The following is a 57,671-nucleotide window of genomic DNA, read 5'->3' as shown; positions in this document are numbered from 1 at the left end:
GTCCTCGCGTTGCTGGAAGGCGTGGACGCCGTGGTCCATTTGGGCGGCATTTCGGTCGAAGCGCCGTTCGACGACCTGCTCGAAAGCAACATCCGCGGCTTGTACAACCTGTATTCGGCGGCACAGAAACAGGGCGTGCGGCGCGTCGTCTACGCAAGTTCGAATCATGCGGTCGGTTTCCATCCGGTGACTTCGGTCCTCGATACCGATGCGCCACTTCGTCCAGACTGCCTGTACGGTGTGACCAAGTGCTTCGGCGAGGCGCTGTCCCGATACTATTTCGATCGCTTCGGTCTTGAGACCGTGTGCCTGCGGATCGGCTCCTCGTTCGAGCAGCCAAAGAATCCGCGCATGCTCGTCACGTATCTGAGTTATCGCGATCTCATCGAACTCGTGCGCTGTTCGCTGTTCACCAACCGGGTGGGTCACGCGATCGTCTACGGTGTGTCGGATAACCGGATCAAGTGGGTCGACAACACGAAGGCAGCATTCCTTGGCTTTCGTCCGCAGGATAGCTCGATGGAGTTCGAGCACCTCTTTGCGGTCAACGCGCCGACCAGCGATCTCAATGACCCGACGCAACGCTTTCAGGGTGGGCCGTTCGTGCTCGCGGGACCGATGGAGCCCAAGCGATGAATGTGGCCCGGCGCATGCGCACAGAGCAGGTTGAGGCGGATGGGGCGCTCAGGACGCCGTCAGCTCGCCGTCGACAACTGCTTGGCGGGGTAGCCATGATCCCGGCTATGTTGATGATGGCGGCGTTGCCTCGCGCAGTGCGCGCCCAGGGCGATGGCGTGAAGGGTAGGTTTGTGCTTTCGTCGGCGACGCGCGCGACACAAATACGGCAACGTGTTTCTTCGGACCTTGCACGCAAGCTACAGTCGGCGGCGGACGCAGGTTTGGCACGCGAGTTACATCCACGTGCAGTCGTCCACACACAGGGGTTGCTGCCGCACGAGCAGGACCGCGATGCGAGTGTGCTATCGCAGGAAGACTGGCGGCAGACGCTGATCCAGGCATTGGCCTGGTGTATCACAGGTAATCAGGCATACGAAGCAAAGGTCGCGGCGTATATCGATGTCTGGGTGGCAGGCTATTTGCCCTCGTTCAATCCGATCGACGAAGCCGATCTCGTCGATCTGCTCTTCGGCTTCGACTTCGTGCAGGAACGGTTATCCCCCTCGACCGTCGATAAGGCGAGGCAGCTTGGTCGCCAGATGGCGACTGGCTATCTGGGCACGAGACGCGTCGGCGATCCGAGCACCGGCCTCAACAACTGGCAAAGCCACCGCGTCAAACTGGCGACCGCCGGTGCTTATCTGTCGGGCGATCCCGCTCTGGTTGCCGCCGCACGCGAAGGCTTCCTGGCTCATGTGAGCGGCAACATTGGCACGGATGGTCGAACGTACGATTTCAACCAGCGCGACGCGATGCACTACGTCGTCTACGATCTCGAACCACTGATGATGGCTGCATCAATGGCGGCTGCACATGGGGACGACTGGTACGGCATGGCGTCGTCACAGGGCGGACTCGCCGCCGCGCTGCGTTGGCTCAAACCGTATGCTGCTGGCGACAACCCGCATGAGGAGTTCGTACATAGCACAGTGCGCTTCGATGCGCGGCGCGCAGCGGCACACGTCGAGGGCTACTCGGGCCTGTGGCAACGCAAGGAGGCGTCGAACCTGTACTGGATCGCCTCCCGCCTCGATCCTCAGTTCACACCCATGGCAAACGCGCTCAATGCGCAGCCGGTTGTCCGCGCGTTGTTTGCCTGAATGCGCTTTTGCATAACCTGGGCACATTCATTGTGATCGCCAACGCGAGCCGGCTGCTGCGAATGGACGAAGGTATCCATCTGCCCCAATCTATGCGGGAAGGCAACACATGAAGTTCACGCACCGAAACGAGCGGACCTTTCAACCGCGCTGAGTCCGACGTCTGTCTACTGGCGATCTGAGCGAGGGAGCAGTCGGCTAAAGTTCTTTGCGTAGGACGGCAGCCGGCCAAGAATCGTCATTCCGCCTGACTGCCAAAATCGGCGACAATCCTTCCCATGTTAACCGTACAAGGCGACGAGGATGCTGACGACCGTTGCTCTAACGCCTACCGACTTCAAGCGTTGGGCAGAACATTTAAACCGGCAGATCGCTGAATCGGGGCAAGGCGGACGGCCGTTTTTTTCGCCTATGGCAGCCGTTGACTTCGAATCGCCCGAGCGTCGTGCCCGCTTCGAAAATGGCCTATCAACTCCTTTACCTCAGCCAGCATGGATGAGGGCATGGGCGGTGGAAGGCCCCCATGCACGCTTCATCGCACATCTTGACCTGAACGGGTCCAGCATACCGTCAGAGAAACATCGCGCCACTCTCGGCATTGGCGTCGAGCAGGGTTTTTATCGCAGAGGCCTTGGGCGAAAGTTGATGCTAGAAGCCATAGAATTCGCTGTGCGTAATCACATCGAGTGGATCGACCTGTCTGTCTTTAGCGATAACCACGCTGCGATCGGACTTTATCGATCCCTGGGCTTTGACGAAGTTGGCCGACGTAATGACAGGTTTCGTATTTCCGGGCGCTCAGTTGACGACATCACCATGACCCTGCGGATCGAGGGCTAGGTAACGGACTGGCTTCGGCCATTTGCTGCCGCTCGCCCCTCTTACAAAGCCGTCATTCGAACTGACGGCAATGGCCGATGAAGGAGCGATTGTCTTTAATGATCGGATGGCCGGTTACGAGGCAGAATCCTGCCATCACGAGCGACGAAAGACGACGTCAACAGACCATGCTTGAATTGCTTGTCGACACAGCAGAGCAATATCAGCGAGAGCTCGAATGTGACCGTGAGCTATACCAGGTGATCGCGCTCGATGCGAAGGGCATCCCTCAAAGCCGCATCACCGCGAGCCGTGCAGCGCGGCTTCTCGCAGAGGCATCGCAAATAGCGACGACGTAAACACCGGCAGCCACGAAGCCCAGCCCGACCAAACAAACGTCAGCCAAATCCGCTACAAACGAAGAAGACGCGGACCCACAGCCAGCTCCCGTGCAACATTAACCACCGAGACGGCGGACGGCTTCAGTTCGCCGACTGCCGTCCAATGCTCAACCGCCCGAAAGCGGGCGGCTCTTCCATCAGCGGACAGTGCAAAGATACGGGTTAAGACCGAAGCAGGAATAGGCTTACTGTCCCACGATTGGCGCAACGTCGCCGGCATGCGCGGCGTCTGCGGTGCCGTGATGTGCCGTGTCCGCCGTCGAACCCGTTTGCCCCTGCTCACGCGAAAGGCTCAGTCGGAACTGCTTGCAGCCCAGCCACAACAGCCCGACAGCAAGCAGCGTGGCGACAAGATTGACGATCGACATCGAGTCGCCAACGGCTTTCGGCGAACCGAACACCTTGTCGGTCAGTAACGCGACCAGCGTCGTGCCGATTCCAAGTGCGATGAGATTGGAGACCAGCAGAAACACCGCTGAAATCTGCGCACGCATCTGGTTCGGCGCGAGCGTCTGCATCGCGGCGGTCGAAGTGGGCATCGGGAACGACGCGAAGAACATCGCAACGACCAGCAGCGCAAGCGACACGTTCAGACTATCGACCTGTGTGAAAGCAACGGCCGGCACCAGCATTCCAACCGCGCCGATGAAACCCGCGAGCATCGGGCCGTCCGTGCGGCCTTTCTTCATGAGCCAGTCGTTGAGCCACCCGCCGCAGAACACACCAATGGTGTTCGCGACCAGCAGGATCGTGCCGAGCGTGTAACCGGCTTCAGCCGGCGTGAGCCCGAAGTGGCGGATATAGAACGCGGGCGTCCAGCTCATCAGGCAGAACAGCGTCATCGCATAGAACGAGAAGCCGAGGTAGTGGCAAGTGAACGTCTTGCCATGCTTGCCGATGAAGCGCAGCGAGTCGCCCATCGATACGCGCTTTGCCTGGCCGGCGCCATCCCGCACGAGTCCTCGACGCGCCGGATCGCGCACGGTGAGGATAAACAGCAAAGCAACGAGAAAGCCCGGCAATCCGACGATAAAGAACGTGAGTTGCCACGAACGCACGTCGCCGAGAAGCGGCACGCTGACCGTCGTCATCTGTTTGAGCAGATGGATCACGTATCCTCCGATCAGGAATGCCATTCCACCTCCGATGAATGAGCCCAGCGAATACACGCCCACCGCGCGTCCCAGTTTTTCCTTCGGAAAATAATCGCTCAACATCGAATACGTTCCGGGCGACAGCGCGGCTTCGCCCACGCCGACACTCATGCGGGCGAAGAACATGTGGATGAAGTTCTGGCTGACGCCGCAGGCCGCGGTGGCCAAGCTCCATAACGCAATGCCTGTCGCGATGATGCGGGGGCGGGCGAAGCGGTCGGCGAGATAGGCGAGCGGCATGCCCATCACCGCATAGAAGAGTGAAAACGCGAAGCCTTGCAGCAGGCTGAACTGCGTGTCGCTCAGATGCAGATCCTTCTTGATCGGCTCGATCATCAGCGCGAGAACCTGCCGGTCGACAAAGGAAAACACATACGCAAGCATGCAGATCAGGACCACGTACCACTCGTACGTATAGCGCCTGCGCGCAGGGTTATTGCTTGTTGATACGGCCATGCCGATTCTCCTGTGCCTGATATTCGACGAAGTTGCGATGAGGTTGCAATGAGGTTGCGAAGCAGCGTATGTAAACAAATTTCCGAAACATATACGCAAGGCCTGCGCACACACGCAGAGATTCCCCTGGGGCGCTAAAGTTTTCCCCAGGAGGCGGCCGGAAAGGCTTGTCCTATAAGGCGCAAGAGGCCGTTGTACGGTGCGCGGCGCACCTCATTCGCGCTGTCTATAAGTGTTATATGTGTGCATTCATCGACGCTCGAAATTGGTGTTCCTAGACTCGCTTCGTTTTCCGCTCCATCAAACGAAAGCCTTTGGAGAAGGCGGAAAACACGAGCGTCGCGACGGCAAATCCGCGCGGCAGATAGAACCAGACTTTCGCCGGGACTAAGGGAATGACCAAACGGATGTGGTGCGTGTCGCTGCTGAGCCTCGCAGCGGCACCCGCGCTTGCGCAATCGAGCGTGACTTTGTACGGACGGGTCGACACGTCGATCGAATACGCGAATTTCGGCCCTAACCACGTGGTGCGGATGGGCAGCGGCGATATCTTCGCGACGCAATTCGGCTTGAAGGGCAGTGAAGATATCGGTGGCGGCTATCGCGCAATCTTCAAGCTCGAAAACGGCTTCAATTCGGCTAACGGCACGCTCGGCAACAACGGCGCGCTGTTCGGACGCGAAGCGTGGGTCGGACTGTCGGGTCCCTTTGGCGCGATGCAGGCCGGCGTCAATTACACGGTGCTGCATACGTCGTTCGTGACCTACAGCTTGCCGGGAGACGGCGCCGGCCTAGCATGGGGCAATGCGGCGAATAACTTCGTCGGGCCTGCTTTTTTGCGCGTGAACAACTCGATACGCTATTCCTCTCCCCGTATGGGTGGTTTGCTGGTGCGGGCTATCGCGGCGCGCGGAGCGAATGGTGCATCGAACGTGCCTTCGACGCTGGGCGATACATATGGCGCGTCGGTTAACTACGTGAACGGCAATCTGTCGATCGACGCCGACTACATGCAGCAGACCTTCAGTCCGGCGAGCGCGGCGGCACTGAACGCGAACAGTCCGACGGCCGCCGGCAATTACGCGCTTGGGGCAATCTCGTACGATTTCGGCTTCGTCAAACCGGCTTTCATCTATCTACGGCATCGCGGGGGGCCGGACGTCGCGACAAGCGTGAACGCCGCCAGTTCGAATCCGCACAACGATCTGTTCGAACTCGACGCGACCGTGCCGGTGGGCCGTTCGCTGGTGTTGCTGAGCTACGGCCATTACCGGAAAGTGGCCGACAGCGAAGGCTATGCAGATTCGTTCGGCGTGCGTTGCGACTATCCGCTTTCGAAGCGCACCGTGCTCTATACGGGCGCAGCGATGATCCGCAACGGCGCGCACGCGAACTTCACGGTCAACGGCGCGGCGGGTGGCGGGGTGTCGGTGGCGAAGGCTGGCGCGACCGCAAGCTCGGTCGTGGCCGGCATCATGACGGCCTTCTAGGCGGCCGGTCACCTGACCCGCCGCTGAACCGGCGGGTCCCTCCTGACGCGTTCAGGCGCTACGTACGCCTTCCGGATTGAGATCGAGCGGCGCGCTGAGCCAGCTGTCGAAAGGCTCGCGGGCGCCGATCCGGAACAGCTCCATGAGCACACCGCGCAGCCATCGGTGGCCGGGATCAGCATCGAAACGGCGATGCCAGTACGCGTTCACGGGCCACGTGAGCGCATCTTCGAGCTCGAACACGGCCGATTCACCGAGCGTGGAGAACGCGCGCGCAACGGTGCGCGGCAGAATCAGCGCGTAATCGCAGCGGCTCAGGATGGCCGGCACCACCATGAAGTTCGGCACGGCAATCCGCACGCGCGAGGTGATCGCATAGCGTTCGAGCAGTTCGATCGATTGCGGGTGCGAAGTGACCGCGATGAAATGCAGTCCCGCGGGCACGTTTGCATTCAGCGTATAACCTTCCCGCAGTTCGAGCTGCTCCGCCACGCGCCGCGCCATCAGCAGCACATAACGCTCCTGCAGCAGCTCGCTATGGTGAAAGTGGCTCGACGCATGCGGGAAATGCCCGAGCGCAAAGTCGATACGACCCGATTCGAGCGCGACGTTGAACTGGCTGTCGTCGATCCGATGGGTTTCGATCACCACACCGGGCGCTCGCGTATCGAGTTCGCGCATCAGCGTCGGCAGAAACGCGGCTTCGGCGAAGTCGCTCATATGCAGGCGGAACACGCGGCGCGACGTGGCGGCGCGGAACTGCGCCCCTTCATCGAGCATGTCCTGGAGTATGTCCAGCACGCGATCGATTGAAATCGCGAGGCGCTGCGCACGCGGCGTCGCTTCGACACCGCCGGGCGTACGCACGAACAGCGCGTCGCGAAACACGAGCCGCAGGCGGGCAAGCGCATGGCTCACGGAAGGCTGCGTGATCCCCAGCCGCAACGCCGCGCGGCCGACGTTTTTCTCGATGTACACCGCGTGAAACGCCTTCAGCAGGTTCAGATCGAGGTCTCGCACGCGCGGGGTATCGGCGGTCTCCGTGAAGGGCAACGGGTCATGTTCGTGCGGAACGGACTCGGCAGAATTGGCGGAATCGGTCTGCATGGGAGTCAGTTGCGCACCATGCGCTTCGCGGTGGCCGATGGCAGGCAGCCGAAGCGCCGCGCGTACGCCTTGGCGAAATGCCCAAAGCTGTGCACGCCGTGCTCGATGAAAATATCGGTCACCGACCGTTCAGACTGCGTCTGTAGAGCGCGGTGCACGGCCTCGAGCCGCCGTTCGCGGATATAGCCCCCGGGCGACGTGTTGAGGAACTGGCTGAAGCCGTTCTGTAGCGTGCGCGTCGAAACACCCGCGGCGCGCGCCAAGGCGTCCATCCGCAGCGGCTCGTCGAGGTGGGCGTCGATATAGTCGCGCGCGCGGCGCACGTGGACCGGCAGTGGCGACGAGGAGGCACGGGCCAGCGTCGCGCTGTACGAATGCGGCAACTGGCTGAGCAGAACGGTCATCAGCCACTGCGTGAGATCGCGGCCGAAGATCCGTTCCTGCGCGGGCTCGTCGAACTGGTCGCACAGATTGCACAGGTAGGGCAGGGTCGACAAAAAAACCGTGGTGCCCGTGTGTGCATTGTCGAAAGCGAGATCGAACATGAGCGGTTGTTTGACGCTGTCGTTCAACATCTCGGCAAGCTTGACCTCGAGCGCCTGGCGGTCGATGCGCAATAGCAGGTTGCGGCATTCGCGGTCCGTGACGATGCGGCTCATGCGTGCGGGCGATGACACGCTCAGGCTCCCGGCCCGCAGCGAAACGCGTTCGCCACCGGATTCCAGCGCGCATTGGCCGCTTAGTGTGGTGCGAAACAGGTAGTGATTGCCGATGTCGCCGGCATCGATGCGGGTTTCGCTGCCGTAGTGGAGTTCGAGGAGCATCGCCTGATGGAGCGCGACACCGTATAGCTCGGCGTTGAGCGGGCCGCGGTGTGCGACTTCCATCCGGTGCGGGCACAGCACCTGTGACACTTCCCGCTCGATATCCTCGCGGGCGTGCGATGCGATCAAACGGTTACGGTTTCTGCGTGAAATCGCGATTTCCATTCATGGGCCTCGAAGCGGGGAGCGGGCAGCGCGCTCATCATGCGATGGCCATTTTTTTCGCGCAAGAACGGATCGACCCGGATAGCGCGATTGTTCATCAGGCGCGCGACGGCGCTTTCATTGAGTTGCCGGATTTGAATGCGGCTTGCGCGCTGTGAAGCGTCTTTGTGCCTGCGACCCCGTAGTCTGACGATCATCGAACAAGGAGAAGTGTGATGAATGTCAGCGTACTGGGCGGGGGCCATGGCTGCTATGCGGCCGTGATCGACATGCTGGAAAAAGGCCATAACGTGACGTGGTGGCGCCGCGATACGGTCGCCGCGGCTCGGCTGCGCGAACTCGGCGCGCTCAAGATCAAGGACTTTCGCGGCGAGCGGCGGGTGCCGATCGGCACGCAGCCGGGCGCGATCCGTCTCGCCGACGACCTCGTAGAAGCAGTGGAGGGCGCACGGCTTATCGTGATCCCGCTGCCTTCAACGACGCACGAAGCGCTGGCGGCGCAACTGGCACCATTTCTCGCGGACCATCAGGTGGTGTTTCTGCCGCCCGGCACGTTCGGCAGCTATGTGTTCGCGAAGGCGATGCACGAGGTGGGCAACGCGCACGAGGTGGCTTTCGCGGAGACCGGCACGTTGCCGTACCTTGCACGAAAACATGGCGAAGACAATGTGGTGGTGAGCGCGTACGCCACGCGCCTGCCGAGCGGTGTCTTTCCCGCACGGTTTGCGACGTGGGCGGTTCCGGTGCTGCAGGCGGCTTATCCATCGGTCGAACCGATCGAGGATGCGTTGAGCGGCGCCCTGATGAACGCGGGACCGGTGATCCATCCGCCATTGATCATGATGAACGCCGGGCCGCTCGAGCACTTTGATGCCTGGGACATCCACAACGAAGGCACGCAACCGTCGATCCGCCGCGTGACGAGTGTGCTCGACGCCGAGCGTATGGCGGTACGCGAGGCCCTCGGCTACGGCGCGCCGCATTTTCCGCTCGCCGACCACTACGCGAGCGAAGGCGACGAGTGGATGTACGGCCGCGGCGCGCACGGCAAGCTGACCGATAGCGGCGACTGGCGCGAGGACATCGATCTGAAGACGCACCGCTATATGCTCGAAGATACGCGGCTCGGGTTGTCGTTTCTTGTTTCGGCGGGACGCTGGGCCGGGGTGCCGACGCCGGTCGCCGAAGGTCTGCTGAATCTGGCGAGCGCCGTATCGGAGCGCGACCTGTACGGCGAAGGCCGCACGTTCGAGCGACTGGGCCTCGCGTCGCTTTCGCGCGCGGCGATGACAGCCTTGCTCGAACGGGGTTTCGACCAATGAGCGCCGCTGTCGAGATCCAGCACGTTCATATCCTCGGTGCGGGGCGGATGGGGCAAGGCATCGCGCTTGCCTTCGCTTATGCGGGCTTGCGCGTGACGCTGATCGACTTCAAGGAGCGCGACCCGGCCGCCCGCAGCGCCTTTGCGGCTGCCGCGCGTGGCGAGATCGTGAGGCAGTTGCAGACGCGGGTGGTGTTCGGCCGCATCACCGAGGCGCAGGCAGCGGAGACGATGGCGCGCATCGTCATCGTGGATCGTGAGCGCGCGCGGGAAGGGCTTGCCGAAGGCGAGATCGTCTTCGAGGCCGTGCCCGAAGTGATGGAGGCCAAGCAGACCGCGTTCGCCTGGCTATGTGAGCACGCCGGGGCAAACGTGTTGTTTGCATCGACTACTTCGACGTTTCTGGTGACCGAGCTTCAGCAGGTGGTCGTGCATCCTGGGCGGCTTCTCAACGCGCACTGGCTCAACCCGGCTCACCTGATGCCGCTCGTCGAGGTCAGTCGTAGCGATGCCACGGCGAAAGAGACCGTTGAGCGCATTGTCGCCTTGCTGCGCCGGGTCGGCAAAGTGCCGGTGGTGTGCGCGCCGTCGGCGGGATACATCGTGCCACGCATCCAGGCGCTGGCGATGAACGAGGCCGCGCGCATGGTCGAGGAGGGCGTTGCCAGCGCGGAAGACATCGATACGGCTATCCGTACCGGTTTCGGTTTGCGGTTTTCCGTGCTGGGTCTGCTCGAATTTATCGACTGGGGCGGCTGCGACATTCTCTACTATGCGTCGCACTATCTGGCGCGGGCGATCGATCCACGCTTCCTGCCCGCCGCGATCGTCATCGACAACATGCAAGAAGGCCGCGATGGCCTGCGCGATGCGCGTGGCTTTTACGATTACGCGGATGTCGATGTGCCGGCGTATCTGCACAAACGGCTCGGTGAATTCAGCCGGTTGCTCGACAGCACGGGACTCGCGCCAGTATTTAATGCCGCGTTGAAAAGCTGAACGGAGTCTGCGAACAACGCGGTTACGGTATTGGCCGGTACGATCACCACGCCAGCCAAGCGCTTCAGAACTTATGTTTTATCCCGACCCCGATCGCCCATGGGGAATAACCGGCCTGCACGTCGTCGTTAGCGAATACGCCGACACCAACGATGCCATTCTGATTGTTGTGATAGTAGATCGCGTCGGCAAATAACGTGGTTCGCAGCGACAAGTGATACGAGTAATTCAGCGAATAGCTTTGCGTCACGCGATCGCCCTGTTGACTGACGTGTGCAGTGCCGATGTTGACATCGGATTGGCCGAGTGGAATACCCACATTCACCTGCCACGACGACGCGAACCAATTGTCGTCGGTACGATGCGCGTAGATGTAATTTGCGCCGATCTCGATGTCGTGCCACGTCTTATACGACGCGCTGACCAGTTCAGTTTTCCAGCTCGACGAGTTCGAGGTCTTGCTATTTGCGTAATAGCCGTAGTTATTAAAAGCCACGTTGAATCTGAATGGCCCGACCGCGTATCGCACGCGCGTGCCGAACTCCTGCCCGGCGCGCGACTGGAATCCGGATACGTTGGAGAAACCATACGCGACGTCGGCGCTCAGGCCGTGGAAATGCGGCGTCGAATAATAGAGCGCATTTGAAAAATAATCGGTGTAGGTATCGTAACCGAGTACCGTATCGTATTGAAGCTTGATGGCCGCAAGACTGGAGTCGCTAAAGTCGAGGTTGCGGTCGGAGTCGACGTAGGCCCAATAGTCAGGCTTGTGCATGCGGCCCATTTCGATGCGGCCGAACTCCGGGTTGTACAAGCCGACGTAGGAACCCTTACTCCATTCCACGCCGTTCGAGGGACCTTTACCGCTCAGGAGCTTGAATCCGTTCTCGAGAAAGAAGAAGGCCGTCGTGCCGCCGCCCAGCGATTCGGTGCCGCGCAGACCCCAATACGAGGTGCCGTTCCACATTTCGCTGTTCTTGACACCGGCATCCGAATTCCCATACATGAAGCCCGTTTCCACCTTGCCGTAGAGCAGCAGAGACGATATGTCGGGCACCGCTTTGGAGGTATTGTTAAAGCTTCCCGTGTCGGCATCCTTCGCGGTGGTGGGCGCGTGCGGATCGAAATCGCTGGTTGAGTCTGCTGCGAGTGCGGCCTGCGTGAGCAGGCTGACGGCGCCTGCGACGAGCAGGCATCCGGCTGTCTTCTTCATTGTCGATGTCTCCAGTTATCGTTGTTGATTCTTGTGGTGATGCACCTGCTGAGACCTGCGAATTACTGCCTGGACTTACTGATGTGCTACGCAATCCGGTGCAAGGGATTGTTCGACGAGCCGCGAAAAATCCTGCAACCGGCAGGCGTTGCCATGGGCCGGATCCTCGCAACCGGGGAGCGAAAGAGACATGCGCCTGGGCGGGGCGGCAAGAGACAGCGCCGTCTGATCGCGCAACTGTTCCAGCGACTGATAGACGAGTTCGACGGTGACATAGTCGGTTGCGCTGACCGGATCGCGCCATCGTGAAAAGACGAGCGCACCACCGGGCGGGGTGTTGTCAGGCTGGTCGGGCAGTGTCCAGTCGAGCCGCAGCATGCCGGCAAGATTCGCCAGATTCGTGTCGTGCGCGCCGAGCACGTAAACCCGGTTGCCGGCCGGCGCATGCGTGCCGCTTGGCGCTTGCTCGAGTGCAGCCTTGACGTCAGCCAGCAGCGGTGTTCCCTTTCGCTGCGCTAAATAGGGCGTTTTCGCCATCAGATCGAACTGCGCGTTGTGCGCCTGAAGGAGCCGTTGCCAGTCCGCCGTGGTGGTTATGCGTCCCCATGCGACCTGATCAGCGGGGAGGCCCTGCGCATATTCGAGCAGGAACACTTCGGATACCGTGGAAGCGATGCCGAGCGGGCCATCGAGCCGCATGTGACGACCGCTGTCGTCGATGCGAACCTGGTTCGGCAGCGCCTCGAAGCGGCATTGGTCCGGCTGAGGCGCTTGCGAGCAGGACGGACTGGAGCGGAACTGGAGCACGTCGCTCGTCCGCGCGAGCGTCGCGGCATAGGTGCTGGTCAGGCTCGCGAGGCCGCCGGCGCCGAGCCGTGCGTCGATCGCGCGGCGCGCCTGTTGCGGGTCGAGCGGACACACACCGGATTCGGTCGAATGAAACACGGGGTCATCTTTGTCGAGCGCAGTCTGGTGGGCCGCTGCGAGGCCACACCCCGGCGCGATGCCGCGCAGCAGGGCGTCACCCGTCAGCCGGGTGCGCTGATCGACGTCCGCCCATGCATACGCCTGACCAGGTGTGGGGCAGGTACCTGCCGGCAGCACGTGCTGTTCGCGCAGCCAGTCACCGTAGTAGCGGCCCATCTGCTCGACCAGTGCCGCTCCGCGCTCCGTCAATTGGCCCGGTTGCACGGGCCATGTTGGCCATGCTTGCGGCGATAACTGCTGTAAAGGCGGCTTGGTTCGCGTTGGCGAGCGCACGCCATGACGGCTTACGATGACCACGGATTCCAATTGCCAATGCTGCGTGGTCGAAACGTTGGCAGGCAACGCGTGGCCGGCCAGCGAAGGCGCGGCACAACCCGCCACGCACAGGATGGCTGCGAGCGAGAGGGCCAGGGCGGAACGTGAAATGGATGCGGGCGCGGTTCGGTCGTTGCCGGGCCGCGGATTCGGATGGCGACGATGAGGGGGGCCCTCGCAGCGATTCGCCGGATCGACTCGATCGGCGATCGCTATCTGTTTAAGCATGGTTTCCTCGGAGCCCGCGATTGCACTCGTGTGCAATCGCGGGCAAAAGAAATCGGTTAGAAAGCGACGGTCATGCCGAGCATGAAGACCAACTGGTTGCCGGTGGACGAAGGTGTCGAGTTTTGCGAGTCGCCGACTAGCGCAGCGCTATTGATGATCTGTGCACTGCCTTTCGCGCCGAGTGTTTTGCCGCCTGCATGGGTGTAGGCTTCGAGCGCATACAAGGTGGTGCGTTTGGACAGGCTATACGCCTCTTTGAGCGACACCTCCGAATAGCGCGCGGCCGAGATAATGCCGTTGGCCTGCGAAGCGACCGTGTAGGAGTAACCGCCTGCCACCGAGAAAGCCGGCGTGAAACGATAGAACGCGAGGGCGCTGTAGGTGTTGAACATCGCCGTGTCGCGGAAGATGGACTGCTTGCCCGGCGCATAACGGACGTTCGCGTAATTCAGCCCGAACGTCAGGTTGCCGAACGAGTAATTGCCGGCGATCGCCACGTGCTGGATGCTGCGCGCCGACACGTAACCGGCGTTGACGGCTGAGGTGGCAATATTGGCACTCGACGCGCTGTCGAATCCGCTCGTGAGTTCGGTGTTGTACATCTTCAGGTAGCCTGCGGCGACGCCCAGTGGACCGTTCACGTAACGCAGCGCGGCGCTGACCGACTGGCCGCGTTCGAGGCTGCCCGCCACGCCACCCACGCCGTACAACGCGCTCGCGGTGAACCCGGCGATGGTCGGCGACACATAGGAAACGGAGTTGTTGATCCGGAAACTGCTGTCGAGGCCGTTGATATCGCCGGGCTGCGCGCCGGTTGCGCCGGTCAGCCAGTTGCTGCTCGCATAGGGGCCGAGGAACAGATAGTAGGGCGTGTACTGGCGGCCCAATGTCACGGTGCCGGCGCGGTCGCTTTGCAGTCCGACGAACGCCTGGCGGTTGAACAGCAAACCGGCCGACGAGTTCGCGCCGGTGTTCAGATCGAACCCGGCTTCAAGTTGGAAGATCGCCTTCAGTCCGCTGCCCAGATCCTCGACGCCGCGAAAGCCGAACTTCGAGGTGGACAGATTGCCGGCGCGCAGATAGGTGCGCGACGACCCCTGCGAGTTGTTGACATAGGCGAGGGCATCATCAGCGATGCCGTAGAGCGTGACGCTGCTTTGCGCGCACGCGAGTTGTGCCGCGAGCAGCGAGCAACCCGGAACCAGCCAGCGTAAAGCCGTAGTGAGGTTGCGGGATCGTTTCGTTGACATACATGTCTCCTGTTTTTTCTGGTGGTGGATCAGGGCGCTCGCCAGCCAGGCTTTGGCAAAGCAAGGCGAGCATGAAGCGCTCTCTGCGCACAGCATTTGCACACGAGTGCAATACTGCAGCAATTGTTGCGGGCTTTCAACCTGTCAGCCGATGAAATCGTGTGGGCATTTACCCGCATGTTGGGCACCGCATGAAGGTATGCGTGCCCTACGTGCCATGCAGGGCATGCTCGGGTGCGCCGCGTGTCATGCGGCGTCGGTGCTCGCCAGCAGGCCTCGCAGGCAAACTGCGCAGCAACCGGCAACGTCATCACCAAGGTCTGCTAATCGATCGCGAGCGTGGTCGTCAAATCGCCCAATGGGGCATGCCCGTTTCTCTCGAATGCCTTGTCACGCGCAGCGATCCCGTCTAGCGGCGCGAGGCCGTGGACCCGCGAAATGAAACGAAGGATCGAGTTCGTATCGCTGATCGTGTGGTCAACGTAACCCTTCTTTGCCAGCGGTGAAATGACCAGCGCGGGAATGCGTGACCCCGGTCCCCAGCGATCTCCCTCCGGCGGCGGCACATGATCCCACCAGCCGCCGTTCTCGTCGTGCGTCATGATGATGACGGTGTGCTCCCATTGCGGACCATTGCGAATGTGTTCGATCACGTTGGCAATGTGGCGATCGCCCGACTCGATATCGGCATACCCGGCATGCATGTTCAGATTGCCCTGCGGCTTGTAGAACGCGACGGCGGGGAGCCGGCCGGTGTCGATGTCGGCGATGAAGTGGTTGGTGGAGGCATCGTCGCCCAATCCGGCGTCGCGGATGTGGATTCGGCGCGCTTTGGTGCCGGGCGCGTAACGCGCGAAAAAGTTGAACGGCTGATGGTGATACTGAAAGTCCGGGATCGTGCCACTCTCGCGACGATCGAGCGCATACTGCCACGCGCCGCTGTACCACGCCCAATCGATGTGTTTGTCCGACAGACGATCGCCGATCGTCGGATAGTGCTGCGGCGGCAATACGCGCGGATTGGCGGGATCGGCGTGAGTCGGATCGCCGCCTTCCGCGGGACGCACGTTGCTCGGCTGATAGGGTGGGGCCATCGTGTTGACCGCATAGCCGTCGGCTGTGAACAGTCCGTCGCGTTCGAATCTGGGCGCCCCCGTCAGTGCGGACGATGGACAGTCCGCGGCAAGCTTCAGGCGCGTGCCGGTGGGATCGCTGCCTTCGACGACCGACACCAGATGTTTCGCCGGGCTGTTGTTTACGTCGGGATAGAAGGGCGCCTGCGCCGAAATCAGGAAGATGTGATTGAGCCATGAGCCGCCGAACGCGGACATGAAGAAGTTGTCACACAGCGTGTATTGCTGCGCCAGATTCCACAGACGCAGTGTTGCGGCCGAATTGCGGTAGTAGCCCATGACCAGACCGCCGGAATCAGCCCACGCGGCAAACTGATTGTTGCGGCCCGCGGCGATCTGCATCTGATTCTGATAGAAGCGGTGCCACAGATCGCGCGTGATTACGCTATTGGGAAGTGGCGCGCCGCTCGCATCGGGGATGCGGAAGGGCCGGTTCGGCAGGCCATCGATTGCGCTTTCGCCGATCATGTAGCGCGTGCCGTTGATGTCCTGCGCTTGCGGCACGAGGCCACCCCAAATCTTCGGCAACCGCGGCAACGGTGTCTTGCCGTCGCGGTCGAGTTGTTCGTAGCGAACCGTCGGCACGGCGTCGAGCGGAAACAGCACGCCCGGGAAGTTGCCATACAGATTCGAGAAGCTGCGGTTTTCCGCATAGATCACGACGATGTGCTTGACGTTCGCGCGCAACGCGGCATCGAGCCGGAGATCGGCGGCGCTGCGCGGCTTGCTGGCGGCATCGTTCGCCTGCTCCGGCGTATGGCAGCCTGCGAGGGCGAATCCTGCACTGATCGCCGCGAGGCCGGCGAGGATCCGGCGCCGTTCGGGATTGTCGAGGCCGTCCCGATTGTCGGAAGCATCGGGCTGTGCGGCCGGGGTGTTCTCATCCATTGAAATGTCTCCTGCCTGGTGAGATCGGGCGATATTGTTCGCCCTGAATCGCTCGTTGTGCTTCAGCCGCTGAGCCGGCCCCAACGGGCGGGTTCAGCAGAGGCGTCGCGTCTGCTTACGCTATACGTTTGCCATCAGTTCGCGACGGGCATCGTGAATTCGGCGCCCTTGGCGATGCTCGACGGCCAGCGCTGCATGACGCTCTTGTAGCGGGTGTAGAAACGCACACCTTCTTCACCGTACGCATGATGGTCGCCGAACAGCGAGCGCTTCCAGCCGCCGAACGAGTGCCATGCCATCGGCACCGGCAGCGGCACGTTGATGCCTACCATGCCGACCTTGACGCTGCGCGCGAAGGCGCGGGCAGTGCCGCCGTCCGATGTGTACAACGCCACGCCGTTGGCGAATTCGTGAGCGTTGACCAACTCGACCGCGCTGGCGAAATCCGGCACGCGCACGATCGCGAGAACCGGACCGAAGATTTCCTCGCGATAGATCGTCATATCCGGCGTGACGTGATCGAACAGCGTTGCGCCGACGAAGTAGCCTTGCCTGTCGCAGCTCGCATGCTGGCGGCCGTCCACCATGAGTTGTGCGCCCTCCTCGACGCCTCGTGCGATATAGCTGGTGACCTTGTCGCGATGCGCGGCAGTGACGAGCGGACCCATCTCGATGCCATCGTCAAGGCCGCTGCCGACTCGCAATGTCGCGATGCGTTTCTGCAGCTCTTCGACCAGCACATCGCCCATCGAGCCCACCGCGACAGCGACGGAGATCGCCATGCAGCGTTCACCCGCCGAACCGAAGGCGGCGCCCATCAGTGCGTCCGCGACCTGGGCGGGCGACGCGTCCGGCATCGCGATCAGATGATTTTTCGCGCCGCCGAGGGCCTGCACGCGTTTGCCGCAGCGTGTCCCTTCGCTGTAGATGTACTCCGCGATCGGCGTGGAGCCGACGAAGGAAAGCGCCTGCACGTCCGGATGCGCGAGCAGGGCGTCGACGGCGGTCTTGTCGCCGTGCACGACATTGAACACGCCAGCCGGCAGACCGGCTTCGGCGAACCAGTCGGCGAGCAGGACCGAGGCCGATGGATCGCGCTCGGAAGGCTTCAGTACGAACGTGTTGCCGCAGGCGAGCGCGACGGGGAACATCCACATCGGCACCATGGCCGGGAAGTTGAATGGCGTGATGCCGGCCACCACGCCGAGCGGCTGGCGCATCGACCAGTTGTCGATGCCGCCGCCGATCTGATCGGTGAACTGGCCTTTGAGCAGGTGGGGCGCACCGCAGGCGAATTCGATCACTTCTATACCGCGGGCAACTTCGCCCAGCGCGTCGTCGAAAGTCTTGCCGTGTTCCAGTGTGATGGCGCGTGCCAGTTCAGCGCGATTGGCTTCGACGAGCTGACGGAAGCGGTTGAGAACGCGCGCGCGCTTGAGCGGCGGCGTCTCCGACCATTCCGGGAAAGCCGCCTGGGCGGCCGCGACCGCGCGATCGACCATGGCTGCGTCGGCAAGCGGCACTGTGCCGCTTTGAAGGCCGGTGGCAGGGTTGAAGAGCGGCGCGCTGCGGGCACCGTCGCCGGCAACACGCTCGCCGCCGATGTGATGCGGAATCGGTTGCGCGGCGATACCGTTGCGGGAGGGGACTGACATGAAAATCCTTAGGTGACGTTCAATGGGCAAAAATGAAGACGTGGATATGGCGGAGCGATTGCCGTGGATCAGCGCGGCGGAGCGCTGATCATCCATTCATGGGCCGGGTCGTTGCGAAAGTGCCAGGCCCGGGTCGGGCCGGCCATCACGTTCAGGTAGTACGACTCGTAGCCGTACGGAACGATGACGGGGTGATAGCCGCGCGGAACCAGTACGACGTCGCGGTCTTCGACGGACATGGTTTCGTCGAGATCGCGTTCGTCGGTGTAGACGCGTTGCACGACGAACCCTTGCGGCGGGTCGACCCGGTGGTAGTAGGTTTCTTCGAGCGCGCTCTCGGCAGGAATCGTGTCGGCATCGTGTTTGTGCGGCGGGTAGCTCGACGAATGTCCGGAAGGCGTACGCACCTCGACGACGAGCAGACTCTCGGCGGGTTCGCCTTGCGGAAGAATGTCACGCACGTAGCGTGTGTTGGCGGCCACACCGCGCTGCGTCGACGGCAAGTGCGCGGGCTCGATCAGCCGCACGGGCAGGGTGCCTTGTGCGGGCGCCGTGCAGATTGCAAGTTCCACCGCGCCGTGGGCAGTCGCGCGCACGGATGTGCGCGGCGGCGCGTAAAGCGCATACGGGGCGACGTCGTCGAAAGGCGAATCGCGCGAGAACAGACTGTCCCATTGCTGCGCTTCGTCTGCTTGCTCGCCGGCTGTCTGAAGCGTGACGCAACCGCTCACTACGACCACGCACATTTCCTCGCCATCGAAGCGCCGTTCGATCGACTCACCTTCTGCCAGTCGCACGGCCTCGAAGCCGACATAACGCCAGCCGGCCGACGCGGGCGTTACGCTCGCGATCGTCGCGGTCTCTTGGGCTGCTTTGACGAGCAGGCTCATGCGGCCTCCCGTCCAATCTGGCGGCGCCCGGCGGCGTCGACGAGCGCGCGCAGCGTGCGGTAGCCGCGCTGTGCATACTCATACGAAGGGGCGATAGCCGGATCCTGCTCCGCCTCCACGACGAGCCAGCCGCGATAGCCGTGCGCGGCCAAGGTGCGGATGACGCCCGCAAAGTCGACCGCGCCGTCGCCAGGAACAGTGAATGCGCCGGCGAGCACCGCGTCGAGAAAACTCCAGCCGCGATTCTTCGCCATCTCGAGAATCGCGGGCCGCACGTCCTTGCAATGCACGTGACACACGCGCCCGATGTGGCGTTCGAGGACCATGAGCGGATCGCCGCCGGCAAAGGTAATATGGCCCGTATCGAACAGTAGCCCGACCGCCTCGCTGGTCGATGCCATCAGACGGTCGACGTCTTCCGGCGACTCCACATAAGCTCCCATGTGATGGTGATACGCGAGGCGCACGCCGTGCTGCAAGGTGAATTGCGCGAACGTGTCGAGGCGTTGCGCGTAATCATCCCATTGACGTGCGCTGCGAAAACGCGGACGGCGGCCGAGTGCCTGTGGGGCGCCCTGGATACTGTCGGCGACTTCGCCGTACACCATCACGGTGGCGCCATTCGATCGCAGCAATTCCAGATGCTCGCCGACCGCATCGATTTCCTCCTGTGTGGATCGTTGGGCAAGGCGCCCGGAATACCAGCCCGACACCAGCGCGAGATCGTGAGCGCCAAGCGTGTCGCGCAGTGCCTGCGGTTCACGCGGAAACTTGTTGCCGAGTTCGAAGCCTTCATAGCCGATTTCTCGGCCTTCCGTCAGTGCCGTTTCGAGCGAGGTCTCGCCGCCGAGTGAGGGCAAGTCGTCGTTCATCCATGACAGCGGGTTGACGCCGATGCGTACATCGAAGCGTGAGGTCTGTTCAGTCATAGGGGTTATCTCCGTTGATGTTGCTTGCCGGCGAGGTAAGCCTCGTGAGCGGCTTGCACCTGAGGGCGCGCGGACGTTTCCGGTACAGCCACTTCCCACCACCAGCCGCCTTCGGCGGTCGTGCGGGCGGCGTCGGTGTCGATCGAAATCACATAGGTTCGCGGCGCGGCGCGCGCGCGTTGCATGGCGGCATCGAATGCCGCGACGCTGTCGGCGTGTTCCGCGAGCGCCCCCAGCGCACGGGCGTGGCCGGCGAAGTCGGTGGCCGGCGCGCCGTCCGGCCCTTGCTGGCAATCGGCCAGCATGTTGTTGAAGGGCGCACCGCCGCACGCCTGTTGCAGGCGGTTGATGCAAGCGTAGCCGCGGTTATCCAGCACCACGACGATCAGTTTCGCGCCGAGCATCACGGAGGTCGCGATTTCACTGTTCATCATCAGGTAGCTGCCGTCGCCGACCATCACGATCACTTCGCGCTCCGGCCGTGCGAGCTTCACGCCGAGGCCGCCGGCGATCTCGTAGCCCATGCACGAGAAGCCATACTCGACGTGATAGCCGCCGCGCGCGCCGGTGCGCCAGAGCTTATGCAGTTCCGCGGGCAACGTGCCTGCCGCGCACACCACGATGTCGTGTGTCGGCGAGTCCGCATGTGAGCGCTGCACCGCGCCGATCAGGTCGGCGTCGTAAGGCAAGCGGGTGGTATCCGCGCTGCTGTTCGCATGCTTCGCGGTGAGGTTCAGTACGGTTTCGCGCCAGCGGTCTGCTGCCTGAATTGCGTCGCGTTGCCAGGTTGGTTCGCTTTGCCAGTCGCGCAGTTGTGTCGACAACGCATCGAGCGCGGGCGCGGCATCGCTGCACAAGGCAAGGGCGCCGCACTTGATGGTGTCGAGCGCGCTTGCGTTGATGGCGAGCACACTCGCATGAGGAAATAGCGAATGCGAGCCGGTCGTGAAGTCCTGCAGACGCGAGCCGACTGCGATCACCACGTCCGCCTGCGCGGCCAACTGATTGGCGGCAGGCGAACCTGTTACACCAATCGCGCCGCAATTGAGCGGTTCATCCCAGTTCAATGCGCCTTTGCCGGCCTGGGTCTCGGCAACGGGAATGCGATGGCGGCGAACGAACGCCGCTAGCGCGTCCGACGCGTGTCCATACAGCACACCACCGCCCACTATCAACAACGGTCGACGCGCACCGCGCAGCAGCTCGGCGGCGCGTTGCAGTTCGGCCGCTGTGGGGGCTGGCGCATGGAAGGTCACATTGCGTCGCGCGAAAAAGCTTTCGGGGTAATCGAACGCACTGGTCTGTACGTCTTGTGGCAGCGCCAGCGTGACGGGACCGCACAGCGCGGCGTCGGTCAGCACCCGCAGCGCGCGAGGCAATGCACTCAACAACTGGGCCGGATGAACGATGCGATCGAAGTAGCGCGAGACGGGCCGTAAGGCGTCGTTGGCCGAGACGGTTGCGTCGTGCGGATCTTCGATCTGTTGCAGAACCGGGTCTGGCGCCCGCGAGACGAAGGTGTCGCCCGGCAGCAAAAGCACCGGCAGCCGATTGACGTGGGCCAGCGCGGCGGCGGTCACGAGATTGGTCGCGCCCGGCCCGATCGAGGTCGTGACGGCCATCATGCGGCGCCGGAAGTGCGCTTTCGCATAAGCGATCGCCGAGTGCGCCATCGCCTGTTCGTTGTGCGCGCGCAAGGTGGGCAGCGGCAAATGCGCTTCGTCGCGCTGTGCGTAAAGTGCCTCGCCGATGCCGGCGACATTGCCATGCCCGAAGATGGCGAACACGCCGCCGAACAGGGGGGCTTCACTGCCGTCCGGCAACGTAACGAATTGCGCGGCCATCCAGCGCACGAGCGCCTGGGCCATGGTCAACCGGACGGTCGGCTGGATGGCGGGCGGTTGCAAGTTCGGTGTCGGCGCGTTCATGCTGCACGCTCCGTGACGGCGGCGCGGTCCCATGCGTCGATCAGCATTTCGAAGCTGGCTCTGACCTCGCGAATCAGACCGGCGTCATCGATCTGATCAGCGAGCCAACGCTGCGCCGGCGCCTGGAAGATCGTGCGGCCCACCATGAAGCCGACGCAGCGGCGCGCCTGGCGTGCCTGCGCGAAGCCCTGCACCAACTGATCGAGTGGCGCATTCAGGCCGAGCATGACGGTGCCGCGGCACCACGGATCGCGTTCATCGATCAGCGTGTCGATCGCTTGCCATTGCGCTGCGCTCATTTGCTCCAGCTTCCACCATTCGGGCTTGATGCCGAGGTTGTACAGCCGCTTGACGGCGCGATAGACCGTGTCGGGGCCGCAGGGCAGACGCTTCGACGGAATCACTTCGAGCAGCAGTTCGTGGCCGCTAGCCTTGGCTGCCTCATAGAGCGCGAGGACCTGGGACTCCTGTTCGATCCGCTCTTCGGCGTCCGCGTCGGGATGGTATTGCACGAGGCATTTGATCGCATGTTCAGCGGGCCAACTGACGAGCGCCGAACCGACCGAGCGGCCGGGCTCGAACACGAGCGGCGACGAACCCGGCAATTCGACCGGGCGGCCGATCCACCAGCCGCGTCCGGTTGCCGCATTCAATGCGTCCACACCATAACGGCCGTCGATCAGCACGCCGATCTTGCCCGTGAGCCCTCGCGCCGACTCCGTTTGCGCAACGGCGTCGACGAACAACTGCTTGAGTCTGGGAATCCGTTCTTCCGCCGTGCCCGCTTCGCGCGCGAGTTCAAGAAACTGTGGGCGATGATCGAAGGCAAACACATACAGCGCGTCGCGCCTGGTACGCGGGACGCTGACGCGGTGCAGATGCGCAAGCTCCGCGTCGAGATCGGGCCGGAGCTGCGCGCCGCCGTGCTGCTCGGTGATAGTGAGGAAGTGCTGCAGTTCGGCTTCCGTCGGCATGGCGGGCGCGCAGCCGTGCCGGGACACAACCAGCGCACCGCATGCATTGGCGGCGCGCGCACACTCCGCCCAGCTCGCACCGCGCAACCAGCGCGACAGGAAGCCGGAGGCGAAGGCATCGCCGGCGCCGAGCACGTTCAATACGTCGACGCGTGGCCCGCTGAAGGTGCGGGCGTCATCGAGACTGGCGGGTATGGCGCCGTCGATCACCGTACAACCGAGCGGGCCACGCTTCACTACGAGGGTCGCCTGGCTTACCGCACGAACCGCATGCAGTGCCGCGAGCAGATTGTCTCCGCCGCCGGCGATGCGGAATTCCTCCTCCGTGCCGATCACCAGATCGAACTGCGGCAGGATCCGTTGCAGGTGAATCGTGACTTTGTCGCTCGTGACGTAACGGATTTCGCCGTCGGCGCGCGAGGTGAGCCCCCACAGTACCGGACGGTAGTCGATATCGAGCACGGTTCGCACGCCATGGCGGCGTGCATGATTCAACGCGAGATGGCTGGCTGCGGCGACGCGCGGCGTCGAGAAGTGCGTGCCGGTGATCAATACAGCGTTCGACGATGCGATGAACGATTCATCGACATCGTCCTCGCTGAACATCATGTCCGCACAGTTCTCACGATAGAACAGTAGCGGAAAGGTGTCCCGATCCTTGACCCCCAGAATCACGAGGCCGGTCAGATGACCCGCGTCACGTTTGACGTGGCGCGTGTCACAGCCTTCACGCTCGAGCGCTTCGGTCAGAAAGCGCCCCATGTGGTCGTCGCCCACCCGTGTGAGCATCGCTGAGCGCAAGCCGAGCCGCGCGCTGCCGAACGCGATGTTGCCGGACGAGCCACCTAGATAGCGGGCGAAACTGGTGGCGTCCTCGAGACGCGAGCCGATCTGCTGTGCGTAGAGATCGACGGCGAGCCGGCCAATGCAGATCACGTCCAGCGGACGCTCGTGCAAGGGGCTCGCAGTGAAGGGTGTGGTTGTCATGTCGGGATCAATAAAAAACGCAACAGGGAAGTGCGGGCGCGGCACGCGACGTCTACGAGGAGCGCACGGTCGCGTCCCGCCGCGAGTGGCTCGCGGGGGCGGTCTTCGCTGGCTGAGGCCGCGTTGCATGGGCCTTCAGACGACGATGTGTCTCCTGAGAAGGTGCCGCCGCGGTGTGCCGCACCCGTCGCATGCCGACCGGTTCATGGACCGCGGTCTTGCCAGCGAAGAATATTGCACTCGTGTGCAAAGTGCAATAGGATTTCACCAGTTTCGTTTCGGCGGCAGTGCGGCAGCGTGGTTCGGCCGCGTGATTCGCCACACTTCCGTCTGTGTTTTTCAGGCTGGATTCCTATTCGACGGTGAGGGGATGATGATTGAAGCAGCAGTGATCGGGGCAGGGCGGATCGGCAGGATTCATGCGGCCAACGTGGCGGCGCAGAGCGGCATCCGCTTGAAGTACGTGGCCGACGTGCACGAGGCGAGCGCGCAAGAACTGGCGCAGCGTCATGGTGCGCAGGTGGCGGACGTGGACGGCATATTTGGCGACCCGGCGGTGCAGGCGGTCGTAATCGCGTCCAGTACGGACACCCATGCGCCGCTGATCGAACTGGCCGCGCGCGCTGGCAAACACATCTTCTGCGAAAAGCCGGTGGACCTCGATCTGGCGCGGGCGCGGGCCTGTGCGGACGCGGTGGTACAGGCCGGCGTCACGTGCATGATCGGCTTTCAGCGGCGCTTCGATCCGACCTTTGCCGGGCTGCAGGCACGCCTCGCGGGCGGCGAGATCGGCGACCCTGAAATGCTGGTGGTGACGAGCCGCGACCCCGGCGCGCCGCCGGCGGACTACATCAAACGATCCGGCGGGATTTTCCGCGACATGCTGATTCACGACTTCGACATCTGCCGCTGGATTCTCGGCGACGAAGCCCGCAGCGTGCATGCAACGGGCAGTTGCCTGTCCGATCCGGCGATTGCAGCCGCTGGGGACATCGACAGCACGGCCGTCACGATTCGTACGCGCCGCGGCTTGCTGTGTGTGATCAATACCGCAAGGCGCGCCGCCTATGGCTATGACCAGCGCTTCGAAGTGCTCGGCTCGCGCGGCATGCTGCAAGCTGGCAACGTCCGGCCAACCGAAGTCACGGCGTTCTCCGGGCGCAACGTGTCGACGGATTTGCCCGAGGCGTTCTTTCTCGAACGTTATCGGGCGGCGTATGCCGCGGAAATCGCGCATTTCGTCGCGGCGCTCGTGAATGGCGGTCCGGTGCGCACGACAATCGACGACGGCCTGAAAGCGCTTGAACTCGCCGACGCAGCGGCCCGTTCCTTCGCCAGCGGAGCGCCAGTCATGCTCGACTGATGAACACGTGTGCGATTCGCGCGCCTTTGATAAGCTACTGAGTTGACAAAAGTAGTTGATCCGAAGGGCGCGGGACGCACATGAACGACAAAGAGAAAGACAAGGATAAAAGCTGGGCGACCGCGGAAGACGTGGCGAAGCTCGCGGGCGTGTCGCGTTCGGCGGTTTCGCGCGCGTTTACGCCGGGGGCCAGCATCTCCGGTAAGACCAAAACGCTGGTGATGCAGGCTGCGGAAAGACTCGGCTATCAGGTCGACATCAACGCCCGCAACATGATCCAGGGGCGCAGCAGTTTTGTCGGCGTGGTGACGTCCGGCCTCGCCAATCCTTTCCGGGTCAAGTTGCTGGCGCCGCTCGCCCATTACCTCGGCGAACATGGCTTCCTGCCGATTCTGATGAATGCGGACGACGCCGACCAGATCGCTCATTCATTGCAGATCCTGCTGAGCTACCGCATCGCTGGCGTGATCATGACCTCTGGCGCACCGCCGCTCGCGTTGGCGAGCGAATACGTGAACCGTCGGATTCCGGTCGCAATGGTCAACCGGGCCGCCGAACTCGACGGTGCGGACGTGGTCAACAGCGACAACGACGCGGGCGGCCGCATGGCGGCGCAGCGCCTGATCCAGTCGGGCGCCACGCGGTTTGCGTTTGTCGGACCGCACATCTCCAACTTCAGCGGCAAGGCCCGCTGCGACGCATTTGTCGACGCCCTCAAGGGGCTGCCGCGGCGCAAAGGCGACGTCGAACTGTGCAACACCTCCACGGATAGCTACGAAAGCGGCCAGCAGGCCGCCAATACGCTCCTGAACCGCTCGCGCGGCATTCCGGATGGCGTGTTCTGCGCCACCGACATGATCGCACTGGGCTTCATTGACGCGGTGCGGCATCGCTTCCAGAAGCGCGTGCCCGAGGACATCCGGGTGGTTGGCTTCGACGATATCCAGCATGCCGGCCTCGACAGCTACCGGCTCTCCACGGTCGCGCAGAATGTGCAGGAACTCGCCCGTCACACCGTACAGGTGCTGGTCGAGCGCATGAACGATTTCGACACGCCGGCGCAAGTCCGGGTCGTGCCGGTTTCGTTCGTTGAACGTGATACCGCGGGCCCAATATCCGGGTAAATCCCTGGCACGGTTTCAAGCTCTTTTGAGCGGCTTCTGTTGAATACGCCGCTACTTGATGCTAAATTGCACTCGTGTGCAAAAAAGATTGATTGAGATTCCGAGGCTTCGGCCGGATCATCGTTTGAACCGCTCATGAGATTCCGCGAGAGAAGCCATGAATGCGGCGCACCACGTCATATAAATAACTGGAGACAAACGCATGAAAAGCTTTTTGCGCTGCTCGGTCGCCATCGTTCTCGGCTTGGGCGTGATGTCCGCCGGGCACGCCGCAGGCAAGCTGAACGTGTTGTGTTCGGCGGACCTGGAGTGGTGTCAGTTGATGAAGACTCGCTTCGAGAAGGAGAGCGGGGTGCAGGTCTCGATGATTCGCAAGAGCGCGGGAGAAAGCTTTGCGCAGATTCAGGCCCAGGCGAAGAATCCGCAGGTCGACGTGTGGTGGGCCGGTTCGGGCGACGCACATCTGCAGGCCGCTTTCGAAAATCTGACCCAGCCCTATCAATCGCCGTTGCAGTCTCAATTGCAGCCTTGGGCCCAGACCTTCGCCAAGGTCGCGCAGAACCGCTCGGTCGGCATCTATCAAGGTGTGCTGGGGATCGGCTATAACGAGAACGAGTTGAAACAGCGCAACCTGCCTGCGCCGAAGTGCTGGAAAGATTTGCTGAATCCGGCTTATAAAGGCGAGATCCAGATCGCCAATCCGAATTCGTCGGGAACCTCGTATGTCGCGCTGGCCACGCTGGTCCAGCTATTCGGCGAAGATAATGCGTTCGCTTACATGCGCTCGCTCAACGCGAACATCAGTCAATACACGGATACCGGTGTTGCACCGGGCGAAGCCGCCTCGCGCGGCGAGTCGACCGTGGCGATCGAATTCATGCATGACCTGATCAAACAGAAGGTGGCGGGCTTTCCGATTGCGGTCGTGCCGGCTTGCGAAGGCACCGGCTACGAGATCGGCGGGATGAGCATTATCGCCGGTGCAAAAGACCTCGACGAGGCGAAGCGCTTCTACGATTTTGCCCTGCGTGCGGATACGCAGACCGCGGCAGTCGACGCGAAGGCGTATCAGATCCCGTCGAACATGCAAGCGAAGGTTCCGCCGCAGGCGCCGAATGTGGCCTCGATCAAGCTGGTCAACTACGACTTCGCGAAGTACGGCTCGCCGCAGACGCGCAAGCATCTGCTGCAGCGCTGGACGTCGGAAATCTACTCTCACGGTAACTGAAGCACGCAGATGAAAAAGACTCTGTCGATTTGGCTTGCTCTCGGCGCGTTCGCACTCGTCGCGTTGCCCTGGTATCAGCAGGACAGCGGCGTGTTCGCGCTGCACTGGGTCGCGCCCGCGGTATTCGGTTCGAAGCTGGGTGCGGCGGCGCTATTGCAAGCCGCGCGCTTCGGGCTGACTCCGCTGTGGGGTCTGTTCGGATTACTGATGGTTACTGCGCTTGGGGTCGGGACGATTGCCTCGCGGCGGCGGCTCGGCGTGCTCTGGTTGGCAGTCGGCGCGGCCGGGCTGGCTACGATGGCGTGGCTGGCGTGGGGCATGCCGGTTCAGGCCGGCTCGCCGACGGGCCTCGGAGCGGGCGCGCTGCTCGCCACCACCGTGTTCATCGTGATCCTGACGAGCGGGGCGGCGTTGCTAGGTGCATGCCGAGGCGATCTGTTCGTGACGGCTGCGATCGGCATCGTCGTGGCGTTGATCGGCATGTTCGTGTTCTGGCCGGTCGGCAGTATCCTGCTGGACGCGTTCGGCGATGCGGACGGCCACTTCGCCCTGACCGCCGTGCTGCCGCGCATTGCGTCGCGCAGCGTGTGGGGACTCGCATGCCTCTCGGGTGGCCGTACCTGCGGCGTCGCATGGAACACCTTGACGCTTGCCTTGGCGACCGCGGCCGGTTCGACGCTGCTCGGTATTGTGTTCGCGTTGCTGGTGGCCCGCACCTCGGCGCGCTGGGTCAAGATGTTGCGCAGCCTGAGCGTGCTGCCGATCATTACGCCGCCGTTCGTGCTGGGTCTCGCATTGATTCTGTTGTTGGGCCGCAATGGCGTGCTGACGATGCTGATTGCCAATGTGTTCGGTGTCATGCCGGGGCGCTGGCTCTATGGCCTGCCGGGCGTGTGGCTGTCGCAACTGCTCGCGTTCACGCCGATCGCGTTCATGACCTTGATCGGCGTGGTGGAAGGCGTCGGCCCGTCACTCGAGGAGGCCTCGCAAACGCTCGGTGCGTCGCGCTGGCAGACCTTTGCGACGGTGTCGCTGCCGCTCATGCGGCCGGGCCTCGCCAACGCGTTCCTGCTGTGTTTCATCGAGAGCATGGCCGACTTCGGCAACCCGATCGTGCTGGGCGGAAACTTCCATGTGCTGTCCACGGAGATCTATTTCTCCGTCGTCGGTGCCCAGAACGATCCGGGCCGCGCGGCGGGACTCGGGCTGGTACTGTTGGTGTTCGCGCTGGGCGCGTTCATGCTGCAAAACCTCTGGCTTGGCCGCAAGTCCTACGTCACGGTGTCGGGCAAGGCCGACAGCGGCGCACATGCGCCGCTCGATCGCCGGCTTCAGATCGGGCTGTGGTGTATGGCGGTGCCCTGGTATGTCTTCACGCTGGTCGTGTACGCAATGATGCTGCTCGGCGGCTTCGTGAAGATCTGGGGCGTGGATAACAGTTTGACCTTTGCGCATTACCTCGACGCATTCGGGGTCTCCGGCGACGCAGCCGGGCTGCACTGGCATGGTCAGGCCTGGCCGTCGTTCTTCACGACGCTCACGATCGCGGCGATCGCCACGCCGTTGACCTCGCTGGTCGGCATGCTCGCGGCGTGGCTGCTGATTCGCCAGCGTTTCGCCGGCAAGCGCCTGTTCGAGTTCGGCACGCTGCTCAGTTTCGCGATTCCGGGCACGGTGATCGGCATCGCCTACCTGCTGACCTTCAACTCGGGGCCGGTCGAGTTGACCGGCACCGCGGCGATCCTCGTGCTGTGCTTCGTGTTCCGCAATATGCCGATGGGGCTGCGTAGCGGTATCGCCGCGATGCGCCAACTCGATGCGAGCCTCGACGAGGCGTCCATCATGCTACGGGCCAGCAGCTTTACGACGATTCGCCGCGTGATCCTGCCGCTGCTGCGCCCGGCGCTCGCCTCCGCGCTGGTGTACAGCTTCGTGCGCTCGATTACGTCGGTGAGCGCGGTGATCTTTCTGGTCAGCGCCAATTACGACATGGCGACGTCCTACATCATCGGCCTCGTCTCGAACGGCAACTATGGCACGGCGATCGCCTATGCGAGCGTGCTGGTGGTCGTGATGCTCATGATGATTCTGTTGACGCAGCGATTTGTCGGCACACGCCGGTTGCGCGCTCACACTCGTGTTCAGACTGCCGGCAAGCGGCGCCCGGTATTGAAGGAGAAAGCAGCATGAAAGATGTGAAACGGCGTGGTTCGCTCGCCTTCGAGCGCGTGACCAAGCGATATGGCAAAAGCGTAGCGGTCGACGACATCAGCTTCAGCATCGAACCGAAGACCCTCGTGACGCTGCTGGGGCCGAGCGGCTGCGGCAAGACGACCACGCTGCGGATGATTGCCGGGCTGGAACGCGTGGATGAAGGCAGCATTCTGATCGGTGGCCGCGATGTGACCGAACTGTCCGCTGCGGAACGCGACGTCAGCATGGTGTTTCAGTCGTATGCATTGTTTCCGCATATGAACGTTGCGGAGAACGTCGCGTATGGATTGACGGTGGCTCGTCAACCGAAAAAGCAGGCACGCGAACGCGCGCTTGAGGCCTTGGCGCTCGTCGGACTCGCCGATCTGGCCGACCGCTCGCCGAGCGAGCTGTCCGGTGGTCAGCAGCAACGGGTTGCGGTGGCACGGGCTCTCGTACTCGAGCCGGAGATTCTGTTGCTCGACGAGCCGCTGTCGAATCTCGATGCCAAGATGCGCACCCGCGTGCGGGACGAGATTCGCGACCTGCAGTTGAAGCTGGGGCTGACCGCGGTCTACGTGACCCACGATCAGGAGGAGGCGTTGGCCATCTCCGATCAGATCGTCGTGATGAACCGCAAGAAGATTGCTCAACAAGGCTCGCCGCGCGAAATCTTCGAAGCGCCAGCCGACGAGTTCGTTGCGGACTTCATTGGTAACGCAAACCTGGTCGACGGGGAGATTCGCGTGGCGAACGGCAAAACGGCAAGTTGCCTCATCAGCGGCGCGGCCGTCGAACTGCCGTATAGCGGTACCCGAACCGGTGCAGTCAGAATCGCGTTGCGTCCCGAAGCGATTGCGCTGCAGGTGGCCAGCAGCGACACGGCATTGATCGGCGAAGTCAGCCGGGCGACTTATCTTGGCAGAGAAATGCAGTACACCATTCAATCAGAACTCGGGGAGCTTTTCGTCGTGTGTCATCGTCTGGACCAGATTTTCCTCCGTGGCGCGCAGGTCGGGCTGCAACTCAAGGCGCATGGCGCAGCGATTATCGGAGCACACGCATGACTGTCATTGGATCGCCGACGCCGGTTTCGATCGATCTCGATTCCCGCTATGCGCTGGCGCGCAAGATTGCCAAAGAGGCGGGCGAGCGGGCATTGCAGATGTTCCGCAATCGCGCCACGCTCGAAATCGAACATAAGGGCGTGCAGGACGTTGTGAGTATCGCCGATCGGGAAGTGGAGGGCATCGTACGGAAATATGTGAGCGAAGCTTTTCCCGATGACGCATTTCTCGGAGAAGAAAGCGCGGGTAGCGCGTCCGCCGCGCTTTCGAACGAACGTGTCATCTGGGTCGTCGATCCTATCGACGGGACGAGCTGCTTTCTGAACGGAATGTACGCATGGTGTGTGTCGATCGGCATTCTCGTCGACGGCGAGCCGGCCATTGGCGCCGTGTTCGACCCGAATAGCGGCGAGCTTTTTCACGCGGCGCGGGGCCAGGGGGCATTCGTCGACGACGTCAGGCTGAACGCGAGCTCCGCGCGTACCTTCCGTGAAGGTGTACTCGGCGTGGGTTTTTCCCATCGCGTGAAGCCAGCGGCGTTCATTCCGTTCCTCGATCGGCTGCTTGGCGAAGGCGGCATGTTTATCCGCAACGGATCGGGTGCGCTGATGATCGCGTATGTGGCGGCTGGACGGTTGATTGGCTACTACGAGCCGCACATCAATTCGTGGGATTGTCTTGCCGGAATCGTCCTGGTGCGCGAAGCCGGTGGCGTGACCAACGACTTCTTTGCCAACAACGGCGTGTTGCGGGGCAATCCAATCGTTGCCGCGGGCGCTTCGCTTTATCCGGAGTTGATCGCACTGATAGAAGGCGAAGCTGTGCCCGCGCGCGTTGGCTGACCCGTCACCCGTATGACACACCGAACGCTTACCGTCCGATTTCACTACCATGGGAAGAGGAGCAGCACATGTCGTCAACAAAACGCGTGAATCCGTTGCGCCGGCAATTTCTTCAGGTTAGCGCGAGCGCGGGCTTGTGCGGAACGCTCGGCCTGTCCGCCGCCGTGCGATCGGAGGCTGCGACCGTCGCACCCGGCAATGCGGCCCACGAGGCCAAACCGAAGGCGATCTCGCTTGCCGAGTGCATGAGCCTTTCGCCGTTGCAAGTGGCGCAGCGATCGCCGCTTGCGAAGCGATCGTTCGCCTACATCAACGAATGTGTCTCGCAAATCCAGGATGGCGCGCTGAGAAGCGTCACGCGCTCGATGATCGAGAATCCGGCGCCGACGATCATGTCCTACTATCTTGGGCAGCCCGAACGGCAAGAGGCATTGTTCAAGGAACTGAAAGACCGGAACCTGCTTGCCGCGGACGTCACCCGTGAGCAGTTGTTTCCGCCGTGCAAGTCGGCCGACACCCCTGCGCAGCCGATGCTGAGCGCGCCGGGAAGCGACTACAACAGCCACCACTCCTATCCGGGCGGCTTGTGCGCACACACGGCGACAAACCTGCGCCATGCGATCGACTATAAACACACCTATGAACAGATCTTTCGCTACTCGCTGTCGCTTGATGTGCTGTTCGCCTCGCAGACCTTGCACGACCTGCAGAAGACCTGGGTCTTTCAGTGGCGCGACGACAATTCGTGCCTGAAGGAACTCACCATCGGCGACACCGGGGCGCACCACATCTACAGCCTCGCGCAATGCATGACCCATGATCTCCCGGCCGACGTGATCCTCGCGCAGGCATGCGCGCACACGAACCCGGGCGTGCTCGACGGCGAAAAAAAGATCGTCGGATGGCTGACAGCGGCTGCGTTGATGGCGCGTGTCGATCCGGTGGCCAAGGGCTATGTGACCGACCAGCAGGCGCTGCCGAAGCCGCACAAGCAGGAGTGGTTCGTGTCGCATATCTGCGACTACGATTTTGTTTTCGCCAATCCCGCTGCGAAGGACGCGATCGCCGTGCTCAAGGGCATTGCAAAAGAGGACTACGGCATGACTGATGCGCAACTGGACGGACGCGAGTTCAACAGTTTTCGTAACTATCTCGGGTCGCAGATTTCGTGGCTTCGTACCAACTTCGAAAACTCGAACGACGTGCACGCGGTACGGCAGTTGATCCATGCAACGGTGACAACGACCTGACCGGCGACGGTTGCTCGATCGAGCTCTGGTGCAAATGGCTGGACTGACCGAGAAGACTTCGAGCGTCGCGGCCTACTCGTTCTCCGCCCACTGCTTCAGAACAACTGGCGCTGACCGCTGATCAACGTCGTAAAATCATCGCGCAGCAGCGGCAGGATCGCGTCGGCGACCGGTTGCAACTGCCGCGTCAGATAGTGTTCGTAGTCGATCGCCGAGCGCAAGGTTTCGAGCGGTTCCGGTCCCGCGGTCGTCATCACATAGCTGATCCAGCCGCCGTTCTGATATTGCAACGGGCGCCCCTGTTGCCGGTTGAAGTCGTCGGCCACACGTGCCGCGCGCACATGCGGCGGCACGTTGCGCTCGTAGTCGCCGAGCGACCGGCGCAGCCGCTTGCGGTACACGAGCTGATCATTGAGTTTTCCTGCCAGCGTATCGCGCACGTAGTCGCGCACATAGTCCTGATACGGCTGTTGCCTGAATATTCGCCCATAGAGTTCCTGCTGGAATTGCTGTGCGAGCGGCGTCCAATCGGTCCGCACCGTTTCGAGCCCTTTGTAGACGATGTCCTCGCTGCCGTCCGGCAAAACAGTCAGTCCGGCATAGCGTTTCTTGCTGCCTTCCTCGGCGCCACGAATCGTCGGCATGAAGAAGCGCTTGTAGTGCCGCTCGAATTGCAATTCGAGCGCGCTCTCGAGGCCGAAACGCGCCTGCAGATTCTGCCGCCACCACGCGTTGATATGCTCGACGAGCGCGCGGCCGATGCGGCTCGCTTCTTCTTCGCTATGCGCGTGCTTCAGCCACACGAAGGTCGAATCCGTGTCGCCGTAAATGACCTCGTAGCCTTGCGCCTCTATCAGCTCACGCGTGGTGTGCATGATTTCATGGCCGCGCATGGTGATCGACGATGCGAGACGCGGGTCGAAGAAGCGGCAGCCCGTGGACCCCAGCACGCCGTAAAAGGCGTTCATGATGATCTTCAACGCTTGCGAAAGCGGCTGGTTGTGCTCGCGCTTGGCCGTTTCACGTCCCTGCCAGACCTGGCCGACGATCGACGGCAAGCAATGGCGAGTGCGCGAGAAACGTGCACCGATAAAACCCGGCACCGACTGATCGTCGCCAGGATTCAGCATGCCTTCCACGAGACCCACCGGGTCGATCAGAAACGTACGGATGATCGACGGATACAGGCTCTTGTAGTCGAGCACCAGCACGGAATCGTAGAGGCCGGGCCGTGAATCCATCACGAAACCACCGGGGCTCGCGGCACCGGCTACGTCGCCGAGATTCGGCGCAACGTAGCCTTGCCGATGCATCCGCGGCATATACAGATGCGTGAACGCCGCGACCGATCCGCCGCTTCGATCCGCGGGCAGGCCGGTGACCGTCGCGCGCTCCAACAGAAACGGCAGCAACTCGGTCTTCGCGAAGATGCGCGTGACCAGCTCGCAATCCTTCAGGTTGTAACGCGCGAGCGCGGGCTTGTCTTCGTCGAATCGACGCTGGATTTCATCCATGCGCTGATAGGGATTGTCGATCGACTTGCCTTCGCCCAACACCGTACGCGCCACATATTCGAGGCTGAACGACGGGAAACTCCACGTTGCCGAGCGCAACGCTTCGATACCGTCGATGATCAATCTTCCTGCCGCCCCCGCGAAGAAATGGTTCTGTTTGTGGCCGTGTTCGCGCCATTCCATCACCGCGCCGCCGCGGCCGAGTCGCAGCGGTATGCGATAGTGTTCGGCGTGCTGTTGCAGCACCCGCAAATCGAACTGCACAAGGTTCCAGCCGATGATCGCGTCAGGGTCGTGCCGTTCCAGCCACGTGTTCAATTTTTCGAGCAACTGTGCGCGGGTTTCACAGTATTCGAGGTCGAAGTCGACACCGCTGGCGTCGCCGTTCTGCGGTCCCAGCATATAGACCTGACGCTGTCCGCAACCTTCGAGCGCGATGGAATAGAGTTCGGCGTGCGCGCTGGTTTCGATATCGAGCGACACCAGTTTCAAGGGCGGCCGATACCCGGTAGCGGGTTTCAATTCGCTGTTCAGAAGCGGGCCGCTATGCTGCGCTTCGCCACCGAACCACACTGGCGCGGTGATGAATCGCTCCATCATGTAGCGTTCGGGCGGGAAAATGTCGGCCTCATAGACATCGACGCCGCCTTGTTTCAGGCGCTTCTCGAAGCCCGTCAATTGCCGGTACTGCGGGCAGTAAAGCCCTATCACCGGCCGATGCTGGAAGTCGCACAGTTCGAGCGGGCGCAGATCGAGCGGCGCTTCGCGGCGCAGGATGGTTTCCGCGCGCTCGCGGTGCCCGGCCGGAATGAAGGCCACCGAAGGCTGTGGGCGCAGGCGGATGTGACGGGGCCCGCCGTCCGTTGCCAGCCAGAAATCCACTTCGGTGCCGGCGGGCGTATCCCGCCAATGTCGGGTCAGAATGAAACCCTGTTCAAGCTCAGTCAAACTTACACCTCTAAACGGGCGTCATCGCCTTGTGCGATTTTACCGTTATGCGGTTGTTATCGTGGCTGTATAGGTGCGATCGCAACCGAGTTGGCGCGCAGTTGATGCAACGATGCCGGCGCGGGACGGTAGGACTGCAGAGAGGCGGGGCCTCGCGCATGGCGGCGTGGATGCAGACGCGCCGCGTAGTCTGTATGATCGTTTTGCAGCGATTCCTTCGGCGCAGACCATGTGCCGATCAAGTCTACTAAGAACGGAGTGAACGATATGACTTTGAGCAAACTTGTTGTTGTGGTCGCGGTAGCTGCAACCAGCTTCGGTGCGCAGGCGCAGGTTGCCGGCACGCAGCCCCTGAGCGTCACGGTCGAGCAGTCGAATGCGCTGCTGAGCGGCTGGAGTGTGAAGAAGAGCATTCTCGGCAAGGCCGTGTACAACGACCAGAACGAGAAGATCGGTTCGATCCGCGATCTGGTGGTTGCTCCCGATGGCTCGCTGTCCGCAGCAATCGTCGCCGCCGGCGGATTTCTGGGCGTGGCGTCGCATGACGTAGCGGTGCCTGTCGCTGCGCTGGATATTCGTTCTGGGAATTTCTATCTGGCTGGCGCGACCAAGGACGCCTTGAAGGCGACGCCCGAGTTTCAGTACAACAAGGTTCAATCGCCGCCGAAGCCTAAAAAACTGACCGGCCAGTAATGCATGGAGCCAGCGGATTCGCGGGCCAGGCTGCAACAGGTGGCTCTTGAATCAAGCGGCAAAAGAAAACGGCGCACGCGGCGCGAATCGGTAGCTTGCTAAAACCGTTTCACGCTTGCGGCGCCGTTTTTGCCTTCAATGAGGCCCTGTCAGGCCACTGTTCACGCTTCCAGTGCGAGCGTGGCGAACGTCCCCAGCCAGTGTTCGCCCATGTAGTCGCCGGCCACGTGCGGCAGGGCGCTCTGAAGATGACGCTCGGCCGAATCGAACAATACGGTCCGGCGCACGTCGCCAGCGGGCAGCGCGCGCGCCAGCGATCGCTGGCACCATGCGCGGCTCAGATTCAGCCCATCCAGGTGGGCAATCTTGCCGTCGGTGCGGTCGGTCACGGTAACGGGTTCGAACAGCGTGGCGGGCTTCTTCGCGCCGAGATCCGGCAGAAAACGCCTGAACCATTCGACGAATTGCGCGGGCGGCAACACACGCCGCATCAATTCCGCTTCCATCAGCGAAGGCGACAGGAACTCGTCGCCTGCGGGCTCCCATGCCTGACATGCGACATCGTTCAGGAACCAGCGCTCCGCCGTATTCACCAGCAGCGCCTCGAGCGATTCACGCGAAGTCTGGCGCGCGAAATCGAGCGTGAGTGCAAGCGCGAACGCCATGTTGAAGTGCGTACCGACGCGCAACGGGTAGGTGGCTTTCGGCAGAAACTCCTCGAAGCGGTCGACAAACGCCTCGGTAAGCGGTGCAAAAGTTTTAGACCAGTGCGCGGCTTCCGATAGTTTCAGCGAATGGAGTTGCGCGCTCAGTGCGAGCAGCCACGCCCACCCATACGGGCGCTCGAAACCGCGGTTGTGCGGCAGGTCGAGATAGGCGAGTTCGCCGGCCACATTCGCTGCGGTGAAATGCTCGTCGACCACCGCGACGATGCGCGCGGCCTCAGGCAGATCGGGAAAGCGGTCGAGCAGATGCAGGATCAGCCAGTAGCCATGCACGCACGAATGCCAGTCGTAGCTGCCGTAAAAAATCGGATGCAATGCTCGCGGCCCCTGTACATCTTGCGGACCGGCGAGCGAGTGGGTCAGTTTGTTCGGATACTCGCGTGTGAGATGGGCGAGTGCGAGATTGGCGAATCTGGACGCGAATTCGGGCGTGAGTTGAACAGTCATCGGCGCCTCCTCAAAAGCGGAATACGAACAGGTACATCAGTATGGTATTGACGATCAGCAATAGTAAAGCAGTTGGCCATTGCGCCTTGATTACGCCATTCTGGTCTTTCAGTTCCAGCAGCGCAGCCGGCACGATATTGAAGTTGGCGGCCATTGGGGTCATCAAAGTGCCGCAGAAGCCGCACAGCATGCCGATCGCGCCGAGAATCGCGGGGTTGCCATGGAATTGATGCACGATCAATGGCAGGCCAATGCCGGCAGTCATGACCGGAAAAGCGGCGAACGCATTGCCCATGATCATCGTGAAGATCGCCATGCCGAATGTATAAGCCGCGACCACCGCGAAAGCAGAGTCGACGGGAATCCACGTTTTCACGAGATCCGACACCACGTGGCCCACGCCGGCAATCGCAAACAGCGCGCCGAGGGCGGCCAGCATCTGCGGCAGAATGGCGGCCCAACCCACGGTATCCATGGTGTGCCGGGCGTCTTTCAATGCGTGCACCGGTGAGTCGCGCAACATGAAAAGCGCCGTGCCGAAAGCGACTAGCGTGCCCAGCACCAGCGAAATCAGCGTGACGTTCTTCGGTTCGACGAACGGTACGTATTTCAGCGTCAAGGTGCCTAGCAAGGTAATGACCGGAATCAGCAGCGCCGGTATGAAAAGCGTGTTGCCGAAGCGCCGTGCGTTGGCTTCGCGGCGCGCGGCGGCCGCTTCGCTATTGCTGTCTGTCTTGCCCTTGCCGAGCTTGCCGGAACCGGCGATCAACGCGAGCGCGATGGCGAGGCAGCCGGTCACAAAATGCGGCAGTTCCCCGCCGAACATGAAGGTGATCGCGTAGATGCCCCAGAACAGAAAGTTGATGACGCGACGCGGATTCGAGCGGTCTTGCAGATTGAAGAGCGCGAACGCGGCAAACATCAAACCGGCCAGCACGTAGAGAGATTCGAGCTTGATCATCATCGTGCGATACCTCGTTCCTGTCCCCGTTCTATTGCCAGCGTATTCATCTTGTGCGAGAGATTGCGATCGAGCAGCATCAGGCGCACGACGTGAATCACGAGTGCCGCCACCGCCGTGGGAATCGCCCACACTGAAATGTGCAATGGCTCGACGATAATGCCGTTCTGTTCGAGAAAGCCTTTGATCAGCAGGATCGACTGGATCGCAATGAAAATGTCTTCGCCGAAGAACACGGCAATGTTGTCGACCGCCGACGCATTCGCGCGAATCTGCTGACGCACCGCGTCGGGCAATTCGCCGTAGCGGTTCGCGGCGGCGGCCTCGGCCATCGGTGCGATCAGCGGGCGCACCATCTGCGCATGACCGCCGAGCGAGGTGAGGCCCAGCGCGGCAGTGATCTGGCGAATCACGAAATAGAGCATCAGCACACGGCCCGTGGTGGCGGCGTGCAAACGCGAAATCAGGTGCTTGGCCTGTTCTTTCAGGCCGTTGCGTTCGAGCAGCGCGATCACGGGCAGCGTGAGCCAGATCAGGCCCATGTAGCGGTTATCGGCGAATGCCTTGCCGAATGCGCTAACGATCTCCACGGGTTGCAGGCCGCCGGCAATGCCCGTGGCGATCCCCGCGATCGTCACCACCAATAGCGCGTTGAAGCGCAATGCGAAGCCGAGTACGACGATCGGCACGCCAATTAAAACCCACATGCTGTTCTCCTATATCGCTGGTATGTCGTTGTTTTTGCCGCGGCACGCACTGCTTCGGATGCCAGGGGAGAGTCGGTTGCACTCGCGCGGTCGCAGGTTGCGCCGGGTTGCAACGGCTCGCAGGCGACGAAATCTAACACGATAATTTATCGATAAATAGTCAACAAAATGGGGTTCGCGGGTAAACGCCAGGAATGACGAGTGGTCACGCCGGGGTCGCGGGGCGCGCCGAAGTGGAAATGTCAGATTGCGCAGCGATTGTCGACTGGTGTTCGCGCCGATCTATCTAGAAAATGAATACAGGCCATTCCAACATTTAATTTGTGGATATCGTGGCTGTCCGATATGGTGCAACGACCATCCCACTTAGGACCATGCAGCGCGACGAACGCAACCCGATCAGGGCGCGTTGGGTGCGTCCTGACTCGCAGAGGCAGAACAATGTTCGACCGCGTATTCGTCAATGCCGTGGACGCCGACGGCAACCCGCTCAACCTCGCCATCCATGAGGGGCGCTTTGTTGGCATCGGTTCAGAACGACCCGAGATTGGCGGCGCGGAGGTCGTCGATCTGGAAGGGCACTTGGTGTTGCCCGGCTTCGTCGACGGGCATATTCACCTCGATAAAAGCTTCCTTGGCGATGGCTGGCGTCCTCATCGTCATGTCGCGAGCCTGCGTGAGCGTCTCGCTATCGAAAAGCAGGAACTGGCAAGCGCCGCGCCTATCGTCGAGCGCGCCGATGCGCTGATCCGCCAGGCTGCGTCGTTCGGCACCATTGCGATGCGCAGTCATGTCGACGTCGACGCGACGACGGGTCTGGCCAACCTCCATGCCGTCATGGAAGCGCGCGAAAAATGGCGCGGCGTCGTGGATATCGAACTTGTCGCGTTCCCGCAGGCAGGCGTCGTGTCGTGTCCGGGCACGGCGGAGATTCTCGATGCAGCGGCCTGTGAAGGTGCGCAGGTGGTGGGCGGTATCGATCCGACAACGCTGGATGGCGACGCTGAAGGCCAGCTCGATATTGTCTTTAGCATTGCTGAAAAGCGCGGCGTGAAAATCGACATTCACCTCCATGAGGCGGGGCAGCAAGGTATCGATCAACTGCACCGCATTGCCGCGCGCACCAGGGCGTCGGGATTGAACGGCCGGGTATCGGTAAGCCACGCCTACGGGCTCGGCGACGTCGCGCCCGAGGTGGTCGATCGTGTAGCCGCCGCGCTTGCGGAAGCCGGCGTATCGATCATGACGAATGCGCCGGGCGACCGCGCGTTCCCGCCGATCTTGCAACTGCGTGCAGCAGGCGTGCGCGTGTTCACCGGTAACGACAACATTCAGGACGCCTGGTGGCCGTATGGCAACGGCGACATGTTGCAACGAGCCATGCTGGTCGGTTACCGCTCAGGTTTCTATACCGATGAAGAACTACGCGTTGCGCTGCACATGGCGACGGAAGCGGGAGCCGCCGTGCTGGAGAAAAGAGGTTACGGGCTGAAGGTCGGTAATGAGGCGACGTTCGTCGTCGTGAAAGCGCCGAACGCCGCTGCTGCCGTCGCTGCAGTGCCGGCTGATCGGGCCATCGTCCGAAGCGGGCAGTTCTGGGGCGATTCGTCCCGCTTGCATTTCCAGGTCACGACGCCCGCACTCGGCCGGTGACTTCATGTGGTTCGTGCCTTTTGCCCCGCAAGCCCGCTACGCGGGCGGCGCGGACCGTTTCCGCCACCTCTTGTACAAGGACGTCAACCGGCATATGCAGTTGACGCTCAACGCACCACGATAAAGCCGCGCCGGCCTCAATAATGGCTACGTCGCCACAGCGTTGGCGGTGTTTCCAGCAGATGACGCAGGCCTGCGCGATCGAACGCGAGATCCGCGGCCGCCGACACGCGCTCGAGTATGTCCCCTTCGTCAACCGATAGCACCCTGTAGTTCTCCATGAGAATTTTTCCGCCGACCATCGTCACGCACACGTCGCCGGCATTCGCGAAGCAGGTGACGCGATGGACGGGCATATTCATCGGCATGAGGTGCGGCTTGTACAGGTCGATCAGAATGATGTCGGCCTGTTTGCCCACTTCGAGCGAACCGAGCTCGTCGTCGAGCGACAACGCTTTGGCGGCGTCGATTGTGACCATTTCGAGCACCTTGCCGTGCGGCAGGACATCAGGGTCACGAAAATGACGGCGGTGGTAGTGCATGCATTGCCACATGTGGCGGAACATGTCGTAACCGCGGTCGGGCGCCGCGCCATCCGAGCCAATCGCCACCGTCACGCCGGCATCGATGAGTTCCGGCACGGGGCAACGTCCGACGATCGACATGATCGCGCTTGGGTTGTGCACGATCGAGGCGCCTGTTTCGACGCACGCCGCGATGTCCGCGGCGGTGAGATCGATGGCATGCGACATGAACGATTTCGCGTTCAGCAGTCCCAGCTCGCGATGCGCGAAATCCAGCGTGCCGGCGCGATGGCCATCCTGCGTAAAGCTGAGACCGCGTTCGCGGGCCAACGCTGTGTATCGCTCGGCCTGACTGCGGAACAGGTGTTCGTGTGCTGCCTGCTCGGGGTAGTGCTGCGGTGCATAGACCGGTAGCGTCAACGCAATCTGGATGCGGCCGTTGGCGTCACCATGGCATGCGTCGATGATCCCTTTGCAAACGTCGAACATCTGCGCGAAATCGACGTCGCGCGTCACGCTGCCGTTCGTGCCGTGCTGGGTGTAGGCACGCGGTTCGGGTGGGCGCGACGGACCGACCGCGACGATCGAGCGGGTCCCCGTCTTGACCACCGCATCACAGTGACGCCGCGCATACACGGGGTCGTCGACGCGCATGATCGAATCGCCGCCGCCGAGTAGCGATACGCCTGTCGTCACACCCGCCTTGAGGCGCTCCAGTGCCGCAAGATGCGATTCCATTTCCCAGAACGTTTCGTCCGATGCGCGCGTATAGATCGCCTCGCACGCCGCCGACCACGCATCGCCGTTCGCGCCGCCAATCGTCCTGAGCATCGCATGCCCGGCGTGGGCGTGCGCGTCGATCAGGCCTGGCAGCACCGCCTTGCGGCGTGCGTCGATCACGCGGTCTGCCTGGTATTGCTGCGCGAGCGCACCTGTCTCGCCGACGGCGACGATGCGATCGCCCTTGATGGCCACCGCGCCATCGTCGATGACGCGGCGCGCGGGATCGAGCGTGATGACGCAGCCGTGTTCTATCAGTACATCAACCGGTTGCCTGTTGTTCATATGCGGACTTGTCTTGTGAGGTACTTGCGCGCCGTTACGCCGCGTCGATCAGTTCGCCGTCGCGCACGACGATGCGTCCGTTCGCTATGACCAGGCGACGCCTGGGCCGGGCGACCACGGCATGCGCGACGGATTGCGCATCGACCAGCACGAGGTCCGCGCGTGCGCCGACGCGCAGACCGTAGTCGGCGAAACCGCAACCTCGAGCAGCAGCGTTGCTCACGCAGTCGAAGGCCATCGCGAGGTCGTCGTCGCGTCGCAAGTCGTAGCGCATGCCGATCAGCATCGCGCGCTCGAGCATGTCCGGTATGCCATACGGCGACCACGTATCACGAATGCCATCGTTGCCGCCGAAGATCGTGATGCCTTTGTCCCTGCAAACCTTGAGCGGCGGCACGGGGCGAGACGGTGGCGCGCTGGTCAGAAGCGCCACGCGCAGATGCGCGATCCGCTCGAGCAGCGCGTCGCGTTCACGTTCCGGTAATGCGCCGAGGCAGAACGCGTGGCTGACGACAACCTGGCCCTGCATGCCCGTCGCCTCGACGCGATCGAGCAGTAGCTTCAGCGTGAATGCGCCGACTTCGCCCGGTTCGTGCAGATGAATATCGATTGGCTTGCGGTAGCGTTCCGCCAGCTCAAAGGTCGCGTTCAGCGACGCCACGGGATCGCCGTCGATCAAGGCAGGATCGAGCGCGCCGAGTACGTCGGCGCCTGCGGCGAGCGCGCTGCCGAGCAGTTCGACCGTGCCGGGACGGATCAACATCCCCGACTGGGGAAACGCGACGATCTGCATGTCCAGCACGTCACGCATCGTTTGCCGCGTACTGAGTACGCCGTCGACGTAACGCAATTGCGCGTCGGTATCGACGTCGACATGGGTGCGCAGCCGTGTTGTGCCTGCCTGCACGAATGCCCGCGCCAAGGCCAGCGACTGGATGGCCGCATCGTGTCCCGACGTCTTGCGCCATTCGCGCTCGTTGTTGATCCGGTCGGTTAGTGCGGGTCCGACCTCGTTGCGATACCACGACTGGCCCCAGTTGCTTTTGTCGATGTGCGTGTGCCCTTCGACGAAGCCGGGCAGCAGCAACGCGCCGCCGCCGTCTTCGGTCAGAGCGCCAGGTTGCGCCTCGACATGCGGCCCGAGCGCCGTGATACGACCGTCGGCGATGGATACGGACACCGGTTGGCCGTCAGCCAGCCGGACGTTGGCGAGAAGAAGAGAGTGAGTCATGTTGGTCATACCGATTCGACGGAAGTGGCGATACGGGCCCGCAGCGCACGTTGCGTGGCGCTGATCGCGATGAACACCACCGCATTGGCGAACAACGCGACAAGGCCCGTGTTGATGGAGGTGAAGGCGATGGGCGCGGCCGGGAACACAGAGGCCAGCGTCATGCCGCGCCAGTTCACCAGCGCCAGCACGACCGCGCCTGCGAAGATGCCGCCGAACGCCGCTTCCCGGGTGCCGAATGGGCGCTTCAGGAAACTCGAGGCGAGCATAGGTACGAGTTGCGTCAGCAGGCTCGACGAGAAGATCGCGAGAGCGACGAAGTTCGATCCGCCACGCAGCACGAAGTAGACGACGACCAGCGTAAACAGCGGCAGCGCGATTCGCGCGACGCGGCCGACTTGCCGGTCGCTCGCCTGCGGTGCGAAGCCTTCGCGGTAGATGTTGCGTGCAATCATCGTCGACGCATTGAGCATGATCAGCGAGCCTGGCACCAGTGCTGTGAGCAGGCCGGCGCCGCCGACAATCCCGACGAACCACGACGGGAAAGTCTGTTTGACGAGGCGCAGCAGCGCGAGATCCGTTTGCGAGCCTTCGAGCCCGTGCACGGTCAGTACCGCGGCGAAACCGACGAGGAACAGGAACGCGATCAACACCTGGTAGATCGGCATCAGCATGGTGTTCTTGCGCAGCGCCGACGCGTCGCGTGCCACGTAGACGGCGGTGAAACCGTGCGGGTACAGGTAGTAACCAAGCGATGTTAGCAGGAGTGTCGAGTTGTACCAGCTCAGATTGAAACCGTGCTCCGGCATGCGCAGCAGTTCCGGATGGACGGCGTCGATGCGCGCGAACATCTCACCAAAGCCGCCGAAGTAGTGCAGCGGCAAATAGGTGCCGAGAAAAATCGCGAGAGCGAGGATCAGTACATCCTTGAAGATCGCAATGCTCGCTGAGCCGTGGATACCCGACACGCTCATGTACAGGACCATCAGGGTCGCGCTGATCCAGATGGCCGTGTCTTGCGAGATCGAGCCGTATGACATCTCGGAGACGATAATGCCGAGACCGCGTAACTGGATGATCAGCAGCGACACCATGGCGAACACGGCCACCACCGACACCAGCACGCCGATGGCGCGGCTGTCGTACTTCGACGCGAAATAGTCGGCGAACGACACGAGGCCGTGTTCCTTCGCGTAGCGCCAGATGGCGGGCAGCATCCAGTAACCGAACACATACGCGAGGCAGCCATACGACAGGATGTAGAACGCCGGTACGCCCTTGCTGTAGGTCCAGCCACTCGCGCCAAGAAACGAGAAGGTCGAGAAGGCCTCACCTGCCATCAGCAGGAAGGTAAGCAGCGACCCGAAGCCGCGGCCGCCGACGGCCCATTGTTCCAGGCTGAACGTCTTGCCGCGACGCGCGTACAGGCCGACCGCCAGCGCGAAGAGGGCAAACAGAACGATGATGACGAGGGCCGGGTTCATTGTCCGTCTCCGGTGCGCTCGCTCGCGTGCGCCGCTTCGTCGCGGCTGTCGAGGTAATAGATGAAGGCGAGGATGGCGGCCGTTGCAGCCATCCAGAACAGATTCCACACAAGCAGAAACGGCAGGCCGAACAGGAGCGGCGTACTGGCGGCGAGTGTGCCGCCCGAATAGATGCCGATGAACGGTAGCGCGGCCAGCAGAAATCGAAGTTTCATAGGATCCTTCCCGAGAGTCTTGTGTGTCCCGTCAGAATTTCTGACGCAGGTCGGCGACGAACGCCAGTTGTGAGGTCGTTGACGATGGCGCTGCGATGCCGTCGATCCACGCATGACCGATGCGCGACGAGGCTTTCTGATAGAGGCCGTTCACATAGACGTCGGTGCGCTTCGACAACAGATACTGGAGACCGGCTGAGGCCTGGTGATAGTGTCCGCTCGCGTCGCCTTGCGACACCTGTGTGAACGTGTAACCGGCAGCCGCAATCAGCGCGGCCCGGACTCGTTGCCGGCCGTTGCCGGCCGTCGCCTGCCATGCCGAATGGCCTTGCTGGTTATTCGTGTAGGTCACGCCCGAATCGACGATTCGGTACAGCGTGACGCTGGACTGCGCGCCTGCCGTGCCCGCCAGCATCATGCCTGCGCCGATGCCCACCAGCGGCATTCTCCAGATGTTCTTCAACTGCGTTGCCTTCATGCCTGTCTCCGGGTATTTGTCTCGTCACGGGCTTTTCTTCTGCTCGCACGCCTGCGTCGCGCCGCGCTTTGCCCGCATTCGAGTTTTGTCTGATGTCGAGGCAGTGGAATTGGCCGCTGAACGCAGGCTGAGTGGTCACCGCATCGACAGCGCTTGATGTTATCCATCTCGCCTGGCATTCAAAAGTTAAATGTTCAAATGCATGCCAGTTGAAAATCGAATACCATCGGTTACGCGCATGCTGTGCCGTTCACGAGGCCTGTATGCGATTGCCAGCCTGTTTGATGCGTGATAGAAATCCGCGTCAGCATTCAAAGATCAAATAGTTCGATGAAATCCAACGCCAAGGCACGTACACCGCTATTCGATCTGGATCTGCTGAAGGCCATCGTCATGGTGGCCGATTGCGGCACCTTTACGGCGGCTTCCGCACGGCTGCATTCCACGCAATCCACCGTGAGCCAGAAGGTTCGGCGTCTGGAGGACATGGCAGGACACAAGCTTCTCGAGCGAGGCAGTCGTGACGTGACGCCGACCGATGCGGGAGAAACGCTGCTGGCCTACGCGCGCCGAATGCTTGCCCTCAACGATGAAATGATTGAGGCGCTGTCGGGCGCGACGGTGGGGCTGACTGTTCGGCTGGGCGTACCGGAAGATTTCGTCGGCGGGCCGACAACCCATATGCTCGCCGCGTTTAACCGCAAGCATCCGCAGGTGAAGCTGGAAGTGACCAGCGGATTGAGCCGCGACCTCGGCAACAGCTACGATCGTGGCGACCTCGATCTGATCCTCGTGAAGCAGCGGCGCAACAGCCGCGAGGCAGTCGCGTGCTGGCCGGAGCAATTGAGGTGGATCGACAGCGCGAAGAATCCTTCTTTCCAGCTCGATCCGATTCCCATCGTCGCGTTTCCGCCCCGCGGGCTTTACCGCGACGACATGACCAACGCGATCGAAGGGCTCGGACGCCGCTGGCGGATGAGCTTCATCAGTTCAAGTTTGAGCGGCATTCAGGCGGCCGTTGCCGATGGTCTCGGCATCAGTCTCCTTCCCGCGCGCGCGGTGACGGCGGATCACGCCGTGCTGACACCGAAAAGCGGGCTGCCTTCAATCGAAACCATGGATATCGCGCTACTTCATCGCCCGACGGCCGATGCCGTCGTCAAGGAACTCGCGCGCGCGTTGGCACGGATGTTCGGGCCAACGCGGCGATGACCTAAAACAACTCAAGAATCCGGTGATACATCATCCCGAGTTCTAGCGCGGGCCCGCGCAATGCCGGCCCACCTGGAAAGCGTGCATGCCGCAACTGCGCGAACAGATCGAAGGCCGCTGTCTCACCGGCCATGGCTTTTGCAATCACACGTCCGGCAATCCCGGTTAACGCCACGCCGTGCCCGGAAAAGCCCTGCACGTAGAAATAGTTCGGATCGATCGAGCCGAAATCCGGCGCACGATTACGCGTTACGTCGACAAAACCGCCCCACGCATAGTCGATTCGCACATCGCCGAGTTGCGGGAACACGCCGATCATGCGCTTGCGGATCTCCTCGCCGAGTTGCACGGGTGACGCGCCGGTCGAACTCGCGCGTCCGCCGAACAGCACGCGATGATCAGCCGACAAGCGGAAATAATCGAGGAAGAAGTTGTTGTCGCAAATCGCCTCGCGCCCTTTGATCAGGGCGTCCGCGCGCGCTTTACCGAGCGGCTCCGTGGCGACGATATACGACGCGATCGGCGCAATGCGTGCGGCGACCGGCGCGGGCAGCACGTCGCCGATCGTGGCATTGCCGCATGCCGCGACGAAGCGGCAGCGTACCTCGCCGCTAGCGGTCCGCACGACAGGCCGCGCGCCGCGCACGACTTCGATTACTGGCGAATGCGCGAACAGTTGGGCGCCTTCACGACGTGCCGCATCGGCGAGCCCAAGGCAGTATTTGAGCGGGTGCAGATGACCGGAAAACGGATCGTAGACGCCCGCTAGATAGCGTTGCGAAGCGACGCGTGAACGCACTTCATCGGTATCGAGCCACGAGAGCTTCGTATAGCCCCAGCGTTGTGAGGCCGACTCCATCCACGAACGCAAATCCGGCACGCGCTTCGGTTTTGTCGCTACCGTCAGATAGCCGGAGGTGAAATCGCAATCGATGCCGTAACGCTCGATGCGCTCGCGCACCAAGGCCACGCCTTCCACGGACATCGCCCACGCGGCACGCGCGCCGTCGAGTCCGAGTTGCCGTTCGATGATCTCGTCTTTCGCGAAGCCGACCAGTGTCTGCCCACCGTTGCGGCCCGACGCACCCCAACCCGGACGGTGCGCGTCGAGTACGACCACGGACAATCCGCGCGCCCGGCATTCCAACGCCACCGACAAACCGGAGAAGCCCGCGCCGATCACGCAGACGTCGGCCTCCAGTGTGCCTTCGAGGATCGGATCGTCGGCAAGCGGGCGCGCGGCGCTTGCCTCGTAATAAGAGTTGGCGATCAGCGTATCGGCGCGGCGGTCGAGTGTATTAAAGCCAGGAGTCGGAGCATTCATCAAAGCAGATCCTTCATTCGATACCAGGCCATCGCAAGCACGAGGGCAGGGGTGCGCAGTGTAGCGCCGCCGGGGAAGTCGCGGTGACGAATCTTGCCGAACAGATCGAAGCGCGACGCCTGGCCGTCGATCGCCTCGGCGATCAGCTTGCCCGCGAGCCCGGTAGTGTTCACGCCGTGGCCGGAGAAGCCCTGCGCAAAATATATCGTAGGCGACAGCCGGCCGAAATGCGGCGCGCGATTCATCGTAATGTCGACGAAACCGCCCCACGCATAGTCGATTTTGACATCGTCGAGTTGCGGGAAAGTCTTCAGCATATCGCGGCGCATCGCCTCGCCGAGGTTGCGCGGCGCGAACGTCGAATAGCTGACTTTACCGCCCCACAGCAGGCGGTTGTCGGGGGCAGGCCGGAAATAGTCCAGCACGAAGCGGCTGTCGCACACGGCCGCTTTCGCCGGCATCAGCGCTTCGGCGCGATCGGGGTCGAGCGGTTCGGTGGCGATCACGTAGGTGCCGACCGGCATGATCTTGCTGGCGAGATCCGGCGCAAGTTGGCCGAGATAGGTATTGCAGGCGAGCACGACGAATTGCGCATTCACCTTGCCGCGCGCGGTTTCGGCCACATGCCGGCCGTTTTCCTGGCGCAACGCGGTGACGCAGCTGTCTTCGAAAATCTGCACGCCGGCGGCGCGTGCCGCGCGCGCCAGGCCGAGCGTGTAATTCAGAGGGTGCAGATGGCCGCTATCCGCATCGAACAATCCGCCGAGGTAGCGTTGCGATTGAACATAGTCGCCGACGCCATCGGCGTCGACATAACTGAAGCCGTTATAGTTGAAGCGCCGTTGCGCTTCATCGCGCCATTTCTGGAGCGCATCCGTATCGCGTGGCTTGTTCGCCGCGGTCAGATAGCCGATGGTCAGATCGCAGTCGATCTGATGTTTCGCGACGCGCTCCTTGACGATATCCAGGGTTTCGAGCCCCATGTCCCAAACACGCTTTACGTCGTCCGCGGGCATGAACTTCGCGAATGTATCGATATCGCAGGCAAAGCCGCCGATCAACTGGCCACCATTGCGGCCGCTCGCGGCCCATCCGACCTTCGATGCTTCGAGCACCGCGACCGAATGACCGCGCTCGGCGAGATTCAACGCAGTCGAGATGCCGGTGAGGCCCGCGCCAATCACGCAGACGTCGACATTGAGCGTTTCTTCGAGCGGCGGATGGCGGGTCGTGTCGTTAGCGGTTGCTGCGTAATACGAGGCGACGTGAGGCTGGTTTGAGAATCGGAGCATAGGCAGGGCATGCAGAAGAGGCCTTGGCGCGTGGCCCGCGTTAAAGCCGGGCCACGCGATGAGGCGGGTCGTTTTAGAACGAATAGATGAGCTGCGTACCAAGCAGGTCGTTGGACTTGCCGTACGAACCGTCGTTCTTCAGGAACACCTGTTTGTTCGCCCAGTCGTGACGGTATTCCACCTTGACCGTGATCTGCTGGGTCGGGTAGAACAACAGATCGAGCGATACGTCCTGATGGGTTGCGCCCTTGCACTCGAAGCCAACGCCGCCGCCCGCCTTCGAATTGGCAAGGCAATCCGCGCCGATACCGAAGCCGTCCGCCGTGTCCATGCCGTTCGAGTTCAACGCCACGCCACCACCGCCGCCGCCATTCTTGCTGTCGACCAGCACGTCGTAGCGCGCCGTCGCGCCCATGCGGCCGACCACCGGCAGCGTGAACTTGCGGTGCGCGAGCAGCGACAGGCCGTACCACTGCGCCTGGCCGCCGTTGAACGCGGCGTTCTGCTGCTGGCCGTAGTCAAGTTCGGCGTTGTACTGAACGTCCGCCTGGGTGTAGGCCAGGTCCGCTTCGCCGAAGAAGAACGTGCCGAAGGCGCTCGATGCGCCACCGCCCACGCCATACACCGGGATCGTATTGCCGTTCACGTTCTGCGTGGCGGCCGAGAGCGTCTGACGACCGATATTGAACGAGCCGCCGATATCCAGCGCGCTCGACCAGGTGTAGTCGAGGCGGGCGGTGAAGGTCGGGATCTTGTTGCTGCTGGTGATCGGATCGCCCAGCGCGTTGGTGCCCGTCTGTACCACCGAGCCATACGTGCGGTACTGTTCGTTGCCGAGCATGAACTTCCATGCCCAGTTGCTGCCGTCGCCCGTGTAGTTCACGCCGACGCCGACATAGCTGCCCGGATCGGAGAAGTCATACAGCAGGTTGTGCGTGAGCGTCAGCATCTGGTTCGACTGCTGCACTTCATAGCCGCCGAAGCTCGGCATCAAACCGGCCACGAAGGTTGTCGTCGCCGTCACAGGGACGGTAATGACAGCCGTATTCAGAATGTTGTTGCCGATTTCGCCGTGCTCGTTCTGCAGCAACGTAATGCCGTTGCCGCGATTCGGCATCAACGTGATCTCCGCCGACGGCGCCATCGGGCCGACACCGAAGGTCTTCTTGATGTCGAGGTACAGATCGCCGAACGTACTGTTGAAGTAGTTGTAGCTACTTTCGTGGTTCGCGAACAGGAACGACGAGCTGCTTGCCGCGCGGTTATAGATGTAGGTCGGATCGATATAGCCCGTCACCGACAGACCGGCGATCGGACCGGTATTCTGCGCGTCGACCAGCGAATCGACCTTCAGCTGCTGGTTGGCGAGCTGCTGCTTCATCGAATCGACCTGATCGTTGGTCAGCGTCGCGCGTGCCTTGCCGTAGTCCGGCGAGGAGATGTCCACCGGCGCTTCCGCGACGGCCGGCGCCGGGGCTGGCGCGACGATAGCCGCGGCCGCCTTCGGCTTGGTCGCCACTTCGGAACGCAACTGCTTCACCTCCTTTTGCAGCGCATTGAGTTGGGCCTGGAGCGCCTTGATCTGGTCGCTGGTGGCGTCTGCCATGGCAAAGCCAGGCAAACTCCCCGCCACCAACAGACAGATGAGCTTCTTTCTCATGCAAATTCTCCTTATTGGTCGTATTGCAAAAAGACTTCTTATGCGCTTGCCGTATCGAGCGACTTTCGTACGGCGGCTTGTTGTGGTGCTAAGGGTAAAGGGTCGGCGGCTTCGGCGAGTGCGAAAGCCATCTGCATATCGCGGTTGCGCTTGCGTTCGCGCAGCTGCATCCAGCGGTTGACCGCAATCACGCCGATCGTCACCGTGACGATGAAGATCGTGGCGAGCGCGTTCATTTCCGGATTCAAGCCGAGGCGCACACGCGAGAACACGACGAGCGGCAGCGTGGTCGAACCAGGACCGGACAGGAACGCGGACAGCACGAGGTCGTCGAAAGACAGCGTGAACGACAGCAGCCAGCCGGACATGAGGGCCTGCGAGATCAGCGGCAGCGTGATCAGGAAGAACACCTTCAAGGGCGTGGCGCCGAGATCGAGTGCGGCTTCTTCGAGCGACTTGTTGAGCTCCTTGACCCGCGACTGCACGATGATCGCCACGTACGAAACGCACAGCATCACGTGGCCGATCCAGATCGTGAAGAGGCCACGGCCCTTCGGCCAGCCGAGCATCTGTTCGAGCGCGACGAACAGCAACAGCAGCGAGATACCCTGGATCACTTCAGGAATCACGAGCGGTGCGTTGATCATGCCGGCGAACAGCGTGAAGCCGCGAAAGCGTCCGAAGCGGGCCAGCACGAAGCCTGCCCATGTACCGATCACGACGGATGCGCACGCGGTCAGCAGACCGATCTTTAGCGACAGCCACGCTGCATTGAGCAGTTCGTCGTCTTGCAGCAGCGCGCCATACCACTTGAGCGAGAAGCCGGACCAGACCGTGACGAGCTTCGACTCGTTGAACGAATACACCACCAGGCTGATGATCGGGATATACAGAAACAGAAACCCGAACGTCAGCACGCTATTGGAAAGCGTTCTATTTGGCTTGATCATTTTGCGCCCTCCAGTTCCTTGACCTGGTAGTACTGGAACACGGCCATTGGCACGAGCAGCAGTAGAACCATCGCGACGGTGACAGCGGATGCCATCGGCCAGTCCATATCGTTGAAGAATTCATCCCACATCACGCGGCCGATCATCAGTGTGTCGGCGCCGCCCAGCAGTTCAGGAATCACGTACTCGCCGACCGCCGGAATGAACACCAGCAGACTGCCGGCGATGATGCCGTTCTTCGACAGCGGCAAGGTGATGCGCGTGAATGCGGTCCACGGTTTGCAACCGAGGTCGTAGGCCGCTTCGAGCAGCGTCAGATCCATCTTCACCAGGTGTGCGTACAGCGGCATCACCATGAACGGCAGGTACGAATAAACCATGCCGATATAGACGCCGATATCCGTGTGGTAGAGGCGCAACGGCGAATGAATCATGCCGATCGACATCAGCGTGTGATTGAGCAGGCCGTCGTCCTTCAGGATGCCGATCCATGCATAGACCCGGATCAGGAACGACGTCCAGAACGGCAGCATCACGCCCATCATCAGCAGGTTGCGCTTGGTCGGTTCCGAGCGTGCAATGTAGTACGCAATCGGATAGCCGATCAGCAGGCAGAAGAAGGTTGAGACCGCCGCCATCTTCAGCGAGCTGATGTACGTTGCGACGTACAGATCGTCTTGCAGCAGGAACGCGTAGTGGCCAAGCTGCATCGCGAAATGCACCATGCCGTCCTTGACCGTCACGAGGTCCGTGTACGGCGGGATGCCCAGGCGCAGATCGGCGAAGCTGATCTTCAGCACCAGCACGAACGGCAACGCGAAGAACAGCGTGAGCCACAGGAACGGCACGCCGATCACGGTCGTGCGGCCCGATGGCACCAGCATCGAGAGGCGCCTTTTTAACGAGCCGAGCAGACGGCTGCCGGACGGCGCGCCGAGTGCCGCAGGGGAGGAGGTAGTGGGATTGCTCATTGCGTCAGCACCACGCCGCTAGCCGGCGACCAGTAGACGAACACGTCGTCGTTATAGGAAGGGGCACCTTCGCTCATCAGGTGCGAGCTGGAGAGATTCGACACGACCGTCTTGCCGCTCGGCAGGCGCACGTGATACAGCGAATAGCTGCCCATGTACGCGACGTCCGAGACCACGCCACGCGCCCAGTTGTGCGGCGTCGAGGGCTTGTCGAGCGTGACCTTCACGCGTTCCGGACGCACCGAGATGCCCACCGGCATACCGAGCGGTCCGGTAATGCCGTGGCTCACATAGATGCGTGATTCGAGGTCTTCGCTTTCGACGAAGATGTGGTCCGGTTCATCCGCGACCACCGTGCCTTCGAACAGGTTGGTCGAGCCGATGAACTCGGCCGAGAAGCGGCTATTCGGAAACTCGTACACTTGGCTGGGCGAGCCGATCTGCACGATGCGGCCTTCGCTCATCACCGCGAGGCGGCCGGCCATCGTCATGGCTTCTTCCTGATCGTGCGTCACCATCACGCAGGTCACGTCGACCTTTTCGATGATGTTCACCAGTTCGAGCTGGGTTTTCTGGCGGATCTTCTTGTCGAGCGCCGACATCGGCTCGTCGAGCAGCAGCAGCTTGGGGCGTTTGACGAGCGACCGGGCCAGCGCCACACGCTGCTGCTGGCCGCCGGACAGCTGATGCGGCTTGCGTTGCGCGTACTTGCTCATCTGCACGAGATTGAGCGCGTCGGCAACACGTTCCTTGATTTCGTTCTTCGGCGTGCCTTCCTGCTTGAGGCCGAACGCGATATTCGCTTCGACGCTCATGTGCGGGAACAGCGCATACGACTGGAACATCATGTTGACCGGCCGCTTGTACGGCGGCATCGCGGCGAGATCTTCGCCGTCGACGAAAATGCGTCCGGACGTAACCGACTCGAGCCCTGCGAGCATGCGCAGGAGCGTGGACTTGCCGCAGCCGGAGCTGCCGAGCAGCGCGAACAGTTCGTTCTTCGCAATGCTCAGGTTGACATTATCGACAGCGGTGCTGTCGCCGAATTTTTTCACGACATTTTCGATGCGAACGAATTCGTCCGGTTTCGATTTAGTCGTCGGTGCGGGGCGGGCCATCTTGGCGGCGCCGGCTGCGCTATTTGAGGTCGTCGAGTTCATGATGTAACCATTCCTTGCGGATCGCGGGCGCAAGTGTCTCCATACGAGGCGCGGGATGCGGCTCGCAAATGCGTTGCGATCGGAAAACATGGGACTGCGCGCGGGTGGGACGCTAAAAGCGCGCAGGCTGACTACCGTTACTGCCATTCATGCGCTCAGGGTTCGAGCGATCCCTGAGCGCGGGATCGATTCTTTATATCGGGGGTTTAATCAATGACCGGTTTTAAGCTGTGCCCAAAGACGGTTTTCAAGGCGCAGAATATCGGTCGGCATTGGCTTCATCAGCGTCATCTTGCTCAACACTTCGTCGCCCGGATAAACGGTCGGATCCTGTGCGACACCCGGCGTGACGAACTGGCGCGCGGCCTTGTTCGCGGTCGGGTAGAACACTTCGTTGGTGATGGCAGCGTTGACCTTCGGATCTTCGATGTAGTTGATCCACTTCAGTGCGGCTTCAGGGTGCGGTGCGTCTTTCGGGATCACCATCACGTCGAACCACAACAGACCGCCTTCCTTGACGTTCGAGAACTTCACCTGATATGAACGCTTGGCTTCAGCGGTGCGGCGGCCGGCGATGCCGACGTCGCCCGACCATGCCACCGCGACGCAGACGTCGTTGTTGGCGAGGTCGTTGATGTAGCCGGACGAGTTGAACTGGGTGATATACGGGCGGACTTTCTTCAGCAGTTCGAACGCTGCCTGATAGTCAGACGGGTTGGTGCTGTTCGGGTCCTTGTGCATGTATTGCAGCGCGGCAGCGAAGACGTCGACGGGCTGATCGAGGAACGACACGCCGCAGCCCTTCAACTTCGACAGATTGGCCGGGTCGAACACCAGTGCCCAGCTATCCACCGGGGCATTGGCGCCGAGCGCCTTCTGCACGGCTTGCACGTTGTAGCCGATACCGTCAGTGCCGTAGGCCCAAGGCACACCGTACTGGTTGCCCGGATCGGCATCGGTAATCATCTTCATCAGCACGGGGTCGAGGTTCGCGAGGTTCGGCAGTTTCGACTTGTCGAGCTTCTGATACACGCCGGCCTGAATCTGCTTGGCCATGTAATTCGACGTCGGGACCACGATATCGTAACCGGAGCTGCCCGCGAGCAGTTTGGCCTGCAACGTATCATCGCTATCGTAGTTGTCGTATTTGACGTGAATGCCGTCCTGCTTCTCGAAGTTCGGAATCGTGTCCTTCGCGATGTAGTCCGACCAGTTGTAGACATTCAGTTCCGTGTCGGCCGCAAGGGCCGGCGTAACCGACAACGCCGCAAAACCTGCGAAGGCGAGAAGCGCGGCCCCCGCGACCGCATGACGAAGATGACAAACGCTCATGGTTTTTTCCCTTGATGTGAAGAACCGGCATGAGCGCGTATCGTGGGTGTGCTCATGCCGGAACGAACTGCCGTTACGAAATTCCGAGTTGTTGTGCGGTCGCGTCGATGGCGTATTTGGCCTTCGAAACGATCTCGTCGATTTCCAGCTTGTTGATCACGAGCGGCGGCGACAGCAGCATCCGGTCGCCGGTGGCGCGCATGATCAGGTTGCCGTTGAAGCAGAAGTCGCGGCAGATCGTGCCGACGTCACCGCCATTGGCGAAACGCTTGCGCGCTTTCGGGTCTTCTGCGAGTTGCAGACCGGCCACCAGACCCGCGCCGGAGATTTCGCCGACGATCGGGTGGTTGGCGAAGGTGTCGCGCAACTTCTTCTGGAAGTACGGACCCGTATCGGTCTTGACGCGCTCGACGATCTTCTCGTCGCGCAGCAGCTTCAGATTGGCGAGCGCCACAGCCGCGGCCACCGGGTGGCCGGAGTAGGTGAGGCCGTGATTGAAGTCGCCGTGCTCGATGATCGCCTTGGCCACGCGGTCATGCAGACCAACTGCGCCCATCGGTACATAGCCGCTCGTCAGGCCCTTGGCCAGCGTGATCAGATCCGGCTCGAAGCCGAAGTGCTGATGCGCGAACCATTCGCCGGTCCGGCCGAAGCCGCCGATCACTTCGTCGGCGACCAGCAGGATGTCGTACTTGCGGCAGATGCGCTGGATTTCCGGCCAGTACGTCGAGGCCGGGAAGATCACGCCGCCCGCGCCCTGGAAAGGCTCACCGATAAACGCAGCGACATTGTCCGCGCCGATTTCGAGGATCTTCGCTTCGAGTTGTTGCGCACGGGCCAGGGCGAATTCTTCCGGCGTCAGATTGCCTTCTGCTTCGCCGAAGAAATACGGCTGGTCGATATGCACGATGTTCTCGACCTTCGAGGGCATCTGTTCATGCATGTAGCCCATGCCGCCCAGCGTGCCGCCGGCGATCGTCGAGCCGTGATAGCCGTTCTTGCGCGAGATGACGAACTTCTTCGAGTGCTTGCCTTGCGTCGCCCAGTATTGATGGACGATGCGCAGCACGGTGTCGTTGCCTTCCGAACCGCTGTTGCAGTAGAAGAAGTGGTTGAACGGTTCCGGCGCCAGCTCTGCAAGCAAGGCCGACAGTTCGATTACCGGCGGATGCGTCGTCTTGAAGAAGGTGTTGTAGAAGGGCAGTTCCTGCATCTGCCGGTATGCTGCGTCGGCCAGTTCCTTGCGGCCATAACCGACGTTCACGCACCACAAACCGGCCATGCCGTCGATGATCTTATTGTCTTCCGAATCCCACAGGTACACGCCCTGTGCCTTGACGATCACGCGGCTGCCGCTGCGATTGAGCGAACCCATATCCGAAAACGGATGGATGTGATGGGCGGCGTCGAGTGCGCGGTATTCGGCGGTGCTGCGTTGTGTGGCTTGCACGTTCGCGGCGGGTTGTACCGCCGGTTGCACGTAAGCGACTTCTTCTGTTCTGTAGCTCATACTGCCTCCAGTTTTTATGCGTTTGCGGGCGACGTCTTTAGAAGGATGGTTTTAAACCCGGCCTTAGACGTGCAGCAGCAAATGCCGGCGTTCCCACGAACTAATCACGCGGAAAAACGCTTCATATTCAGTTTCTTTCAGAGCGAGGTAGGCTTTGACGAATTTCTCGCCGAGAATCTCGGCCATCGGTTCGCACGCGCCCATCAGCGTCAAACCCTCTTCCAGATTGCGCGGCAACTGGTAGGGCAGTTCGTAACCGTCGCTGAGCAGCGGCTCGGTCGGCTCCAGATTTTGCGTCATGCCAAGATAGCCGGCCGCCAGCGTCGCTGCGATGGCGAGATACGGGTTGCAGTCCACGCCCGGAATGCGGTTTTCGATGCGGCGCGCAGCCGGCCCCGAATGCGGAATCCGGAAACCCACCGTGCGGTTGTCGTAACCCCATGCCACGTTGATCGGTGCAGCCATGAAGCGCGACAGGCGGCGATACGAGTTGATGTACGGCGCGAAGATCGGCATCAGTGCAGGCGTGTATTTCTGCAGACCCGCGATATAGCCGGTGAACATCGATGTCGGTTTGCCGTCGGGACCCGTGAACAGGTTGTGCCCGGTTTCTTCGTCCACGAGGCTCTGGTGCATGTGCATTGCCGAGCCCGGTTC

General features: G+C 61.9%; 45 protein-coding genes and 4 pseudogenes (1 of these 49 running past the window's edge). 19 read left to right on the top strand and 30 right to left on the bottom strand.

Annotated features, from left to right (window positions below; translation table 11 throughout):
* The 4 genes and pseudogenes from HHL24_RS23060 to HHL24_RS23045 all read left to right on the top strand — a co-directional run.
* Positions 1-636 carry the 3' portion of an NAD-dependent epimerase/dehydratase family protein gene (locus tag HHL24_RS23060; RefSeq protein WP_169487683.1) on the top strand. It extends 213 nt beyond the left edge of the window, so only the last 636 of its 849 coding nucleotides appear in the window; its start codon lies beyond the left edge, outside the window; it ends in the stop codon at positions 634-636.
* Between the two features lie 263 nt (positions 637-899).
* Positions 900-1,778 carry an alginate lyase family protein gene (locus tag HHL24_RS23055; RefSeq protein ID WP_169487682.1) on the top strand — a complete coding sequence of 293 codons (879 nt, stop codon included), beginning with the start codon at positions 900-902 and terminating at the stop codon, positions 1,776-1,778.
* Between the two features lie 303 nt (positions 1,779-2,081).
* Entirely contained in the window at positions 2,082-2,618 is a 537-nt protein-coding gene (locus tag HHL24_RS23050; RefSeq protein ID WP_169487681.1) for a GNAT family N-acetyltransferase, read from the top strand.
* 125 nt (positions 2,619-2,743) lie between these two features.
* Positions 2,744-2,956: pseudogene (locus HHL24_RS23045) on the top strand (hypothetical protein); the annotation flags it as partial.
* A gap of 227 nt (positions 2,957-3,183) precedes the next feature.
* Here the strand turns inward: HHL24_RS23045 and HHL24_RS23040 are convergent.
* Positions 3,184-4,608, bottom strand: coding sequence for a spinster family MFS transporter (locus HHL24_RS23040; protein WP_169487680.1), 1,425 nt, complete (start codon positions 4,606-4,608; stop codon positions 3,184-3,186).
* 395 nt (positions 4,609-5,003) lie between these two features.
* Here HHL24_RS23040 and HHL24_RS23035 point away from each other — a divergent pair, with 395 nt between their 5' ends.
* The gene (locus HHL24_RS23035) at positions 5,004-6,098 is read left to right on the top strand and encodes a porin (RefSeq protein WP_169487679.1); all 1,095 of its coding nucleotides are present in this window, start codon (positions 5,004-5,006) and stop codon (positions 6,096-6,098) included.
* A gap of 51 nt (positions 6,099-6,149) precedes the next feature.
* On the opposite strand, the gene HHL24_RS23030 is transcribed toward HHL24_RS23035, so the two are convergent.
* Together HHL24_RS23030 and HHL24_RS23025 are read right to left on the bottom strand one after the other, a co-directional pair.
* Positions 6,150-7,205, bottom strand: coding sequence for a LysR family transcriptional regulator (locus tag HHL24_RS23030; protein ID WP_169487678.1), 1,056 nt, complete (start codon positions 7,203-7,205; stop codon positions 6,150-6,152).
* A gap of 5 nt (positions 7,206-7,210) precedes the next feature.
* Positions 7,211-8,194, bottom strand: coding sequence for an AraC family transcriptional regulator (locus tag HHL24_RS23025; RefSeq protein WP_169487677.1), 984 nt, complete (start codon positions 8,192-8,194; stop codon positions 7,211-7,213).
* A 2-nt stretch (positions 8,195-8,196) separates the two neighbouring features.
* On the opposite strand from HHL24_RS23025, the gene HHL24_RS23020 reads away from it, so the two are divergent.
* The 3 genes from HHL24_RS23020 to HHL24_RS23010 are packed head-to-tail and all read left to right on the top strand — an operon-like array spanning position 8,197 to position 10,514.
* Positions 8,197-8,352 (top strand): hypothetical protein, encoded by a 156-nt coding sequence (locus HHL24_RS23020; RefSeq protein WP_169487676.1) that lies wholly within the window; start codon positions 8,197-8,199, stop codon positions 8,350-8,352.
* 57 nt (positions 8,353-8,409) lie between these two features.
* Entirely contained in the window at positions 8,410-9,516 is a 1,107-nt protein-coding gene (locus tag HHL24_RS23015; protein ID WP_169487675.1) for an NAD/NADP-dependent octopine/nopaline dehydrogenase family protein, read from the top strand.
* On the top strand, positions 9,513-10,514 hold the full coding sequence (locus HHL24_RS23010) for a 3-hydroxybutyryl-CoA dehydrogenase (protein ID WP_169487674.1): 1,002 nt from the start codon (positions 9,513-9,515) through the stop codon (positions 10,512-10,514). Before HHL24_RS23015 ends, HHL24_RS23010 begins: the two co-directional genes overlap by 4 nt.
* Before the next feature lie 64 nt (positions 10,515-10,578).
* Here HHL24_RS23010 and HHL24_RS23005 read toward each other — a convergent pair whose 3' ends face one another.
* The 9 genes from HHL24_RS23005 to HHL24_RS22965 form a co-directional block, all read right to left on the bottom strand.
* Positions 10,579-11,727, bottom strand: a complete 1,149-nt coding sequence (locus HHL24_RS23005) for a porin (RefSeq protein ID WP_169487673.1) — start codon at positions 11,725-11,727, stop codon at positions 10,579-10,581.
* Between the two features lie 75 nt (positions 11,728-11,802).
* Complete coding sequence (locus tag HHL24_RS23000; protein WP_169487672.1) at positions 11,803-13,257, bottom strand: histidine-type phosphatase; 1,455 nt, start codon at positions 13,255-13,257, stop codon at positions 11,803-11,805.
* A gap of 56 nt (positions 13,258-13,313) precedes the next feature.
* The gene (locus tag HHL24_RS22995) at positions 13,314-14,507 is read right to left on the bottom strand and encodes a porin (protein ID WP_169487671.1); all 1,194 of its coding nucleotides are present in this window, start codon (positions 14,505-14,507) and stop codon (positions 13,314-13,316) included.
* 323 nt (positions 14,508-14,830) lie between these two features.
* A complete protein-coding gene (locus HHL24_RS22990) occupies positions 14,831-16,528 on the bottom strand; it encodes an acid phosphatase (protein WP_169487670.1) in 1,698 nt (565 codons plus the stop codon).
* A 134-nt stretch (positions 16,529-16,662) separates the two neighbouring features.
* Positions 16,663-18,183 carry a CoA-acylating methylmalonate-semialdehyde dehydrogenase gene (locus tag HHL24_RS22985; RefSeq protein ID WP_169487669.1) on the bottom strand — a complete coding sequence of 507 codons (1,521 nt, stop codon included), beginning with the start codon at positions 18,181-18,183 and terminating at the stop codon, positions 16,663-16,665.
* Between the two features lie 68 nt (positions 18,184-18,251).
* Positions 18,252-19,073 carry a 5-deoxy-glucuronate isomerase gene (iolB, locus tag HHL24_RS22980; protein WP_169487668.1) on the bottom strand — a complete coding sequence of 274 codons (822 nt, stop codon included), beginning with the start codon at positions 19,071-19,073 and terminating at the stop codon, positions 18,252-18,254.
* Complete coding sequence (gene iolE, locus HHL24_RS22975; protein ID WP_169487667.1) at positions 19,070-20,002, bottom strand: myo-inosose-2 dehydratase; 933 nt, start codon at positions 20,000-20,002, stop codon at positions 19,070-19,072. The genes iolB and iolE overlap by 4 nt, the downstream gene beginning before the upstream one ends.
* A 5-nt stretch (positions 20,003-20,007) precedes the next feature.
* The gene (gene iolD, locus HHL24_RS22970; protein WP_169487666.1) at positions 20,008-21,930 is read right to left on the bottom strand and encodes a 3D-(3,5/4)-trihydroxycyclohexane-1,2-dione acylhydrolase (decyclizing); all 1,923 of its coding nucleotides are present in this window, start codon (positions 21,928-21,930) and stop codon (positions 20,008-20,010) included.
* Positions 21,927-23,891 (bottom strand): bifunctional 5-dehydro-2-deoxygluconokinase/5-dehydro-2-deoxyphosphogluconate aldolase, encoded by a 1,965-nt coding sequence (locus HHL24_RS22965; RefSeq protein WP_169487665.1) that lies wholly within the window; start codon positions 23,889-23,891, stop codon positions 21,927-21,929. Before HHL24_RS22965 ends, iolD begins: the two co-directional genes overlap by 4 nt.
* 373 nt (positions 23,892-24,264) lie before the next feature.
* Here HHL24_RS22965 and iolG point away from each other — a divergent pair, with 373 nt between their 5' ends.
* The 7 genes from iolG to HHL24_RS22930 all read left to right on the top strand — a co-directional run bounded on the left by iolG (position 24,265) and on the right by HHL24_RS22930 (position 32,958).
* Positions 24,265-25,254 carry an inositol 2-dehydrogenase gene (gene iolG / locus HHL24_RS22960; RefSeq protein ID WP_169487752.1) on the top strand — a complete coding sequence of 330 codons (990 nt, stop codon included), beginning with the start codon at positions 24,265-24,267 and terminating at the stop codon, positions 25,252-25,254.
* Between the two features lie 80 nt (positions 25,255-25,334).
* Positions 25,335-26,378, top strand: coding sequence for a LacI family DNA-binding transcriptional regulator (locus tag HHL24_RS22955; RefSeq protein ID WP_169487664.1), 1,044 nt, complete (start codon positions 25,335-25,337; stop codon positions 26,376-26,378).
* 202 nt (positions 26,379-26,580) lie between these two features.
* Complete coding sequence (locus tag HHL24_RS22950) at positions 26,581-27,606, top strand: ABC transporter substrate-binding protein (protein WP_169487663.1); 1,026 nt, start codon at positions 26,581-26,583, stop codon at positions 27,604-27,606.
* A 9-nt stretch (positions 27,607-27,615) separates the two neighbouring features.
* A complete protein-coding gene (locus HHL24_RS22945) occupies positions 27,616-29,796 on the top strand; it encodes an ABC transporter permease (protein WP_169487662.1) in 2,181 nt (726 codons plus the stop codon).
* Entirely contained in the window at positions 29,793-30,866 is a 1,074-nt protein-coding gene (locus HHL24_RS22940) for an ABC transporter ATP-binding protein (RefSeq protein ID WP_169487661.1), read from the top strand. Before HHL24_RS22945 ends, HHL24_RS22940 begins: the two co-directional genes overlap by 4 nt.
* On the top strand, positions 30,863-31,708 hold the full coding sequence (locus HHL24_RS22935; protein ID WP_169487660.1) for an inositol monophosphatase family protein: 846 nt from the start codon (positions 30,863-30,865) through the stop codon (positions 31,706-31,708). Before HHL24_RS22940 ends, HHL24_RS22935 begins: the two co-directional genes overlap by 4 nt.
* 68 nt (positions 31,709-31,776) lie before the next feature.
* Entirely contained in the window at positions 31,777-32,958 is a 1,182-nt protein-coding gene (locus HHL24_RS22930) for a TAT (twin-arginine translocation) pathway signal sequence (protein WP_169487659.1), read from the top strand.
* Positions 32,959-33,053: 95 nt separating this feature from the next.
* Here the strand turns inward: HHL24_RS22930 and HHL24_RS22925 are convergent, their stop codons facing one another.
* Positions 33,054-35,420: a DNA polymerase II gene (locus HHL24_RS22925; protein ID WP_169487658.1), complete on the bottom strand. Its 2,367-nt coding sequence runs from the start codon at positions 35,418-35,420 to the stop codon at positions 33,054-33,056.
* A gap of 267 nt (positions 35,421-35,687) precedes the next feature.
* On the opposite strand from HHL24_RS22925, the gene HHL24_RS22920 reads away from it, so the two are divergent.
* The gene (locus tag HHL24_RS22920) at positions 35,688-36,113 is read left to right on the top strand and encodes a PRC-barrel domain-containing protein (protein ID WP_169487657.1); all 426 of its coding nucleotides are present in this window, start codon (positions 35,688-35,690) and stop codon (positions 36,111-36,113) included.
* A gap of 161 nt (positions 36,114-36,274) precedes the next feature.
* Here the strand turns inward: HHL24_RS22920 and HHL24_RS22915 are convergent, their stop codons facing one another.
* From HHL24_RS22915 to HHL24_RS22905, 3 genes are read right to left on the bottom strand one after another with little or no spacing between them, the layout of a single operon-like run.
* Positions 36,275-37,285, bottom strand: coding sequence for a DUF2891 domain-containing protein (locus HHL24_RS22915; RefSeq protein ID WP_169487656.1), 1,011 nt, complete (start codon positions 37,283-37,285; stop codon positions 36,275-36,277).
* Positions 37,286-37,295: 10 nt separating this feature from the next.
* On the bottom strand, positions 37,296-38,246 hold the full coding sequence (locus HHL24_RS22910) for a DUF979 domain-containing protein (RefSeq protein WP_169487751.1): 951 nt from the start codon (positions 38,244-38,246) through the stop codon (positions 37,296-37,298).
* Positions 38,246-38,953, bottom strand: a complete 708-nt coding sequence (locus HHL24_RS22905) for a DUF969 domain-containing protein (protein ID WP_169487655.1) — start codon at positions 38,951-38,953, stop codon at positions 38,246-38,248. Before HHL24_RS22905 ends, HHL24_RS22910 begins: the two co-directional genes overlap by 1 nt.
* Positions 38,954-39,394: 441 nt before the next feature.
* Between HHL24_RS22905 and HHL24_RS22900 the strand changes: the two genes are divergently transcribed.
* Together HHL24_RS22900 and HHL24_RS44110 are read left to right on the top strand one after the other, a co-directional pair.
* Entirely contained in the window at positions 39,395-40,606 is a 1,212-nt protein-coding gene (locus tag HHL24_RS22900) for an amidohydrolase family protein (RefSeq protein ID WP_169487654.1), read from the top strand.
* A pseudogene (locus HHL24_RS44110) lies at positions 40,599-40,730 on the top strand ((S)-ureidoglycine aminohydrolase); the annotation flags it as partial. The gene HHL24_RS22900 and the pseudogene HHL24_RS44110, both read left to right, overlap by 8 nt.
* Positions 40,731-40,743: 13 nt before the next feature.
* On the opposite strand, the gene HHL24_RS22890 reads toward HHL24_RS44110, so the two are convergent.
* The 5 genes and pseudogenes from HHL24_RS22890 to HHL24_RS45100 all read right to left on the bottom strand — a co-directional run.
* A complete protein-coding gene (locus HHL24_RS22890) occupies positions 40,744-42,195 on the bottom strand; it encodes an amidohydrolase family protein (protein WP_169487653.1) in 1,452 nt (483 codons plus the stop codon).
* Positions 42,196-42,229: 34 nt separating this feature from the next.
* A complete protein-coding gene (locus tag HHL24_RS22885) occupies positions 42,230-43,426 on the bottom strand; it encodes an amidohydrolase family protein (RefSeq protein ID WP_169487652.1) in 1,197 nt (398 codons plus the stop codon).
* Positions 43,427-43,431: 5 nt separating this feature from the next.
* Positions 43,432-44,910 carry a sodium:solute symporter family protein gene (locus HHL24_RS22880; RefSeq protein ID WP_169487651.1) on the bottom strand — a complete coding sequence of 493 codons (1,479 nt, stop codon included), beginning with the start codon at positions 44,908-44,910 and terminating at the stop codon, positions 43,432-43,434.
* The gene (locus HHL24_RS22875) at positions 44,907-45,125 is read right to left on the bottom strand and encodes a DUF3311 domain-containing protein (protein WP_169487650.1); all 219 of its coding nucleotides are present in this window, start codon (positions 45,123-45,125) and stop codon (positions 44,907-44,909) included. Before HHL24_RS22875 ends, HHL24_RS22880 begins: the two co-directional genes overlap by 4 nt.
* 265 nt (positions 45,126-45,390) lie before the next feature.
* A pseudogene (locus HHL24_RS45100) lies at positions 45,391-45,570 on the bottom strand (porin); the annotation flags it as partial.
* Between the two features lie 363 nt (positions 45,571-45,933).
* Here HHL24_RS45100 and HHL24_RS22865 point away from each other — a divergent pair.
* Complete coding sequence (locus HHL24_RS22865) at positions 45,934-46,815, top strand: LysR family transcriptional regulator (protein ID WP_169487649.1); 882 nt, start codon at positions 45,934-45,936, stop codon at positions 46,813-46,815.
* Position 46,816: 1 nt separating this feature from the next.
* Here HHL24_RS22865 and HHL24_RS22860 read toward each other — a convergent pair whose 3' ends face one another.
* The 9 genes and pseudogenes from HHL24_RS22860 to HHL24_RS22820 form a co-directional block, all read right to left on the bottom strand.
* A complete protein-coding gene (locus HHL24_RS22860) occupies positions 46,817-48,139 on the bottom strand; it encodes an NAD(P)/FAD-dependent oxidoreductase (protein WP_169487648.1) in 1,323 nt (440 codons plus the stop codon).
* Positions 48,139-49,431 carry an NAD(P)/FAD-dependent oxidoreductase gene (locus HHL24_RS22855; protein WP_169487647.1) on the bottom strand — a complete coding sequence of 431 codons (1,293 nt, stop codon included), beginning with the start codon at positions 49,429-49,431 and terminating at the stop codon, positions 48,139-48,141. Before HHL24_RS22855 ends, HHL24_RS22860 begins: the two co-directional genes overlap by 1 nt.
* Positions 49,432-49,504: 73 nt before the next feature.
* On the bottom strand, positions 49,505-51,091 hold the full coding sequence (locus tag HHL24_RS22850) for a DUF3138 family protein (protein ID WP_169487646.1): 1,587 nt from the start codon (positions 51,089-51,091) through the stop codon (positions 49,505-49,507).
* A 38-nt stretch (positions 51,092-51,129) separates the two neighbouring features.
* Positions 51,130-52,041, bottom strand: a complete 912-nt coding sequence (locus HHL24_RS22845) for an ABC transporter permease subunit (RefSeq protein WP_169487645.1) — start codon at positions 52,039-52,041, stop codon at positions 51,130-51,132.
* The gene (locus HHL24_RS22840) at positions 52,038-53,012 is read right to left on the bottom strand and encodes an ABC transporter permease subunit (RefSeq protein ID WP_169487644.1); all 975 of its coding nucleotides are present in this window, start codon (positions 53,010-53,012) and stop codon (positions 52,038-52,040) included. The genes HHL24_RS22845 and HHL24_RS22840 overlap by 4 nt, the downstream gene beginning before the upstream one ends.
* Complete coding sequence (locus HHL24_RS22835; protein WP_169487643.1) at positions 53,009-54,172, bottom strand: ABC transporter ATP-binding protein; 1,164 nt, start codon at positions 54,170-54,172, stop codon at positions 53,009-53,011. Before HHL24_RS22835 ends, HHL24_RS22840 begins: the two co-directional genes overlap by 4 nt.
* Before the next feature lie 210 nt (positions 54,173-54,382).
* A complete protein-coding gene (locus HHL24_RS22830) occupies positions 54,383-55,504 on the bottom strand; it encodes a polyamine ABC transporter substrate-binding protein (RefSeq protein ID WP_169487642.1) in 1,122 nt (373 codons plus the stop codon).
* 73 nt (positions 55,505-55,577) lie between these two features.
* Positions 55,578-57,014: an aspartate aminotransferase family protein gene (locus HHL24_RS22825; RefSeq protein WP_169487641.1), complete on the bottom strand. Its 1,437-nt coding sequence runs from the start codon at positions 57,012-57,014 to the stop codon at positions 55,578-55,580.
* Between the two features lie 63 nt (positions 57,015-57,077).
* Positions 57,078-57,671, bottom strand: a pseudogene (locus HHL24_RS22820) (glutamine synthetase); the annotation flags it as partial.

Source organism: Paraburkholderia polaris (assembly GCF_012927345.1).
GTDB classification, from domain to species: Bacteria; Pseudomonadota; Gammaproteobacteria; order Burkholderiales; family Burkholderiaceae; genus Paraburkholderia; species Paraburkholderia polaris.
The sequence above is the reverse complement of the archived record's forward strand: the minus strand, read 5'-3'. Positions and strand labels throughout refer to the sequence as shown.

Bases quoted from the DNA above. Each gene is read 5' to 3' on its own strand.
- HHL24_RS22855 (WP_169487647.1), bottom strand. From the start codon at position 49,431: ATGCTCCGATTCTCAAACCAGCCTCACGTCGCCTCGTATTACGCAGCA.
- HHL24_RS22995 (WP_169487671.1), bottom strand. From the start codon at position 14,507: ATGTCAACGAAACGATCCCGCAACCTCACTACGGCTTTACGCTGGCTG.
- iolE (WP_169487667.1), bottom strand. From the start codon at position 20,002: ATGACTGAACAGACCTCACGCTTCGATGTACGCATCGGCGTCAACCCG.
- iolG (WP_169487752.1), top strand. From the start codon at position 24,265: ATGATTGAAGCAGCAGTGATCGGGGCAGGGCGGATCGGCAGGATTCAT.
- HHL24_RS22915 (WP_169487656.1), bottom strand. From the start codon at position 37,285: ATGACTGTTCAACTCACGCCCGAATTCGCGTCCAGATTCGCCAATCTC.
- HHL24_RS22840 (WP_169487644.1), bottom strand. From the start codon at position 53,012: ATGAGCAATCCCACTACCTCCTCCCCTGCGGCACTCGGCGCGCCGTCC.
- iolB (WP_169487668.1), bottom strand. From the start codon at position 19,073: ATGAGCCTGCTCGTCAAAGCAGCCCAAGAGACCGCGACGATCGCGAGC.
- HHL24_RS22965 (WP_169487665.1), bottom strand. From the start codon at position 23,891: ATGACAACCACACCCTTCACTGCGAGCCCCTTGCACGAGCGTCCGCTG.
- HHL24_RS23015 (WP_169487675.1), top strand. From the start codon at position 8,410: ATGAATGTCAGCGTACTGGGCGGGGGCCATGGCTGCTATGCGGCCGTG.
- HHL24_RS22985 (WP_169487669.1), bottom strand. From the start codon at position 18,183: ATGTCAGTCCCCTCCCGCAACGGTATCGCCGCGCAACCGATTCCGCAT.
- HHL24_RS22830 (WP_169487642.1), bottom strand. From the start codon at position 55,504: ATGAGCGTTTGTCATCTTCGTCATGCGGTCGCGGGGGCCGCGCTTCTC.
- HHL24_RS22860 (WP_169487648.1), bottom strand. From the start codon at position 48,139: ATGAATGCTCCGACTCCTGGCTTTAATACACTCGACCGCCGCGCCGAT.
- HHL24_RS22930 (WP_169487659.1), top strand. From the start codon at position 31,777: ATGTCGTCAACAAAACGCGTGAATCCGTTGCGCCGGCAATTTCTTCAG.
- HHL24_RS22880 (WP_169487651.1), bottom strand. From the start codon at position 44,910: ATGAACCCGGCCCTCGTCATCATCGTTCTGTTTGCCCTCTTCGCGCTG.
- HHL24_RS23025 (WP_169487677.1), bottom strand. From the start codon at position 8,194: ATGGAAATCGCGATTTCACGCAGAAACCGTAACCGTTTGATCGCATCG.
- HHL24_RS23040 (WP_169487680.1), bottom strand. From the start codon at position 4,608: ATGGCCGTATCAACAAGCAATAACCCTGCGCGCAGGCGCTATACGTAC.
- HHL24_RS22905 (WP_169487655.1), bottom strand. From the start codon at position 38,953: ATGTGGGTTTTAATTGGCGTGCCGATCGTCGTACTCGGCTTCGCATTG.
- HHL24_RS22825 (WP_169487641.1), bottom strand. From the start codon at position 57,014: ATGAGCTACAGAACAGAAGAAGTCGCTTACGTGCAACCGGCGGTACAA.
- HHL24_RS23020 (WP_169487676.1), top strand. From the start codon at position 8,197: ATGGGCCTCGAAGCGGGGAGCGGGCAGCGCGCTCATCATGCGATGGCC.
- HHL24_RS22850 (WP_169487646.1), bottom strand. From the start codon at position 51,091: ATGAGAAAGAAGCTCATCTGTCTGTTGGTGGCGGGGAGTTTGCCTGGC.
- HHL24_RS22865 (WP_169487649.1), top strand. From the start codon at position 45,934: ATGAAATCCAACGCCAAGGCACGTACACCGCTATTCGATCTGGATCTG.
- HHL24_RS22875 (WP_169487650.1), bottom strand. From the start codon at position 45,125: ATGAAACTTCGATTTCTGCTGGCCGCGCTACCGTTCATCGGCATCTAT.
- HHL24_RS22890 (WP_169487653.1), bottom strand. From the start codon at position 42,195: ATGAACAACAGGCAACCGGTTGATGTACTGATAGAACACGGCTGCGTC.
- HHL24_RS23050 (WP_169487681.1), top strand. From the start codon at position 2,082: ATGCTGACGACCGTTGCTCTAACGCCTACCGACTTCAAGCGTTGGGCA.
- HHL24_RS23010 (WP_169487674.1), top strand. From the start codon at position 9,513: ATGAGCGCCGCTGTCGAGATCCAGCACGTTCATATCCTCGGTGCGGGG.
- HHL24_RS22910 (WP_169487751.1), bottom strand. From the start codon at position 38,246: ATGATCAAGCTCGAATCTCTCTACGTGCTGGCCGGTTTGATGTTTGCC.
- iolD (WP_169487666.1), bottom strand. From the start codon at position 21,930: ATGAACGCGCCGACACCGAACTTGCAACCGCCCGCCATCCAGCCGACC.
- HHL24_RS22900 (WP_169487654.1), top strand. From the start codon at position 39,395: ATGTTCGACCGCGTATTCGTCAATGCCGTGGACGCCGACGGCAACCCG.
- HHL24_RS23035 (WP_169487679.1), top strand. From the start codon at position 5,004: ATGACCAAACGGATGTGGTGCGTGTCGCTGCTGAGCCTCGCAGCGGCA.
- HHL24_RS22955 (WP_169487664.1), top strand. From the start codon at position 25,335: ATGAACGACAAAGAGAAAGACAAGGATAAAAGCTGGGCGACCGCGGAA.
- HHL24_RS22835 (WP_169487643.1), bottom strand. From the start codon at position 54,172: ATGAACTCGACGACCTCAAATAGCGCAGCCGGCGCCGCCAAGATGGCC.
- HHL24_RS22945 (WP_169487662.1), top strand. From the start codon at position 27,616: ATGAAAAAGACTCTGTCGATTTGGCTTGCTCTCGGCGCGTTCGCACTC.
- HHL24_RS23030 (WP_169487678.1), bottom strand. From the start codon at position 7,205: ATGCAGACCGATTCCGCCAATTCTGCCGAGTCCGTTCCGCACGAACAT.
- HHL24_RS22940 (WP_169487661.1), top strand. From the start codon at position 29,793: ATGAAAGATGTGAAACGGCGTGGTTCGCTCGCCTTCGAGCGCGTGACC.
- HHL24_RS22920 (WP_169487657.1), top strand. From the start codon at position 35,688: ATGACTTTGAGCAAACTTGTTGTTGTGGTCGCGGTAGCTGCAACCAGC.
- HHL24_RS22990 (WP_169487670.1), bottom strand. From the start codon at position 16,528: ATGGATGAGAACACCCCGGCCGCACAGCCCGATGCTTCCGACAATCGG.
- HHL24_RS23005 (WP_169487673.1), bottom strand. From the start codon at position 11,727: ATGAAGAAGACAGCCGGATGCCTGCTCGTCGCAGGCGCCGTCAGCCTG.
- HHL24_RS23000 (WP_169487672.1), bottom strand. From the start codon at position 13,257: ATGCTTAAACAGATAGCGATCGCCGATCGAGTCGATCCGGCGAATCGC.
- HHL24_RS22885 (WP_169487652.1), bottom strand. From the start codon at position 43,426: ATGACTCACTCTCTTCTTCTCGCCAACGTCCGGCTGGCTGACGGCCAA.
- HHL24_RS22935 (WP_169487660.1), top strand. From the start codon at position 30,863: ATGACTGTCATTGGATCGCCGACGCCGGTTTCGATCGATCTCGATTCC.
- HHL24_RS22845 (WP_169487645.1), bottom strand. From the start codon at position 52,041: ATGATCAAGCCAAATAGAACGCTTTCCAATAGCGTGCTGACGTTCGGG.
- HHL24_RS22950 (WP_169487663.1), top strand. From the start codon at position 26,581: ATGAAAAGCTTTTTGCGCTGCTCGGTCGCCATCGTTCTCGGCTTGGGC.